Origin of the sequence: Maritalea sp. (genome assembly GCF_047634455.1) — a bacterium.
Lineage (GTDB): Bacteria > Pseudomonadota > Alphaproteobacteria > Rhizobiales > Devosiaceae > Maritalea.
The window spans coordinates 114,467-170,775 of record NZ_JBLIAI010000001.1; the positions used below are offsets into that span (position 1 = coordinate 114,467).

At 49.4% G+C, this 56,309-nt stretch carries 61 protein-coding genes and 1 tRNA gene (2 of these 62 running past the window's edge); 26 read left to right on the forward strand and 36 right to left on the reverse strand.

The window, feature by feature from the left end:
- The 4 genes in view from merA to ACJAZW_RS00580 are tightly spaced (at most 24 nt apart) and all read right to left on the reverse strand, a layout consistent with a single transcriptional unit that may run on beyond the window.
- Positions 1-749 carry the 5' portion of a mercury(II) reductase gene (gene merA, locus ACJAZW_RS00565; protein WP_415154899.1) on the reverse strand. It extends 676 nt beyond the left edge of the window, so only the first 749 of its 1,425 coding nucleotides appear in the window; the start codon lies at positions 747-749; its stop codon lies off the left edge, out of view.
- Positions 750-773: 24 nt separating this feature from the next.
- On the reverse strand, positions 774-983 hold the full coding sequence (merF, locus tag ACJAZW_RS00570; protein WP_415154901.1) for a mercury resistance system transport protein MerF: 210 nt from the start codon (positions 981-983) through the stop codon (positions 774-776).
- Positions 984-988: 5 nt separating this feature from the next.
- Positions 989-1,276, reverse strand: coding sequence for a cation transporter (locus ACJAZW_RS00575; protein WP_415154903.1), 288 nt, complete (start codon positions 1,274-1,276; stop codon positions 989-991).
- Between the two features lie 18 nt (positions 1,277-1,294).
- Complete coding sequence (locus ACJAZW_RS00580) at positions 1,295-1,693, reverse strand: mercuric transporter MerT family protein (protein WP_415154904.1); 399 nt, start codon at positions 1,691-1,693, stop codon at positions 1,295-1,297.
- An 87-nt stretch (positions 1,694-1,780) separates the two neighbouring features.
- Here ACJAZW_RS00580 and ACJAZW_RS00585 point away from each other — a divergent pair, with 87 nt between their 5' ends.
- Both ACJAZW_RS00585 and ACJAZW_RS00590 read left to right on the forward strand, forming a co-directional pair.
- The gene (locus tag ACJAZW_RS00585; protein ID WP_415154905.1) at positions 1,781-2,185 is read left to right on the forward strand and encodes a MerR family transcriptional regulator; all 405 of its coding nucleotides are present in this window, start codon (positions 1,781-1,783) and stop codon (positions 2,183-2,185) included.
- A 158-nt stretch (positions 2,186-2,343) separates the two neighbouring features.
- Positions 2,344-2,964, forward strand: a complete 621-nt coding sequence (locus ACJAZW_RS00590; RefSeq protein ID WP_415154906.1) for a TIGR02466 family protein — start codon at positions 2,344-2,346, stop codon at positions 2,962-2,964.
- Positions 2,965-3,133: 169 nt separating this feature from the next.
- Here ACJAZW_RS00590 and otnC read toward each other — a convergent pair whose 3' ends face one another.
- From otnC to ACJAZW_RS00625, 7 genes are all read right to left on the reverse strand, one after another.
- Positions 3,134-3,778, reverse strand: a complete 645-nt coding sequence (otnC, locus tag ACJAZW_RS00595) for a 3-oxo-tetronate 4-phosphate decarboxylase (RefSeq protein WP_415154907.1) — start codon at positions 3,776-3,778, stop codon at positions 3,134-3,136.
- Entirely contained in the window at positions 3,771-4,997 is a 1,227-nt protein-coding gene (gene otnK, locus ACJAZW_RS00600; protein ID WP_415154908.1) for a 3-oxo-tetronate kinase, read from the reverse strand. The genes otnC and otnK overlap by 8 nt, the downstream gene beginning before the upstream one ends.
- Positions 4,998-5,000: 3 nt before the next feature.
- On the reverse strand, positions 5,001-5,792 hold the full coding sequence (locus ACJAZW_RS00605) for an N-acyl homoserine lactonase family protein (protein ID WP_415154909.1): 792 nt from the start codon (positions 5,790-5,792) through the stop codon (positions 5,001-5,003).
- Complete coding sequence (locus ACJAZW_RS00610) at positions 5,792-6,079, reverse strand: putative quinol monooxygenase (protein WP_415154910.1); 288 nt, start codon at positions 6,077-6,079, stop codon at positions 5,792-5,794. Before ACJAZW_RS00610 ends, ACJAZW_RS00605 begins: the two co-directional genes overlap by 1 nt.
- 9 nt (positions 6,080-6,088) lie before the next feature.
- On the reverse strand, positions 6,089-7,372 hold the full coding sequence (locus ACJAZW_RS00615; RefSeq protein ID WP_415154911.1) for a TRAP transporter large permease: 1,284 nt from the start codon (positions 7,370-7,372) through the stop codon (positions 6,089-6,091).
- Positions 7,369-7,917 (reverse strand): TRAP transporter small permease, encoded by a 549-nt coding sequence (locus tag ACJAZW_RS00620; RefSeq protein ID WP_415154912.1) that lies wholly within the window; start codon positions 7,915-7,917, stop codon positions 7,369-7,371. The genes ACJAZW_RS00615 and ACJAZW_RS00620 overlap by 4 nt, the downstream gene beginning before the upstream one ends.
- Before the next feature lie 69 nt (positions 7,918-7,986).
- The gene (locus ACJAZW_RS00625; protein WP_415154913.1) at positions 7,987-8,991 is read right to left on the reverse strand and encodes a TRAP transporter substrate-binding protein; all 1,005 of its coding nucleotides are present in this window, start codon (positions 8,989-8,991) and stop codon (positions 7,987-7,989) included.
- Positions 8,992-9,117: 126 nt separating this feature from the next.
- Between ACJAZW_RS00625 and ACJAZW_RS00630 the strand changes: the two genes are divergently transcribed.
- The 8 genes from ACJAZW_RS00630 (at position 9,118) to ACJAZW_RS00665 (ending at position 16,915) form a co-directional block, all read left to right on the forward strand.
- Positions 9,118-10,200, forward strand: coding sequence for an isocitrate/isopropylmalate dehydrogenase family protein (locus ACJAZW_RS00630; protein WP_415154914.1), 1,083 nt, complete (start codon positions 9,118-9,120; stop codon positions 10,198-10,200).
- Between the two features lies 1 nt (position 10,201).
- On the forward strand, positions 10,202-11,224 hold the full coding sequence (locus ACJAZW_RS00635) for a Gfo/Idh/MocA family protein (RefSeq protein WP_415154915.1): 1,023 nt from the start codon (positions 10,202-10,204) through the stop codon (positions 11,222-11,224).
- Between the two features lie 4 nt (positions 11,225-11,228).
- Positions 11,229-11,903: a GntR family transcriptional regulator gene (locus tag ACJAZW_RS00640; RefSeq protein WP_415154916.1), complete on the forward strand. Its 675-nt coding sequence runs from the start codon at positions 11,229-11,231 to the stop codon at positions 11,901-11,903.
- A 432-nt stretch (positions 11,904-12,335) separates the two neighbouring features.
- Positions 12,336-13,778, forward strand: a complete 1,443-nt coding sequence (locus ACJAZW_RS00645) for a YncE family protein (RefSeq protein ID WP_415154917.1) — start codon at positions 12,336-12,338, stop codon at positions 13,776-13,778.
- 105 nt (positions 13,779-13,883) lie between these two features.
- The gene (locus tag ACJAZW_RS00650) at positions 13,884-14,495 is read left to right on the forward strand and encodes a c-type cytochrome (protein ID WP_415154918.1); all 612 of its coding nucleotides are present in this window, start codon (positions 13,884-13,886) and stop codon (positions 14,493-14,495) included.
- A gap of 62 nt (positions 14,496-14,557) precedes the next feature.
- The gene (locus ACJAZW_RS00655; RefSeq protein ID WP_415154919.1) at positions 14,558-14,875 is read left to right on the forward strand and encodes a c-type cytochrome; all 318 of its coding nucleotides are present in this window, start codon (positions 14,558-14,560) and stop codon (positions 14,873-14,875) included.
- A 45-nt stretch (positions 14,876-14,920) separates the two neighbouring features.
- Entirely contained in the window at positions 14,921-15,493 is a 573-nt protein-coding gene (locus ACJAZW_RS00660) for a DsrE family protein (protein ID WP_415154920.1), read from the forward strand.
- Positions 15,494-15,730: 237 nt separating this feature from the next.
- Positions 15,731-16,915, forward strand: a complete 1,185-nt coding sequence (locus tag ACJAZW_RS00665; protein WP_415154921.1) for a YncE family protein — start codon at positions 15,731-15,733, stop codon at positions 16,913-16,915.
- Positions 16,916-17,000: 85 nt separating this feature from the next.
- Here the strand turns inward: ACJAZW_RS00665 and ACJAZW_RS00670 are convergent, their stop codons facing one another.
- The 4 genes from ACJAZW_RS00670 to ACJAZW_RS00685 form a co-directional block, all read right to left on the reverse strand.
- Complete coding sequence (locus ACJAZW_RS00670; RefSeq protein WP_415154922.1) at positions 17,001-18,050, reverse strand: 2-oxoacid:ferredoxin oxidoreductase subunit beta; 1,050 nt, start codon at positions 18,048-18,050, stop codon at positions 17,001-17,003.
- Positions 18,050-19,930 carry a 2-oxoacid:acceptor oxidoreductase subunit alpha gene (locus ACJAZW_RS00675; protein WP_415154923.1) on the reverse strand — a complete coding sequence of 627 codons (1,881 nt, stop codon included), beginning with the start codon at positions 19,928-19,930 and terminating at the stop codon, positions 18,050-18,052. Before ACJAZW_RS00675 ends, ACJAZW_RS00670 begins: the two co-directional genes overlap by 1 nt.
- A complete protein-coding gene (locus ACJAZW_RS00680; RefSeq protein WP_415154924.1) occupies positions 19,927-21,717 on the reverse strand; it encodes an FAD-dependent oxidoreductase in 1,791 nt (596 codons plus the stop codon). Before ACJAZW_RS00680 ends, ACJAZW_RS00675 begins: the two co-directional genes overlap by 4 nt.
- A 499-nt stretch (positions 21,718-22,216) precedes the next feature.
- Positions 22,217-22,306: transfer RNA gene (locus ACJAZW_RS00685), tRNA-Ser, on the reverse strand.
- Between the two features lie 168 nt (positions 22,307-22,474).
- Between ACJAZW_RS00685 and ACJAZW_RS00690 the strand changes: the two genes are divergently transcribed.
- From ACJAZW_RS00690 to ACJAZW_RS00705, 4 genes are all read left to right on the forward strand, one after another.
- Positions 22,475-22,810 (forward strand): hypothetical protein, encoded by a 336-nt coding sequence (locus ACJAZW_RS00690; RefSeq protein ID WP_415154925.1) that lies wholly within the window; start codon positions 22,475-22,477, stop codon positions 22,808-22,810.
- Positions 22,811-22,820: 10 nt separating this feature from the next.
- A complete protein-coding gene (msrA, locus tag ACJAZW_RS00695; RefSeq protein ID WP_415154926.1) occupies positions 22,821-23,405 on the forward strand; it encodes a peptide-methionine (S)-S-oxide reductase MsrA in 585 nt (194 codons plus the stop codon).
- A 4-nt stretch (positions 23,406-23,409) separates the two neighbouring features.
- The gene (locus ACJAZW_RS00700; RefSeq protein ID WP_415154927.1) at positions 23,410-23,766 is read left to right on the forward strand and encodes an MmcQ/YjbR family DNA-binding protein; all 357 of its coding nucleotides are present in this window, start codon (positions 23,410-23,412) and stop codon (positions 23,764-23,766) included.
- A 73-nt stretch (positions 23,767-23,839) separates the two neighbouring features.
- Positions 23,840-24,418: a DUF2799 domain-containing protein gene (locus ACJAZW_RS00705; protein WP_415154928.1), complete on the forward strand. Its 579-nt coding sequence runs from the start codon at positions 23,840-23,842 to the stop codon at positions 24,416-24,418.
- Positions 24,419-24,469: 51 nt separating this feature from the next.
- On the opposite strand, the gene ACJAZW_RS00710 is transcribed toward ACJAZW_RS00705, so the two are convergent.
- The 5 genes from ACJAZW_RS00710 to ACJAZW_RS00730 all read right to left on the reverse strand — a co-directional run bounded on the left by ACJAZW_RS00710 (position 24,470) and on the right by ACJAZW_RS00730 (position 28,980).
- The gene (locus ACJAZW_RS00710) at positions 24,470-25,105 is read right to left on the reverse strand and encodes a peroxiredoxin (protein WP_415154929.1); all 636 of its coding nucleotides are present in this window, start codon (positions 25,103-25,105) and stop codon (positions 24,470-24,472) included.
- Positions 25,106-25,251: 146 nt separating this feature from the next.
- The gene (locus ACJAZW_RS00715; protein WP_415154930.1) at positions 25,252-25,452 is read right to left on the reverse strand and encodes a hypothetical protein; all 201 of its coding nucleotides are present in this window, start codon (positions 25,450-25,452) and stop codon (positions 25,252-25,254) included.
- Between the two features lie 123 nt (positions 25,453-25,575).
- Positions 25,576-27,183: a SulP family inorganic anion transporter gene (locus tag ACJAZW_RS00720; RefSeq protein ID WP_415154931.1), complete on the reverse strand. Its 1,608-nt coding sequence runs from the start codon at positions 27,181-27,183 to the stop codon at positions 25,576-25,578.
- A gap of 106 nt (positions 27,184-27,289) precedes the next feature.
- Positions 27,290-28,120 carry an amino acid ABC transporter permease gene (locus ACJAZW_RS00725; protein ID WP_415154932.1) on the reverse strand — a complete coding sequence of 277 codons (831 nt, stop codon included), beginning with the start codon at positions 28,118-28,120 and terminating at the stop codon, positions 27,290-27,292.
- A gap of 62 nt (positions 28,121-28,182) precedes the next feature.
- Entirely contained in the window at positions 28,183-28,980 is a 798-nt protein-coding gene (locus tag ACJAZW_RS00730) for a transporter substrate-binding domain-containing protein (protein WP_415154933.1), read from the reverse strand.
- Between the two features lie 246 nt (positions 28,981-29,226).
- Between ACJAZW_RS00730 and speA the strand changes: the two genes are divergently transcribed.
- The 4 genes from speA to speB are packed head-to-tail and all read left to right on the forward strand — an operon-like array spanning position 29,227 to position 34,413.
- Positions 29,227-31,101, forward strand: a complete 1,875-nt coding sequence (gene speA, locus ACJAZW_RS00735; protein WP_415154934.1) for a biosynthetic arginine decarboxylase — start codon at positions 29,227-29,229, stop codon at positions 31,099-31,101.
- 37 nt (positions 31,102-31,138) lie between these two features.
- A complete protein-coding gene (locus ACJAZW_RS00740) occupies positions 31,139-32,350 on the forward strand; it encodes a saccharopine dehydrogenase C-terminal domain-containing protein (protein WP_415154935.1) in 1,212 nt (403 codons plus the stop codon).
- Positions 32,351-32,370: 20 nt separating this feature from the next.
- Positions 32,371-33,555: a carboxynorspermidine decarboxylase gene (locus ACJAZW_RS00745; RefSeq protein WP_415154936.1), complete on the forward strand. Its 1,185-nt coding sequence runs from the start codon at positions 32,371-32,373 to the stop codon at positions 33,553-33,555.
- Between the two features lie 9 nt (positions 33,556-33,564).
- Positions 33,565-34,413, forward strand: a complete 849-nt coding sequence (speB, locus tag ACJAZW_RS00750) for an agmatinase (RefSeq protein WP_415154937.1) — start codon at positions 33,565-33,567, stop codon at positions 34,411-34,413.
- On the opposite strand, the gene ACJAZW_RS00755 is transcribed toward speB, so the two are convergent.
- Together ACJAZW_RS00755 and lepA are read right to left on the reverse strand one after the other, a co-directional pair.
- The gene (locus ACJAZW_RS00755) at positions 34,410-34,826 is read right to left on the reverse strand and encodes a VOC family protein (protein WP_415154938.1); all 417 of its coding nucleotides are present in this window, start codon (positions 34,824-34,826) and stop codon (positions 34,410-34,412) included. The genes speB and ACJAZW_RS00755 overlap by 4 nt on opposite strands.
- Position 34,827: 1 nt before the next feature.
- Positions 34,828-36,630: a translation elongation factor 4 gene (gene lepA / locus ACJAZW_RS00760; RefSeq protein WP_415154939.1), complete on the reverse strand. Its 1,803-nt coding sequence runs from the start codon at positions 36,628-36,630 to the stop codon at positions 34,828-34,830.
- Positions 36,631-36,990: 360 nt separating this feature from the next.
- On the opposite strand from lepA, the gene ACJAZW_RS00765 reads away from it, so the two are divergent.
- The 3 genes from ACJAZW_RS00765 (at position 36,991) to ACJAZW_RS00775 (ending at position 39,654) form a co-directional block, all read left to right on the forward strand.
- On the forward strand, positions 36,991-37,704 hold the full coding sequence (locus ACJAZW_RS00765; RefSeq protein ID WP_415154940.1) for an extensin family protein: 714 nt from the start codon (positions 36,991-36,993) through the stop codon (positions 37,702-37,704).
- Positions 37,705-37,793: 89 nt separating this feature from the next.
- Complete coding sequence (gene mbfA, locus ACJAZW_RS00770) at positions 37,794-38,780, forward strand: iron exporter MbfA (RefSeq protein WP_415154941.1); 987 nt, start codon at positions 37,794-37,796, stop codon at positions 38,778-38,780.
- Positions 38,781-38,796: 16 nt separating this feature from the next.
- Positions 38,797-39,654: an alpha/beta fold hydrolase gene (locus tag ACJAZW_RS00775; RefSeq protein ID WP_415154942.1), complete on the forward strand. Its 858-nt coding sequence runs from the start codon at positions 38,797-38,799 to the stop codon at positions 39,652-39,654.
- Positions 39,655-39,723: 69 nt separating this feature from the next.
- Here ACJAZW_RS00775 and ACJAZW_RS00780 read toward each other — a convergent pair whose 3' ends face one another.
- Positions 39,724-40,137, reverse strand: a complete 414-nt coding sequence (locus tag ACJAZW_RS00780) for a hypothetical protein (protein WP_415154943.1) — start codon at positions 40,135-40,137, stop codon at positions 39,724-39,726.
- 101 nt (positions 40,138-40,238) lie between these two features.
- Here ACJAZW_RS00780 and ACJAZW_RS00785 point away from each other — a divergent pair, with 101 nt between their 5' ends.
- Positions 40,239-40,811: a TetR/AcrR family transcriptional regulator gene (locus ACJAZW_RS00785; protein WP_415154944.1), complete on the forward strand. Its 573-nt coding sequence runs from the start codon at positions 40,239-40,241 to the stop codon at positions 40,809-40,811.
- On the opposite strand, the gene ACJAZW_RS00790 is transcribed toward ACJAZW_RS00785, so the two are convergent.
- Complete coding sequence (locus tag ACJAZW_RS00790; protein ID WP_415154945.1) at positions 40,787-41,269, reverse strand: DUF2306 domain-containing protein; 483 nt, start codon at positions 41,267-41,269, stop codon at positions 40,787-40,789. The genes ACJAZW_RS00785 and ACJAZW_RS00790 overlap by 25 nt on opposite strands.
- A gap of 140 nt (positions 41,270-41,409) precedes the next feature.
- Between ACJAZW_RS00790 and ACJAZW_RS00795 the strand changes: the two genes are divergently transcribed.
- Complete coding sequence (locus tag ACJAZW_RS00795; protein ID WP_415154946.1) at positions 41,410-42,183, forward strand: LytTR family DNA-binding domain-containing protein; 774 nt, start codon at positions 41,410-41,412, stop codon at positions 42,181-42,183.
- 6 nt (positions 42,184-42,189) lie between these two features.
- On the opposite strand, the gene ACJAZW_RS00800 is transcribed toward ACJAZW_RS00795, so the two are convergent.
- Complete coding sequence (locus ACJAZW_RS00800) at positions 42,190-43,203, reverse strand: rhodanese-related sulfurtransferase (RefSeq protein ID WP_415154947.1); 1,014 nt, start codon at positions 43,201-43,203, stop codon at positions 42,190-42,192.
- A gap of 173 nt (positions 43,204-43,376) precedes the next feature.
- Here ACJAZW_RS00800 and ACJAZW_RS00805 point away from each other — a divergent pair, with 173 nt between their 5' ends.
- On the forward strand, positions 43,377-44,414 hold the full coding sequence (locus tag ACJAZW_RS00805; RefSeq protein ID WP_415154948.1) for an aldo/keto reductase: 1,038 nt from the start codon (positions 43,377-43,379) through the stop codon (positions 44,412-44,414).
- Between the two features lie 29 nt (positions 44,415-44,443).
- Complete coding sequence (locus ACJAZW_RS00810; RefSeq protein ID WP_415154949.1) at positions 44,444-44,935, forward strand: GNAT family N-acetyltransferase; 492 nt, start codon at positions 44,444-44,446, stop codon at positions 44,933-44,935.
- Here ACJAZW_RS00810 and ACJAZW_RS00815 read toward each other — a convergent pair.
- From ACJAZW_RS00815 to infC, 10 genes are all read right to left on the reverse strand, one after another.
- The gene (locus tag ACJAZW_RS00815) at positions 44,909-45,367 is read right to left on the reverse strand and encodes a GNAT family N-acetyltransferase (protein WP_415154950.1); all 459 of its coding nucleotides are present in this window, start codon (positions 45,365-45,367) and stop codon (positions 44,909-44,911) included. The two genes, ACJAZW_RS00810 and ACJAZW_RS00815, sit on opposite strands and share 27 nt — an antisense overlap.
- On the reverse strand, positions 45,364-46,887 hold the full coding sequence (locus ACJAZW_RS00820; protein WP_415154951.1) for a fumarate hydratase: 1,524 nt from the start codon (positions 46,885-46,887) through the stop codon (positions 45,364-45,366). Before ACJAZW_RS00820 ends, ACJAZW_RS00815 begins: the two co-directional genes overlap by 4 nt.
- Before the next feature lie 56 nt (positions 46,888-46,943).
- Positions 46,944-48,197, reverse strand: coding sequence for an O-antigen ligase family protein (locus ACJAZW_RS00825; protein ID WP_415154952.1), 1,254 nt, complete (start codon positions 48,195-48,197; stop codon positions 46,944-46,946).
- Positions 48,198-48,214: 17 nt separating this feature from the next.
- Entirely contained in the window at positions 48,215-50,641 is a 2,427-nt protein-coding gene (gene pheT, locus ACJAZW_RS00830) for a phenylalanine--tRNA ligase subunit beta (protein WP_415154953.1), read from the reverse strand.
- 4 nt (positions 50,642-50,645) lie between these two features.
- Positions 50,646-51,662: an ASCH domain-containing protein gene (locus tag ACJAZW_RS00835; protein WP_415154954.1), complete on the reverse strand. Its 1,017-nt coding sequence runs from the start codon at positions 51,660-51,662 to the stop codon at positions 50,646-50,648.
- Positions 51,659-52,771, reverse strand: coding sequence for a phenylalanine--tRNA ligase subunit alpha (gene pheS / locus ACJAZW_RS00840; RefSeq protein WP_415154955.1), 1,113 nt, complete (start codon positions 52,769-52,771; stop codon positions 51,659-51,661). Before pheS ends, ACJAZW_RS00835 begins: the two co-directional genes overlap by 4 nt.
- 166 nt (positions 52,772-52,937) lie before the next feature.
- A complete protein-coding gene (gene rplT, locus ACJAZW_RS00845; protein WP_415154956.1) occupies positions 52,938-53,339 on the reverse strand; it encodes a 50S ribosomal protein L20 in 402 nt (133 codons plus the stop codon).
- Between the two features lie 25 nt (positions 53,340-53,364).
- Entirely contained in the window at positions 53,365-53,562 is a 198-nt protein-coding gene (rpmI, locus tag ACJAZW_RS00850; RefSeq protein ID WP_284363272.1) for a 50S ribosomal protein L35, read from the reverse strand.
- Between the two features lie 165 nt (positions 53,563-53,727).
- A complete protein-coding gene (locus ACJAZW_RS00855) occupies positions 53,728-54,063 on the reverse strand; it encodes a VOC family protein (RefSeq protein ID WP_415154957.1) in 336 nt (111 codons plus the stop codon).
- A gap of 92 nt (positions 54,064-54,155) precedes the next feature.
- Positions 54,156-54,701 carry a translation initiation factor IF-3 gene (infC, locus tag ACJAZW_RS00860; protein ID WP_415154973.1) on the reverse strand — a complete coding sequence of 182 codons (546 nt, stop codon included), beginning with the start codon at positions 54,699-54,701 and terminating at the stop codon, positions 54,156-54,158.
- A 284-nt stretch (positions 54,702-54,985) separates the two neighbouring features.
- Between infC and ACJAZW_RS00865 the strand changes: the two genes are divergently transcribed.
- Positions 54,986-55,639: an alpha/beta hydrolase gene (locus tag ACJAZW_RS00865; protein WP_415154958.1), complete on the forward strand. Its 654-nt coding sequence runs from the start codon at positions 54,986-54,988 to the stop codon at positions 55,637-55,639.
- Here the strand turns inward: ACJAZW_RS00865 and ACJAZW_RS00870 are convergent.
- Positions 55,617-56,309, reverse strand: partial view of an SDR family oxidoreductase gene (locus tag ACJAZW_RS00870; RefSeq protein ID WP_415154959.1) — the 3' portion only. It continues 159 nt past the right edge of the window; 693 of the gene's 852 nt are visible here — the last part of the coding sequence; the start codon falls outside the window, past its right edge; its stop codon occupies positions 55,617-55,619. The two genes, ACJAZW_RS00865 and ACJAZW_RS00870, sit on opposite strands and share 23 nt — an antisense overlap.

The window sequence follows — 56,309 nt, forward strand, 5'->3', positions numbered from 1 at the left end:
GTGTCGCCATCTGTTTCTATGCGATCATAGGTGATGCCGCTGATGACTTTGATGCCTTCATCCTCAAAGTAACCGGTGAGCGCTTCACCAATTTCTGGCTCGGCCTCTGGGAGCAAACCGCGACGACTGATGATGGTTACTTCAACGCCAGCGCGTGCAAATATCTGTGCAATTTCTGCGCTTATATAGCCAGCCCCAATCACCAATAGTGACTTTGGAAGCGCTTCAAGCTCTAACGCGGTTGTGCTGGTCAAGTATGGCACATTGTCAATTCCGCTAATCGTTGGAACAGCAGGCCGTGTTCCTGAAGCGATGATAATTTTTGCGGCTTCAAATAACTTTCCGTCGAGTGTGAGTTGGCCCTCGTCGTTAAAAGATGCCTGCCCTTCAATGTAATCTACGTTTTCATATGAAGGTAAAAGGTCGGCATATTTGGCTTGCCTAAGGTCATCCACAAGTTGCTGTTTTTGGCGAACAACCGCAGACCAATCTGTAACTTTGGACGTCACTTCAATGCCATCAAACCGCTTTACCGAAGTTGCAACGTGCAAAGGTTCAACTGCACGTATCAACGCTTTTGACGGCACACACCCGACATTTACACAGGTGCCACCAATCGTGCCATGCCCGATTAACGCTACACGAGCACCATTGTCTGCTGCCGTAATTGCAGCAGAAAAACCCGCAGACCCAGCACCTATGACGGCAATATCGTATTTTTGATTGTTGGTATCGCAGCAGTCAGCCATTGAAGAACCTCATAGTGTTCAAAATTATTTAGATTGGTTTCGTTTTCGCCAAAGCGCATAGCCAGTAAGGGCGATAAAGATCGCGAGTGCTGGAAACAGGACATAGTCCAAATACCCAACAAGTGCCGATAGGCCAACGACGCCAAACAAAATGACGAGGATCGGCGTAAAGCAGCACAATGCGGCTATTATGGTGCCAACGATCCCGACTGTTAGAAGTTTATTCTTGTCCACTTGTCCTAAGCCGGATCAACCACCGAAGATTCATAACCAACGCTAACGGTTGAATTGATGATGTCTTGGATTGAGGTCAGCGTATCTTCAAACACCACGATCGCTGACAAGTCTTCAAGACTTGTTTGAACGTCGATAATACCATCAAGCCGCGAGATCGCACCTTTGACGATGAACGGACAACTTGCGCACGTCATGCCCGGCACGGAAAGCTGCACTGTTTGCTCCGCTGCAAAAGAAGATGAAAAAGGGGCAATAAAGCCGAACAACGCGATCATTAAAATTTTCTTCATTTGGGATCTCCAGGACAATTAGCTGAGAATGAGCGGCACGATGTAAGGCCACGCGATTGAAAGGCCGACAAGGATTGTTGCAAACCACAAACCACCCATTACGAAGTAATTGGGCAGCGGTCGCGCGCAGGCTTGGTCATCGTCGCACTTAACTTTTGACCGCTTATAGACAAGCCAATAGCCGTACACGAGAAAGCCCAAAGTAATGGTGATAAAGATAGGTTTGTAGGGTTGCAAGGCGGTCAATTGCCCGATCCAAGCGCCACCAATTCCAAGACTGAACAAGACCAATGGTACAATGCAGCAAGTTGATGCCGCAAGTGCTGCGAGAATACCACCGGTCGCAACCAATCCGGTTTTGACTTTCTCTTGGTCTACGGTTGCGGGCAGCGCGGCTTGAACTGAATTCTCGCTCATTTGTTACCTCTGGTTTGCAAGTACATGTGCTAAGCTACGATCTGTAGCTGCTACAGATGCAAGAAAATTCTCGATCAAGGATTTGTGATGACTAGAAAAGGCTATTCGATTGGCGACGTTTCAACAGCCACAGGGGTAAATATTGAAACGGTACGTTATTATGAGCGCATAGAACTTTTGCCAAAACCGGACCGCACGTCGGGCGGGAACAGGCAATATAACTATGATCAACTTAAGCGTTTGGCCTTCATCAAACGTTGTCGCGAACTCGGGTTTTCAATTGAAGAAATTCGGTCGCTTCTGGCGATGACCGACAGCAAAACGCAGACATGCGCAGAGGTCAATAAGCTGACAACCACTCACCTAAGTAAGGTCAAAGATAAAATCCTTGATCTACAAAGAATGGGAAACCTACTTGAAACCATGGTGGCACAATGCAGCTGCGGTGATGTGCCTGAATGCCCAATTGTCGACACGCTGCTAGAGATTTGAACCGCGCGTGCAGCGGCCAACGACATGGTTCCAATGGGTTGATCAAGGCAATTGCCTAATTGGTCAGGCCGGTCTCAGACCATACTATATTTCTTAACGGTTGATGCCTTGGTGCGCTGTCCATTGATCTCGTGCCCCGGGCTGAGTTATGAATGATCATGTCAAAGATCGATTCTCTTTTTGTTACCCGCCTTTATCACGCGACCCTGTGTGAACTCGGCAAAACGTTGGACGCATCAGAGCTTGAAGCCACATGCTTGTCGATTGCCGGCGATGATGAGGCCGGGCAGAAATGGTGTGAGGAAAACAGCTTTCCAGGTTATACCAGTTATGCCTCGCTGGACGACCTGCCCTGGCGATTTCCTATCTTCAAGAAACTAACGAAAATCCTTGATCAACACGTCGCAGCATTTTCCAAGGACCTTGAGTTTGATCTTGGTGATAAGAAGCTGAAAATGGACAGTTTATGGATCAATATTCTGCCTGAAGGTGGTATTCACACATCGCATATCCACCCCCACAGCGTGATCAGCGGCACAACTTATGTCGCTGTGCCCAACGGGGCTGGTGCCATCAAGTTCGAAGATCCGCGTTTGGCTATGATGATGGCCGCACCGACACGCAAAACCGATGCTCGGGGCGAATTGCGCAATTTTATTTATGTTGCACCAGAAGTGAGCGATGTTCTGCTTTGGGAAAGCTGGCTACGCCACGAAGTGCCGATGAACATGGCAGAAGAAGAGCGGATCAGTATCAGCTTCAATTATAGTTGGCACTAAAGGCACCACATGCCCCACCTACCGTAATTTCTGAACTCTACACAAGCTCCATACTGTCGAGCAGTTGTTGGCCCAACATACGCCTACATGTCAAGAACCGATGAACGGCGCGGGCCCATTTACCTTTCATCGTGCTCATTAACTTCAAAGTATGTTCAATAGGCTGCGCTCATTTATCGATGTTAAAACGCTTCACCAAAGCTTCGATCTGAAGCATTGAGAGGCTGGTCGGGCAAAGGCTTCTGGTCAAAAGTGCTAGTTTGGCGCTTTCTTCCAACTCTTCCATTGCAAATACAGCTGCTTCTAGGTCCTTTCCTGCCACCACAGGGCCGTGGTGCGCCAGTAGAACTGCGTTGCGCTTGCCTGCAAGGCCGCGGATCGCGGCACCCATTTCTGGATCGCCAGGCATAAAGAATGGTAGCAATTTAACACGGCCCAACTTCATTACCCCATAGGCTGTTAGCGGAGGAAGTGCGTCGTTTGGATCGGTGTCAGGCAAAATTGACATGGCCACGGAATGGGTCGAATGCAGGTGAACAACAGCACCTGTACCTGTTCTTGTTTCGTAAAAAGCGCTGTGCAGTGGCATTTCTTTTGTCGGTGCCAAACCACTCAACAATGTACCAGCTTCGGAGAAATGACTGATCTCCGCTGGATCAAGAAAGCCCATCGACTTTCCGGTTGGTGTGACCAGCAAGCCGCCGTCATCAAGACGGACAGAAATATTTCCAGATGAACCGCAAGTTAATCCGCGATCGAACATTGATTTTGCCCAAAGGCAAAGCTGTTCCTTTTTGTGAGACGCATCACTCATCGGCTTCACCGAGGACCTTTAGGGCTCTGCTGAAAAAGTCGGGCTGCCCGAAATTCCCCGATTTCAAGGCAATCGCAGCATTTTTGCCGACAACTTTTAGTGCGGGTACGCCGGGCGCTATTTCGGGGCCAATTTCAAGTGCCTCTGCCTCAAGTCCTTCAACAACAGCACCAGATGTTTCGCCACCCGCCACAACAATTCTTTGCCCTCCGGCTTTCAAAAACGCGGCAGCGAATTGGGCAAAAAAATGTTCAAACGCAGTCGCGGATTTCTCCAAACCAAACTTGTTTTGTGCGGCTTTGACTATTTCGGGATCAGCGGAAGAATAGAGCAACGGAGCCTCCGTTTGTTCCATCGTCCAATTGACAAGATCATCAATAATGTAGGCGCCAGCGAGCATTTTTTCGGCCGTCAGCTCCATTGAAGGATGATTGATCGCATATTCTTTGACTTGTGCGCGCGTGGCGATTGAGCATGAGCCAGATAGGACTACTGCTTTGCCGGGTTGGCCTGCCCATGCAGTTTTAGCGGTTGATGTTTCAAAATTCGCTGGCACGCCCATTGCGATGCCAGAACCGCCGACCAACATTTTTCTTCCTTTGGCAGCAGCGCCAATTTGCACCAAATCTTGATCCAAAATGGCGTCGATCACATACATAGCGCGCTCACTGAGACTACTTTTGATTGCGGGGCTGCCTTGGGACACTGTCTGATAGGCAATGTGTTTGATCTGCCAGTCAGTTTGTTGGCTCAAAATTTCTCGTATGTCAGGTCGGGTCATCGGAGTGAGGGGGTGGTTTTGCATCCCGCTTTCATTCAGCAATTTATCGCCGACAAACAAGTGTCCTTGATAGACACTTCTGCCGTTTTTGGGAAATGCTGGGCAAACCAAAACATGTTCTTCGCCCATCTCGTCGGCGAGCGCTTGAGCAACCTGTCCGATGTTACCGGCAGACGTTGAATCAAACGTCGAGCATACTTTGAAGATGATCTGTTCCGCGCCCTTTGAGCGCAACCAGCGAGCAGCTGCCAAAGACTGCTCAATCGCCTGATCAAGCGGGCAAGTCCGCGACTTTAGGGAAATCACGCCTGCATCAACGTCGGCGTAAGTTGACGTTGGAATGCCGACAAATTGTGTGACACTCATGCCACCTGTTCTCAGCATCAAAGCTATGTCAGACGCCCCCGTGAAGTCGTCAGCAATAACACCCAGTTTCATGGCCTAAAATTCCTTTATCGGTCCCAAGTCCAAACGGAAGATGTTTGGCGCGATGACATTTTCAAAGCGCTCACGGACCAGTGGGTCGTGGCCGGGGATAATAAGTTGATGAGAAGAGGCAAGTTCATGCAATCTGTCAAAACCCGCCAGCATGTTTTCTTTGTCGACAACGATTGGAAACAGCTTTTTGTCGTAAGCATTTTCGTAGTAATGCGCAGCATCTGAGGCCAAACATAGATAGCCAGCGTTCGTGCGAACGCGTACAGATTGCAGACCACGAGAATGCCCACCGATACAATGTACGGTGACACCATCTACGATTTCAGCATCGCCGTCGGTGAACTCGACCCGACCACTATAGACCCGTTTCACCGCTTCACAAATATGGTCAGCAGTAAATGGAGCCCTTAATGTTGAATCGCACATGCATGGGCCAGTTGCGAACGCCATTTCCTTTTCTTGTAAATAGAGTTTTGCATTTGGAAACAGCGCCAACCCGCCAGCATGATCATAGTGGAGATGGGTCACAATAACGCGGTCAATCGCCTCTGGCTCAATACCCAAGGGCCTTAGTGCCTCGCGTGGGTCGACGGAAATAGGACGACCACGTCGCTGGCCCTCTTGTGCATCATAGCCAGTATCCACGAGTATGATTTGATCATTGCGCCTGAGTACCCACACAAAATAATCCATTGCGTGCGGGGTGTCGTGATGTGGATCGTCAATAAAACTATCCGCCCGCGTGCGCGCGTTGCGTTCGGCGTATTTTACCGCGAAAACTTCCCAATTCGACATCAAAGCACCTGTTCATATGTTTTTACGGACTTGCCGAAAACCATATCAAAAATTTGGCGGTCAAACGCCAAGAAATGAGAGCTCTTCAGATGCGCCTGAAACGCCGCTGCACTATCGTAGATTTCGTAAAGCGCAACCTCGTTTGGGCGGCTGGGATCTGTTAAAACATCAAACTGTTTGCACCCCGGTTCCAATGAAACCGAAGCGCGTGCGTTTTGCTGCATGAGCGGTAGAAACCGTTCAAAATGGTCAGGAAGAATGTCAAACTGAACGATTACTGCGTACATAATTTGTTCCTAGTTAAACAGGTAAACCATTGTCATAGAGACCGCAGGTACATAGGTGACCAAACCGAGCGCCAAAATTGCAGCGAAATAGAGCAACGCCATTTTGCGCGCGATGGACAACACACCTACCCCGGATATTCGAGACGCCACATATAGCGTTGCCCCTACTGGTGGTGTGAACAGTCCAACAGCCACGTTGCACGTCATGATGACACCTAAATGCACAGGGTCAACGCCAAAAGTTTGAGCCGTTGGTAGGAATAATGGTGCCGTGAGCAAGATTGCCGGAACCGGGTCAAGAACAAGACCGAGCACAAGTAATACAATGTTGACCAACAAGAGGAACATCCAAGGGCTATTGGAAAACTCTTGCACGAAGGCCACAAGGATCTGCGGCATTTGTTCAAGAGTAATCAGCCAACCCAAAACGGTTGTTGCGCCAATGACCACCATAACCACCGCGCTCGTAATAAAGGCGTCGACAAGAAGGTTCGGCAAGTCTTTGATGTGAAAATCGCGGTACACAAAGATCGTGACGATCAAACCATAGACCACGGCGAGCGCAGCTGCTTCTGTTGGGGTAACCCATCCGGTAAAAATGCCACCCAATATGAGAATGGGCATGAACAAAGCAGGTGCTGTGCTTATAAATGAAGCTAAAAGTTCCCGCCGGGATACAGTTTGTCCGCCCGGATCACAGCCCGTGGATTTACCGACGTAAAAACACACCCCCATAAAGAAGACACCAAAAATGATACCCGGCACCATGCCTGCCAAAAATAGGTCTGCTACGGACACGTTGCCCACAAAACCATAAATCAGCATCGGGATTGAGGGCGGAATAATAATGCCGATGGTGCCTGCAGCGGCGACTAGCCCAGCAGAAAATCCTTTGTCATAGCCTTGTTTGGCCATGTTTTTGATCATCACGGAGCCAATGGCCGCGCTATCGGCGATGGCGGAACCTGAAATGCCGCCAAAAATCATAGATGCGCCAACAACCACCATGCCTAATCCACCGGGCATAAAGCCGAATGCGGCGCGGGCGAAATTGATAATGCGCAAACCAACGCCACCTCGACTCATAAGTTCGCCAGCGATGATGAAGAGTGGAATGGCAATGAAGTGGTTGGGTTCGACCCCGCCGATAAAATTCAGGTAAAGCGCTTGAAGGGGAAAACCAAGATCAAAAACGATGACTGGCAATACAGCGGTAATCAGGATGGCCCAAACCAGCGGTACACCAAGAAAGACGGTAGTCAGAAAGACAAAAACGACGAACAGCAGGGTCATGCCAAATCCTCAAGATCTGCGCCGTCATTGTGATGCGGCTCAAGATGTTCTTTGATAAGTTGTGGTGCAAAAAAATCGAGGCCCACATTGTAGAGATGAAAAACGAGGCTGAGGAAAATGCCAACAGGCATGGAAGCGTATAGCAGCCCAACAGGCCAGTAAAGAACAGTGGTTTTTTGCGCCCATGTGTGGCTCGAAATTGACGCGCCTGTGATGATAAGGCTGATCAGAAGAGCAATGATCGCGAGGTCAATAATGCGTGCAAGCCAAAGTTTTGCGGTTTTGGGCAACGCAGCTTCCACAATTTCTGTGACCCGCATATGTGCACCGCGCGCTACAGCTGCGGCGCAACCTAAAAATGTTACCCACAAGAGCAAAAATGCGGTCACTTCAAGCGACCATGCAAGATCAAAACCAGCGAACCCGCGCAGGGCGGCATTAACAAAGACCAAAATGACAATTGATGCGCCTGCTATGATCAAAAGTAGATCAATTAGCGCGCTCAGGCCGCGAAGAATGGCGGGGTACAGGGGGCGAAAATCCATTCTATTCCTCCGAATGGGTAAGCCGGGGCAATCTGTGCCCCGGCTTTAAGTTATTGGGGTATCTCTAGCTTACATCGCTGGAAATGCTTCGCGTATATCTGCAGCATCTTGCAAGATCTGATCGACCTGTTCTGCACCATAAACGCCACGGGCTTTGTCATAAACTGAGAATACAGCATCACGGAATGGACCGATTGTTGGTACATTTATGATTGCGCCTGCAGCTTTCATTTCTTCAAGCTGGCTATCAACTGAGTTTTTCACGAGGTGACGGCTGAACACTGCGGCTTCTGCGGCAGCTTTAAGCACGGCTTCTTTATCTGCGTCTGAGAACTTTTGCCAAGTTGCTTCAGCAACAGTGAGTGGAAGCGGGCTATAAACGTGCCGTGTCAAAGTGATGTTTGGCGCAACTTCGTAGAAACGAAGTGAGTTGATCGTATCAACTGGGTTTTCTTGACCGTTCACCGTGCCTTGTTGAATGCCCAAATACACGTCAGTAATCGGCATAACCACGGTCTGGAACCCAATGGCTTCCATTGACCAGCGGATCATATCATTTGGATATACCCGCATTTTCTGACCAACAGCATCTGCTGGCGAATTCAACGCATTTTTCGTTGTAAAGCTTCTAAACCCAGCTTCCCAAGTGGCAAGAACCCGGAAACCTTTTTCAGGCAGTTTCGCAAATTCGCCTTGGAGCCACGCTGAATTGTCATAAAGTTCCCAACCTTGCTCATATGTATCTACTAGGAATGGCATCGCTGTTAGGTTTAGCGATGGAAGGTGTGTTGCATAAGAGCCTGTGGCGGAAACAGTAAAATCAACACCGCCAAGTTGAAGTTGCTCAATTGCTTTAGGATCATTTGCCAGTTGACCCGCTGGGAAAATCCGAACTTCGTAACGACCTTCTGTATATTCAGCTACTTTTTCTGCAAAAACCTCAGCGGCAGCCTGACGTGAGCCGCCGGGGTTATCTGTATGACTGAATTTCAGCACCACGGCTGCACTCGCTGCCAGACTTGATGCTGCGACTAGACTTACTGCGATTGCAAGCGTTGAAACCAATTTCTTCATCTTGTTCCTCCCGAACGAAAATTTTTGTTGCATTACACTGCGTATACATTAAATAATGCACTGTCAACAAATCAATGAGTTTGTTGGTGCACCAAAAAAGACAGCAAATAACAGTCAGGGACGAAAATGGCCGAGAGTTTCAATATCGCAGTTTTTAACGGAGATGGCATTGGGCCCGAGATAATGGCCCCGACAGTCGATATTCTTAAAAAGCTCGCCACAACGAATGGAAATTATGGATTTGAGTTCTGCTACGCCGAGGCAGGCGCACGCCACTACGCTGAGACAGGAGAAGCGTTGCCAAGTGTTTCCTTAAAGATGGCTAGAGACGCCGACGCCATTTTGTTGTCAGCAATGGGCTTGCCAACCGTACGCTACGAGGATGGCACCGAAATTTCCCCCCAAATTGATCTGCGCAAAGAATTGAACCTCTTCGCCGGTGTGCGCCCTGTACGCATCGTAGCCGGACAAAACACCCCACTTAAACTAGCCGGTGGCCAGTCAATTGACTTCGTCCTCATTCGCGAAAGCACAGAAGGTCTGTTTTATAGTCAGGGCAAAGGTGTAGTCACAAAAGACAGCGCCAGCGAAACAATGATGATCACGCGGGAAACCAGCGAAGATCTGTTCAAGTTCGCTTTCTCCCTGGCCCGACAAAGGAAAGAATTGGGCCACGGTAAGGGTGAAGTCACATGCGTCGATAAGGCAAATGTGTTCCGCGCCTTCGCTTTTTTCCGTGATATCTTTGATAAAGAAGCCGTTCACCACAAAGACCTCAAAGCCAACCACGCATACGTTGATGCAACGGCCCTGTGGATGGTGACCAAGCCTTGGGACTTTGACGTTTTGGTTACTGAAAACATGTTTGGCGACATATTGTCTGATCTTGGTGCTGGGTTGATGGGCGGGCTTGGCCTCGCGCCATCTGCTGACATTGGTAAAGACAATGCGGTTTTCCAACCTTGTCATGGTTCTGCTCCGGATATTGCGGGTCAAAACATCGCAAATCCATTTGCAATGATTTTGTCTGCAGCCATGATGTTAGAGTGGCTCGGGCTGAAGGCGTCTAACGAGGCTATGGTTACAGATGCACGGCGGCTGCGTGACGCAGTTGATGCGGTTGTGATTGACGGCACAAAGGCAACGCGAGACCTTGGCGGCAGCTCAAACACGACCCAAGCAGGCGAAGCGGTATTGGAAAGACTTTAAGATGGCAAATGAAAATCCGCTAAAAGTAGCCTGCTATGGGGCTGGATATTTCAGCCAGTTTCATTTTGACGCTTGGGGTCGTATCTCGGGCGCAGAGCTGGTTGGCATCGCAAATCGCAATCAGGCCAATATTCCAGATTTAGGGATTGCGAAATTCGCGGACGTCGCGAGCATGCTCAATCAAACAAAAGCGGACATTCTTGATATTATTACGCCGCCCATCACCCACTTGGCGGCGATAAAACAGGCGGTGGACTTTGGGGTGAAAGCCATTATTTGCCAAAAACCATTTTGTGAGAACATTGAGGACGCAAAAGCGGCAACCAAGTTGGCCGCCGACGCAGATATTCCCTTGGTAATCCACGAAAACTTTCGCTTTCAACCATGGTATCGCTTGATCAAATCTAAGCTCGAAGAAAGTGTGATCGGTGAGCTCTTACAGTTCACATTCCGTCTGCGCACGGGCGACGGTCAGGGCAAAGACGCCTATCTCGACCGTCAGCCGTTTTTCAGAGAAATGGAGCAGTTGCTGATCCACGAAACTGGCGCGCATTGGGTGGATACGTTTCAGTATCTGTTTGGCGCGCCAAAAAGTGTTTATGCAGATCTTCGCCAACTTAACCCGGTGTTAAAAGGTGAAGATGCGGGGTTCATGTTGTTTGAATATGATAACGGCAAGAGAGCACTTTTCGATGGAAATCGTTTGCTTGATCACAACGCGAAGAACTGTCGCACGACATTTGGCGAGGCGCTTGTCGAAGGGACTGAAGGCACAATATATCTTCATGGCAATGGTTCGGTGACATTGCGCAAGTTTGGCGCGCAGACCGAAGCGGTTTTGATGGAAGAAAAGCGGCGCCCCGGCTTTGCAGGCGACTGTGTTTATGCACTTCAAAAACACGTAATTGATGGACTAGTGCATGGCGCTAAGTTAGAAAATGAAGCGCACCAATATTTAAAAATCATTGAAATCGAAGAAGCCGTCTATCGATCTGCTTCTGAGCATAGAAAAGTGGAACTATAACGCCGTGACCCAAGGCAACCGCACAAAATCTCAAACGCTGATCGCAATGGATGGCTTGAAACAACTGATATTCTCTGGCGAGTTGCCCGCCGGGTCAGACCACTTGGAAACAGAACTTGCCGAGCGGCTTGGTATGTCCCGCACCCCGGTGCGAGAGGCAACGCTTATGCTGGCCGGCCAAGGGCTCTTGGACGTTCGGCCGCGAAAAGGTGTGCGTATTCTATCTCTGTCGGTCGCAGACATGGATGAAATTTATGAGCTGCTTACAGAACTAGAAAGCCTAGCGGCGCGACGTGCTGCCGATGCCGGATACCCAAATTCTGCCTTAAAAAAGCTCGCCGCTTCAATTCAAGATATGGAAAAGGCCCTGCACAAGGGTGATCGCGAGAAATGGGCGCAAGCTGACGAGGACTTCCACACTGAACTGGTGCGTTTGGGCGGAAATAGTCGTGTAATTTCGATCATTGCGAATTTCAATAATCAGGTGAGACGCGCGCGCGCCATGACCTTATACATTCGTCCGTTGCCTGAAAAATCCAATGCCGATCACCGCGCCGTGCTAGAAGCAATTGCAGTCGGCGATTCTGAATCTGCTTTTAGGATTCATCATGAGCATCGTTCAAACGCCAGAAAAATGCTGGTTGAATTGCTACACAAACATGGTCTAAAACATGTCTAGCCGTACTCCGATTGCGGGACATCTGGCATAAATGGTTTAACCGCTTATGTGACCTTGAAAGATAGATACCTATTGGCGGTCGCCGACATTTGCGAGCTCCGATCAGGAAGTATCGAACAATATCGGAACTGCTCCTGCTTACGTCCTTTTGGGCTTGAGCAATAACTGTCACTAAACTGCAAGCCACGCGGTTTACGGAAAACAACTTGAACCAGACGTGTTTTAGCGAACAGGCCTGACATTTTAAGTGACAAAAAAAAGTTGAAATCAGGACAGATTGTCGCATTGCGTTGATTGTTGCATTCTGCCGTATGCAAATTGATTTGAATCACATTGCTTGCCTCTTATTCCCCTAAAAAGAGGTCGCTGACCTTCACGAGGGCAGATGGTTTTCCCCCGCGCATAGGCTGGCACATTCTAAGGGGACTAAAGATGAAAAAACGTAACCTTCTCACCGCACTCCTAGCAGGCGCATCCTTAATGGCGATGGCTGCAACGGCCGAGGCGCAGGTGACAGCACGCGCTGATTTCAGTTCCGCTGTTGCGCAAGCAGCGACGATAGATTGGTCAAGCGCAGAATCAGAACGGGGTGGACTATTCTTGGTTGCTCAGTTTGATTCCAGCGGACCTAACGCCTGGGATCCAGCGGACCACCCAATGGTCTATATCACCAGCGAAAGCCACTCCAACCCAAATCCAAACAAAACTATTGAAGGCGGCTTTGCTGGCTTCCAATTGATTGATGCAAGGACCAAGGAAGAAGTTGCCAACTTTATTGGTGTGACCACTCCAAAATCAAAAGATTTGCGCACCGCACCGCACGGCGTAACCACATCGCCTGACGGCAAATGGGCATATATTGGCTGGTCAGAAGTTGATGACAGCGCGACCAAATATACGTCATATGTTGCTGTCGTGAATATGCAAACTCTAAAACTCGACAAGCTGCTCAAACAAGAATCACGTTTTAGAGGAGAGCAAAGGGCTCAACGGCTCCACCACATTCAGTCTTGGACGGATGTTGACGGCAATGACCGCGTCGTTTTGATGTTTGGTTTCGGTGCCAATGGTGGACCTCACTACATTCTTGATCCAAAAGATAACAACCGCGTTCAACGGTCGATCACATATGACGACGTTCAAGTCATGGGACACCCCTTCACTACACCTAGTCCTGATGGGAAAACACTCTATGTGTCAATCGGCTCACCTGAAATACGCGAGTCCGATTCTCACAACGCCGCCGGCGTTGCCAAAGTCAACTTAGACACAGGCGCGGTGACCAACATCATGGGAACAGGCAACCACCCTATTGGCATCACCCACGATGTCGACGGACGGTTCACCTATGTGGTCGATGGACATGGCAGCATGGTCTATAAGATCGACAATGAGATCGACGAAGTTGTTGGTCAGTCAAGTGCTGGCGTTGCCGGACCATATGGCATAGCAGCGAACTGGGACGAAAGCTTCCTGTTCACGATTGGCAAGGGTGAAGGATCACACAATAAGGGTTCTGTGCTTGGTGTAATTGACACCAAAACATTCCGCCCAACACGCGCTATTGATCCGCAACCAATCGTTTTGGGTGGGTCTGCATCAAGTGTTGATCATGCGATCCTCAACCCAATTCAAGAGCTCAACGAACTTTGGGTTTCAAACATGAATGGTTGGGAAACAATCGTTCTTGATCTGGAAACATTCAAGCCAAAAGCTTGGATACCCACTCCACACGGTGGTGACACTCACAATGGTGCATTTGTTCGCTACAATGCTGATTTCACTGGTGAAGTGATGAGTGACCAAGGTGGCGTTAAGTCTGAAACAATGCGCGATATGGTACGTGCAGCAAAAGCTGAATCTGCCAAAAAATAGACTTGGTCTATGTGTTCGCGCCAATTCAATTGGCGCGAACATTTTTATTTTCCGGCTGGTGAGCGAAACTAGAAACGCAATGCCAAATTCTAAGGGATTTTAATTATGCAAACCTGCAAAAAAAACAGGTCTTTATTGATCGAAATATTGATCGCGCTGGCCTTTGTGGGGGGGGCACTATTCGCGTCGACTGCAGCGTACGCAGATGCTGAAAACGACGCTCTGATTGATGAGGGTCGCATCATTTATGACGAAACGGCAGGTGGTGTTGGCTGTGCGGCTTGTCATGGCTTGCTGGCCACGGGTGACCCAGATGCAGGAGCGCCATATATTCGTGGCGCCGGAAAATCCGAAGTAGATGCAGCACTTGATGGTGCAGTGCCGATGATGGGTTTTATCGAACTCAATAAACAGGAACGAAAAGCGATTGTCGCCTATTTGGGCTACTTAACCTATGCCGAGGAAGTATTGCTTGATCCAGAAGTTGCGGCGGGCAAAGTCCTGTTTGAAGAAACTGCTGGCGGTGTTGGCTGCCAAGAATGTCACGGTATTGACGCGCAGGGCGACATTGGGCCCAATATTGTTGGCAAGGAAACTGCCGACATCTATGAGCAATTATTGGACAATCCTGCGATGGGCTTTATCAAGCTCACTCGAGTTGAAGTCGACTCAGTGGCGGCATATTTGAACTATTTGCACGATCTTGAAACACACTAACTATCATTTGGTGGCAACCGTTTTTGCTACGCATTTAGGTCTAAAAACAAGGAGATGAAATAATGAGGTTTTTGAAAATTTCAAAACGGGCATATATCGCCATTCTGCTTTTCCTCGCCACGCCTGTATTTGCTGGCACTGCTGAATTGAGCCCAGAAGCTGCCGCCGGCAAAATCATATTTGAAGAAACGGCCGGTGATGTTGGCTGTTCTGCATGTCATGGCGCCGATGGGCAGGGCGACAGCGCGCCAGCGATCACGGGCATGGATGCAGACTCAATTCGCGATCAGCTTGATTATAACGAAGACATGACCTTCATTGAATTAACCGATGAAGAAATTGATCAAGTCGTCGCCTATCTCAGCTTTTTAGATCACTAGCAGCGGGCAATTTGCACACCTTCGATGTTAAGAAAGGAATGAACGATGCTCACCAGAATATTTCGAGTGCTAGGATTGCTCATTCCTTTATTTTTGTTGGGAACTGCGCCACTTATGGCACAGGAAGCCGACAAGAAAACAAACTATATATTCATACTAAGCAGCGCCGAGATGCCGATCGCTGGTGCCGCGCTTCATCTTGCAATCACTGCGCAAAAGTCTGGCAGAACAGTGCAAATTTCGCTTTTGTCCAGCGCTCTCAATTTGGGTAAAATTGGCGCACAAGGTCCCAAATTTGCGCCCTACAATGCCAGCGGTCCGGAAATGTTGCGCCAGGCAATGGATGCGGGGGCGAAGGTCGTTGTGTGTCAGATTTGCCTGACCAATCAAAACATCACAATCGACGCCATGATCGACGGGATTTCAAAAACCAATGCGTTTGAGTTGCTTGATGCGCTTGATGTGGCGGACGTGGTGCTCAGCTTTGGACCACCGGATGGCGTTGCAACCATGATTGCACCAGCGCGGCCAGAGAAAGTGAAATCGACAATGTCAGAAACCAGTATGGACGAAGAACCCGAATGCGATCCCGACACTGATATTGATGCATGCATGTAGAATTCACGCAAGGTCAGCTAAATCGTCTCGTTTAGTATAAAATTTCAACTAAACAAGCAAAGAACAAGTGAAACTCATAGCAGGGTGAAGATACAACAAATATTGACAATTATATTTGATGCAAATCAACAGAAACTAGCAATAGTATCAATATGTCACATAGAATTAAACTGGAGATTCTGATAACAATGCTCTGCGAGGTAATGAACGTCTAATAATCTGAACGGAGAAAAGACGATGTCATTCAAACGACAGAATGGTGCAGCCTTCCTTGTTGGAACTCTTGCTTGCACGATGCTACTTTCAACCCTCAATATAACGGCTTTTGCTCAAGACGCACCCGATTATGGGGTGGTCTTTGAGAATTTTGAACATGGTGGGCCCGCTGCTTACGAAATCCGCGAGGGTGATCTGTTGGCATATGTGCAATCGGGCATGGCATATGACAGCCCCGCTGCATCCAATTTCATCACAGTTGTGAACGTTGAAACGCGCAAAATACTGGCCCAGGTTGCGGTTCCAATGCCCGAGGGTTATCAAAGTCATGGACTTGGTATTTCTGCAAACGGTGAATGGATTTATGTGCCGAGCTTGCCGGGGAAATCAAAGAAACTCCATGTCTTAGATGGACGTACATTGAAATTGGCGCAGACCCTAGACCTGGGTGCTAGACAGCATCATATCGACGAAGGAAGCATCAAACGTAACGATCAGTTTGTAATGGTCGACACTGGTTCTCCGGAGTTGGGTCAGGTTCTTCTCGACCCAAACAATGAAAATGCCGTTATTGGTACCATCCCTTATTATGTTGTGGGCGGAAAAGCATATTCGTCTTGGTCAACACCAGATGGTGCGTATGCCTATGTGACCGTCGCGCCACATATTCGCAGCCGCAATGGTTGGATTTCCAAAGTCGATCTGAAAACATTTAAGGAAGTGCAAGTCATCGAAGTTGGGGTTAAGCCGATATGGGTGGCCTTCTCAAATGATGGCACCACTGCGTGGGTCAGCAATGGCGGAAGCGCAGATGAAAGCCTTGAAGATAGAACCGTTACCGAGATAAAGATCGGTCAGGGTGATGAAAAAGACACCGTTGTTGGTTCTGTATCACTGCCTGGCTCTCCTTACGGGTTGGTCTTGACTGCTGATGGGAAAAAACTCTACGCCGCAAGCAAAACTTATGGCCCAAAGGAAGCTTCGACATCTGTTTTCGTGGTTGACACACAAACCAAGAAACTCGTTGGTGAAGTGGAAGTCGGTGAACAACCAGATCACCTTTTCCTTTCTCCCGATGGTCGTGAAGTTTGGGTCGGTGAAAACCGGGGCAATCAAGTGTCAATTATCGACGTTGAAACTGACACGGTCACAGAAAGACTTGTCATGCCTGGCGACGTACACACCGTTCGGTTTGTACAATACTAGGTCCAAGCATTTGATCAGCTGCAGTAAATGCAGCTGATCAAAACGCTTAACCCTTACCCTCTTCAATCAACGCCAATTCACAACCCTATCGCAAACCTTCATTGATGCTGTTTAGAACGCGGCTGCCGGGGCAAAGTTCGTCCTTACCAAGCTCATTCAACGGCTTCGTCGCCAGTTTTAGAACCTGGTTCAAATCCTGAGAATTTGGGTCCAGGAACAAAAGGCCCGTCAAAATTCGACCTTCATCTTTTGCCAATTGCACAGCAGCAATAGCACCATTGCGGTCACCCGTTTGGTAGGCGGAACCAGCTTTGTGCAGATGTATTACCGACCCATCATGCAATGTAACACCTTGGCTGGTACCAGCATCATATTGAGTGCGAATTTCTTCACGCATTGGTACAAAATCGAGCGGCATCATATCCAAATGATCTCGCGTATTGGAATAGCTCTTGCTAGAGCCGACATGGTTGTTGAACGTCACGCAAGGCGAAACTACATCTATGAATGCGAAGCCGTTGTGTGCCATGGCGGCGCGGATCAAAGGCTCTAACTGCTCTTTGTCACCCGAGAAGCTGCGGCCAACAAAGCTCGCGCCAAGCTGCAAGGCAAGACTAGCAAGGTCGATGCCATCGAAAGGATTTGTGTTGCCATATTTGCTAACAGAACCCAAATCAGCGGTGGCGCTGTCCTGACCTTTGGTTAGTCCATAACAACCATTATTGGCGACGATGTAGGTCATGTTCACATTTCGCCGAACCAGATGAATAAACTGACCCATGCCAATCGAGGCGGTATCGCCGTCGCCTGAAACACCGATATAGGTCAAATCACGATTGGCAAGACTGGCACCGGTGGCAACTGAGGGCATTCTGCCATGGACAGAATTGAACCCGTGGCTCTTGTTGAGGAAGTAGGTTGGCATTTTCGAAGAGCAGCCAATGCCGGAAATTTTGGCGATCCGATGTGGCGGGAGTGATGACAGGAAACACGCGTTGCGGATCGCCGCTGAAATACTGTCATGGCCGCAGCCCGCGCAGAGCGTCGAAATTGCTCCGTCATAATCTGCAACCGTATAGCCAAGCGCATTTGTTGGCAGGTTCGGGTGGCGAAATTTTGGCTGTATGTAACTCATCAGACTGTCTCCGGATGCAGGGCAACAACTTCGGCGCTTTGAGTGTTCAGCGCTTTGCGGATATTGTCGGCGATCATCCGCGCAGTGATCGGCGTGCCCGAATAGCTCAGCACAGGGGTGAGCTTTCCAGGCGGTATCTCGCATTCATTTATGATCAGACGTCGCATTTGCCCATCGCGGTTCTGCTCGATCACAAATACCTGCTCATGCGTGTGGATGAACTCGTCCAAACTTTCATGGAACGGAAAAGCGCGGATCCGCATCGTCTCGATCAAATAGCCTTCGTCGGCAAGCATTTCCACCGCCTCATATGCGGGTGAAGCCGAAGTGCCAAAAAACAAAGCGCCTAGCTTTTTCTTGGTCTTCAGCTTTTTCACCTTTATCGGTGGATGGGTCTTTGGTGCCGGAACATAGGCTTTAGCGGTTTCAAATTTACGCAGCAACCGATCCATGTTCTTGACATAGTCTTCGCCGCTTTCCGAATAGACCGCCATTTCATTCTTTGAAGACCCCCGGGTGAAATAGGCTCCTTTTTCAGGATGTACGCCGGGCAAAGTCCGATAACAAATTCCATCGCCATCCACATCCAAATAGCGGCCCCATTTTTCCGCTTTATCTAAACCCTCAGCATCCAGTACCTTGCCCCGGTCCATTCGGTAATTATCGTCCCACTCCAAAGGGGGCGACATCCAATCATTCATGCCCAGATCAAGATCTGACATAATGATCACCGGTGTCTGCAATTGTTCTGCAAGGTCGAAAGCTTGAACCGTCATATCAAAACACTCGCGCGGCGTTGCGGGGAATAACAGCACATGCTTGGTGTCACCGTGGCTAGCGTATGCTGCGGCCAAGATATCCGATTGCTGTGAACGGGTTGGCATTCCGGTCGACGGACCCGAACGCTGAACATCAATCAACACAACAGGAATCTCTGCGAAATAGGCAAGCCCTAAGAATTCGCTCATCAATGATAGGCCGGGTCCAGATGTGGCCGTGAACGCGCGCGCGCCGTTCCACCCCGCCCCGATTGCCATACCCATAGCCGCAAGTTCATCCTCGGCTTGAACAATCGCAAAGTTCTTCTTGCCGCTACCGGGGTCAATTCGCATGCGCTCGGCATATTTGGAAAATGCGTCCACCACTGAAGTTGATGGGGTGATTGGATACCAGGCCGCAACAGTTGCGCCACCATAGATCGCGCCCAAAGCTGCCGCCGTATTACCGTTCATTAGGATATGTTCGCTCTCCTGGATATGCGGCGCGGCGTTGCCACCGGCTTCCAATCGAATAGGTAGCGGGCAATTGAAATTTTCAGTGGCGTACTGGTAGCCCATCTCAAGCGCATGGACATTTGACGATATCAGTTTTTCCTTGCCCTTGAATTGGACGCTCAATAGATCTTTGAGTATTGAAAACTTTATGTTCAAGAGCGCGGCCAACGCTCCCACATAAACAACATTTTTAAGCAATTGTTGCAGGCGTGGGTTTTCGTATTCACGCATGCACATTTGTGTCAACGGGATGCCGAAATAGCTGATGTCATCGCGCTTCAGGTGTTGCGCCAAAGGTTTTGTGGAATCATATACAAAATAGCCACCGGGCTCGACGCTGGCGACATCCTTTTCCATGCTTTGAGGATTGATGGACAACATAAGATCTATACCGCCGCGACGCCCTAAATATCCTTTGGAACTGACCCGCACCTCGTACCAAGTGGGCAAGCCTTGAATGTTCGATGGAAAAATGTTGCGCGGACTCACCGGAATACCCATGCGGAAAATTGCTTTGGCAAACAAATGGTTTGCACTAGCCGATCCGGTACCGTTTACGTTGGCCAACTTCACAACAAAATCGTTGACGCCTTCAATATGTTTCATTCGACTTCCACCAGGTCAGGTGTCGCCTTGGCAACATTGTAAAAGAACATCTGCATGTCCCAAGCAGCGGTAGGGCAACGTTCGGCACACAGACCACAATGCAAACAAACATCTTCGTCCTTGATCAGGACTTTGCCTGTTTGCAGCTTATCCGAGACATAAATGTCCTGCTCGAGATTTTCGGCGGGCACTTTAAGTCGGCTGCGCAGATCGTCTTCAGGCCCGTTTTCGACAAAACTAATGCAGCTGGTTGGGCAAATATCGGCACAAGCATCACACTCAATGCAATCTCCAGCACTGAATACTGTTTGGGCATCACAATTCAGGCACCGCTCCGCTTGGATAAAGGCTGTCTCGGCGTCAAACCCGAGCTCAACCTCAAGCGCTCGATCTTGCAACGCGTTTTCCAGATTGACCAGTGGCACCGCCACTCGCTTATCGTCGACCGGAGCACTGTCATAGCTCCATTCATGGATACCCATTTTCTGACTGACCAAGTTCACGTGTGGCGACGGGCGCTGACTGAGGTCTTTTCCCTGACAGAAAAGATCAATCGACACGGCTGCTTGGTGACCATGAGCTACAGCGGTTATGATATTTTTCGGACCAAACGCTGCATCGCCTCCGAAAAAGACTTCCGATCGACTAGATTGCAGTGTCTTTGCGTCCAGCATTGGCACCCCCCTACTGGAAAAATTGATGCCTGTATGAGGCTCAATCCAGGGAAATGCGTTCTCCTGCCCAATTGCGATCAGCACGTCGTCACAAGGGACAAAAACGGGTTCTTCGCCGGTTGGGACCAGTTCGCGACGCCCGTCGTCGTGATATATCGCCTCGACTTTTTCGAAAGTCATGCCAACAAGCTTGCCGTCTTCAACCACGAACTCTTTGGGCACATGATTATCTATGATTGGGATGCCTTCGTGCAGGGCGTCTTCCTTCTCCCAAGGAGAGGCTTTCATGTCAGCAAATGGGCTGCGAACAATGACTTTCACATCTTCACCACCCAGGCGGCGCGAAGTTCTACAGCAGTCCATGGCCGTGTTGCCACCGCCCAAGACGATCACGCGCTTGCCGATCTTCTCTGTGTGATCGAACGCGACACTAGATAACCAGTCAAGGCCTACGTGAACATTCGCACTGGCTTCTTCGCGCCCCGGCAGGTCCGGCAAATCGCGCCCGCGTGGCGCACCACTGCCAACAAAGATGGCATCATAGTCTTTGGCGAGTAACTCAGACATGCTGTCAACAAATGTGTCGAAGTGGGCGTTGATGCCCATATTCATGATATAGCCAACTTCTTCGTCGAGGACACTTTCAGGAAGTCGGAAAGAGGGGATTTGCGACCGCATGAACCCGCCGCCCTTGTCTTGGGCATCATACAAATGCAGTTCGTAACCCAATGGGGCCAAATCACGCGCAACTGTCAACGATGATGGACCGCCCCCGATCAGCGCTATTTTTTTGCCATTCGTAGGACCAGCCTTAGGCAAGTGTTCTGCGACATCATCTTTAAGATCTGCGGCTACTCTTTTTAAGCGGCAAATAGCGACTGGTTCTTCCTCAACCCGAACGCGGCGGCAAGCCGGTTCGCAAGGTCGGTCACAGGTCCGGCCAAGCACGCCAGGAAAAACATTGCTCTCCCAATTGACCAGATAAGCATCGGTGTAACGTTGCTGAGCGATAAGGCGGATATAGGCGGGCACCGGCGTATGCGCGGGACAGGCATATTGGCAATCGACAACCTTATGAAAATACTCGGGGTTGTCTGTATCGGTCGGTTTCATTTCCGCATCCTTGCGCACGCGTCAAAAGGTTTACAACACATACATAGACAAAACGCTAGAAAACCAGTTGTGTAAAGACCCTGTTCTCAGGTTGCAGGCCGCTGGAATGTACAAAGCTCGCACCTGTGTCAGTAACTTCTCCATCCGCGGCACACTATTTGACGAGCTAGGTTCGAGTTTTCGAGCTGCCGTATTCATCCCTTACGCGTTGCGTCTGAATACCCGCCACTAAATTGGCGCGCCAAGTGTAAGCGAGTGACGAAAGTAAATCAGGATCCCTCGCAACTATCCTTGCGTGCAGCGCATCAACCGTCCCTAAGATGCAATTGGCTATTGAACAACCGCTTATGGAATACCGCGAACATTGTAGACATCAGAGAAAACAACACCCGGCGGCAATCACTATCTTTGAGATATTATGGGGTTATCAACCTAGGTTTTGGACGTTCAAGGAAGACTTAGATGTTTATACTCAAAGACTTAGGCCAACAGAAAATTGTGGCGGAGAGACAGGGATTCGAACCCTGGAGACGGTTACCCGCCTACACGCGTTCCAGGCGTGCGCCTTCGACCACTCGGCCACCTCTCCGCAGGCAGATGCTCACCAAATCAGGGTGAAAGCACGACTGCAATGGCGCGCACTATACTGATCGCGAAACTGATCGCAAGTGTTCACTTATGCGTTGAGTGCTTGAAACACGTTTTTTGCATAGCTATTATCACCGTAACGAACAATTCAAACCAAACGGATAGTTTCATGCGGATGATTGCGCGGCTTATCGGCTCAATATTTTTGGCGTTGATGCTGATTATAATAATAATGGACGGCGCCAAGGTGCTTAGCTCTAATGAGCTTGTGTTTACGCCTTTGGGACAGATTTGGTTTCAAATTGACCAAGCTATGGGCACGCTGACGCTGAATACGCTGCAAGCAATTGTGCAGCGCTATGTGCACCCTATTGTTTGGGATCCGTTTATTGTGACGATCCTTGGTGCGCCTGCGTGGCTGTTTTGTGCAATTATTGGTATTCTATTCCTATATCTTGGTCGCACCCGTACGCGCGAACGCTACAAACATATCGACGAACTTTAGGTTTTGAAAAATGGATATTGCAACGTCTCAACTCTCCCATTTCGTAAACGGCAACTCCTTGGCCGGCCCCTATCCTGCGCAAAACCAAACTATATATTTGGCGCTAGGCTGCTTTTGGGGCGCGGAACGCCTATTTTGGCGACTTGATGGCGTGTGGGTTACAGCGGTGGGCTACCAAGGTGGGCATCAAGACCACCCAACTTATCAAGAGGTTTGCAGTGGACGAACAGGCCACGCCGAAGCGGTTTTGGTGAATTTCGACCCTGCCCTCATCTCGCTAGAGGAAATATTGGTTGAGTTTTGGCAAGAGCACGATCCAACGCAAGGCAACCGCCAGGGCAATGATGTGGGCAGTCAGTATCGCAGCACCGTGTATTTTACGTCCAATGCCCAAGAAAAAATCGTGCGCGCAAGTTATGCAGCCTATTCCAGATCGCTCAAAGAGGGTGGCTTTGGTCCAATAACGACCGAGATTAAATTGGCACCTGAGTTCTATTTTGCTGAAGAATACCACCAGCAATATCTGGCGAAAAATCCAAACGGATATTGCGGCCTTAAAGGCACCGGCGTTTGCTGCACTATGGGTGGCGCATAAACAGATGTTGACGCGTAAAGAATTTGAAGAATTCTGCTTTGCCCTGCCCAAAGTGACCCATGTCGTGCAGTGGGGAAACGCATCGGTTTTTAAAATCGGCGGCAAGATTTTTGCCATATATAGCCGTTGGGACGGTGGCGATAGGGACATCATCAGCTTCAAATGTTCCGATCAGTCCTTTTCGATTTTGCCAACACAAGATGGCATTCAACAGGCCAAATATCTTGCGCGCGCAAAATGGGTTCAAATCTCCGATAAAGCGGGGTGGGACGACGAAACTTGCCACGCCTATATCAAGCAAGCCTATGACATCATCTCATCCAAGCTGACCAAGCGAATTCGCGCAGAATTGGGCTTTTAGGTCAATCTTGGTTTTGCTTGCCAAGTGATGCGGGTTTTGCGTTAATATGCATTATGCAGTTTAGGGTTCATTGATGCGTATTATAGTTTTGGCTTTTTCGGTTATATTGCTGAGTGTGCTTGCAGCCTGCGCCACACTCTCCAAAGCACAATGTCAAGCTGGCGATTGGCAAAATGTCGGCGAATTTGATGGTAGAATGGGGTATTCATTTGCGCGATTTTCAGAACACAGTGAAGCTTGCAACAAACACGGCATTGCGGTTGATAGAGACCTTTATGACAAAGGCTACTCAAAAGGCCTAAAACTATATTGCACGCCTGAGAACGCGGCAAAAGTGGGCCTTGCAGGCAAGAGCTATTACAATGTTTGCACCGGTGAAATGGGCAAAAGCTTTTTGCGCATCCATCGGCAGGCGAACAATATTTACTCGATCGACAATGATATCGGTTCACTTCAAGCCCAAATTGAGGCACTGACGGAAAATCTAGCGGATCCTGCGACGTCGCAAACAGATCGCGAAAGGATCGTCGACGATATCCGTTCTTTGAACGACGACATATCCAGAAAACTTCGGGATCGCGCGCGCGAAGATGCGGAGCTTCGCCAAGTCATGCTTGAAGAACAGACGAGGCTGTCATATCTTAAAGACTAAAAAAGGCGACCACCGGCCGCCTCTTAAATTATCCAAGGATTTGCAATCCAACTAGGCGGTAGGCTGCTTTACGATCCGCAAATATGGTTTCACTTCGTTCCAGCCATCAGGGAATTTCTTTGCAGCATCTTCGTTGGAAAGCGCGGGAACAATAATCACATCCTCGCCATTTTTCCAGTTAACAGGTGTTGCCACCTGATGTTTTGCTGTGAGCTGAAGCGAATCTATGACGCGCAGCACTTCATCAAAATTGCGGCCAGTTGATGCTGGATACTCAATTTTCAGTTTGATCTTTTTATCCGGACCAACAACAAACACAGACCTAACCGTCAGCGTGTTATCAGCAGATGGATGGATCATTGAATACAGGTTTGCTACCGTTCTGTCGGGATCTGCGATCAAAGGAAAATTCAAGGCTGTACCTTGAGTTTCTTCAATATCACTGACCCACGCTTTATGGTCTTCGATGGGGTCAACAGACAGGCCCAACACTTTCACGCCGCGCTTGTCAAACTCGGGCTTCAGCTTAGCTGTGTAGCCCAATTCTGTGGTGCATACTGGCGTGAAGTTTTTTGGGTGTGAAAACAGAACAGCCCAACTGCCGTCAATATAGTCGTGAAATTTTATGCGACCTTCGGTTGTGTCTGCTTCAAAATTTGGTGCCTCGTCGCCGATTAGCAATCCCATGATCATGTCCCCTTTTTAAGAATTAAGTACTGGACACAATATGGGGATTTGCGAGGTAAATGAAATGCCAAAAATAGAAAATATTTTTGCCAATTTGCTAAGCACACCAGAAGGCCGTGCTCAAGATTTGGAGCAAAAGAGGACGCTTACGAAAACAGCTGCACAAAATCGCGTAAGATCCGTTGTTCAAGCGTCAAAAATACAATTGCTGGGGCAACTGAGAACATAAGCGCGAACGGCCATCGAGCAGAAGCGAAACGTGCAATCACATAGGCTAACAATGCCGCTGCAAACATGAACAACAATTCTGCGTTATGTGCGCTCCAAAACCTGAGCAACTCGTACATCTGCTACAAACCCAATCTGCCCCCAAATTAGTAATTTGGCAGAAGTCTAGCAAATTTGATTTTGTTTGACGTGAATTGGATGGATTGCCATTTAATCAAAGACAATCCATCGGCTTGGATAGGTCAATGCCCGGCGTCGAGGCGTCCGGTTTGCAAATCATAGTCTGTCGCAACGCCATATTCAGGATCATCTTCAGCCGGCTCAACCAACTGGCCGGCATTTTTGAGCAATGTTTTGCAATCGTCTGACAAGTGGCGCAACTTCAACGTCGTCCCGTTTGCCTGATACTTTGCAGCTAAGGCTTCGATCGCTTGCAAACCAGAATGATCAACCACGCGAGAACCTGCAAAATCAATGATTACCGTTTCGGGATCCTCTTTTGGATCAAACAAAATCGAGAAGCTTTCAATTGAGCCAAAGAATAGTGGTCCTTCGAGCTTGTAGATTTTTTCGTTGTTGCCTTCATGATAACCTGGCGTTGTCGCGTGCATCCGTGTGGACGCGTTCCAAGCATAAACCAGTGCAGCAATAATCACCCCGACCACAACAGCGGTCGCCAGATCGGTTGCCACCGTGACAACGGTCACAAGCACAATCACAAATGCATCGGCACGCGGAATGCGCATCATGATTTGAATTGAACGCCATGCAAATGTGCCAATAACCACCATAAACATCACGCCAACAAGTGCGGCCAGCGGTATCTGCTCAATCCAGCTTGACGCAAAAAGGATGAAAGCAAGCAAGAATAATGCAGCTGAAATACCAGACCAGCGCGTGCGGCCACCAGATTTCACGTTGATCATCGACTGACCGATCATCGCACAACCGCCCATGCCACCAAAGAACCCGGTGATGAGGTTGGCTAGGCCTTGGGCAATGCTTTCTTTGGACGCCCCACCTTTTGTTTCAGTAATTTCTGCAACAAGGTTGAGGGTCAACAAAGATTCAATAAGGCCAATGGCTGCAAGGATTACGGCATAAGGCAAAATGATCTGCAATGTTTCAAACGTCAAAGGGACCAGTGGAATATGGAATTGGGGCAAACCACCTTTAATCGATGCCAAATCACCAACCCGTGGTACATCCAGTTTAAGCAGAATAACAGCAATCGAAACCGCACCAATTGCGAGCAACGGCGCGGGGATGGCCTTGATATATTTGCCGCCAAAGTGAATTATCGCCATGGTGACAACGGTCAAAGAAAACATCAGATACAACGGCATCCCAGTCAGCCATTCACCACCAGCAATGCCGTGTCCGCCACCAGTTGCCGATCCGGGGACTTGGAACTGGCTGAGTTGAGCCAAAAAGATAACGATGGCCAAACCATTGACAAACCCGAGCATGACAGGATGGGGCACCATGCGAATGAATTTTCCCCAACGCATAATGCCAACAACGATCTGGATGATGCCCATCAACACCACGGTTGCAAACAAATATTCGATGCCATGTTGGGCAACCAGCGATACCATGACAACGGCCAACGCACCTGTTGCACCAGAAATCATGCCCGGACGACCGCCAATAAGGGCTGTGACAAGCCCAACAATGAACGCTGCGTACAAGCCAACAAGCGGATGAACTCCAGCCACAAACGCAAATGCCACGGCTTCGGGCACAAGCGCCAAAGCCACGGTTAGACCCGCAAGTATGTCGGTGCGGAATTGAGCGGAAGATGGCGCAACAAAGCCATCGGCGGAAGCGGCAAGAAAACGATTAAACAAGATGAACGGACTCGCTGTTGAATTTGGCACGTCAGACCTGACGTTAAACCCCTATGGATCGGCGGTTTAGCGTAGTTTTGCGCAGCAAGCAAGATGAGGCAACAATCTAGCGCCGATGACGGTTTGTTTCTCGCATGGACCGTCCCATAAAGCCTTCGAGCCAGCGCACTGCTAGGGAAAGTGATATGGTCATAACCAAATAAAGGAATGCCACCACACTGTAAGTCTCAAAAAACTTAAAGGTCGAGGCCGAATAGACTTTGCCCAATTGGGTGATATCTTGCACGCCCAATACCGACACAAGTGCGCTATCTTTGATCATCGCCACCAGTTCATTGCCCATCGGGGGCAAGATCAGTTTAAAGGCTTGCGGTGCAACAACGAGGCGGAACGTTTGCCAGCGCGTCAAACCAAGTGCCTTGGCCGCTTCTACCTGCCCCTTATCAACCGCCTCAATTCCTGCGCGAAATATCTCGGCGATAAAAGCAGAATAAGAAATTGTAAGCGCAATAATGGCGCGCCATGTAAAATCAAACCCACGCACCGTCATTTTTCCGAACACACCAAACTCAATAAGTGGGCCCATCAACCAGTTGAAAAAACTGACAAACCACGGCGCGCCAACAAACGCGATGTAGAACAACAGCACCAGCATGGGGATGCCGCGCACAATTTCAATGTAAAACGTGGCGACCTCACGCAATATCCGCGACGGAGAAATCCGCGCCAGAACGACAAAAGTCGCCAGAATAACACTGAGCGAAAATGCGACGATGGTAACGAATAGCGTTGTTGATATACCCCTGCTCAAGGCAAAAAAGATCGTTTGATAGCCCTGATCGGCGACAAGCGACCAAAACACAATAATTGCCCCAAGAATAGCCGCGAGCAGCCAATAAGGGATCTCGCGCTTAGCTGATCTATTGGTTGATGGCATCAATGGGACATACTTTGGACTGAGCCGGAAATGGTGCCCACCTGTGGTGAGCACAGCAATGACTATTGATCGGCTTTATATTCGAAGAACCATTTTTTGTTTAATTCTTCAAGCGTGCCATCTTCGCGCATAGACTTCAGTGCGGCATTGATGGGGGCAACAAGGTCCGAACCTTGCGTAAGAATGAAGCCGAAATCTTCGGTGCCCAATGCATCGCCTACCACTTTAAACGCGCCCGGATTTGCGCCCATATAGCCTTGTGCAGAGGTGCTATCCATCAACACAGTGTCCACGTCGCCAATTTTGAGTGCTTGTACACTGGTGCCAAATGTTTCGAACAGTTTTATGCGCGGGTTGGCTTCGTCGCCGTCTAACATGTCGTAAACAGCGACATAGAAGTTTGTGGTGCCCGGTTGTGCACCAACCAAGAGTTGGGCATCCTGCGCGAAACTGGTACTATCCGTAAATCTGACCTCATCAGCCCGAACAAGTAAGAATTGTTGAGACGTCATATAGGGTTCGGAAAAATCGATTTGTGTCGCCCGCTCCTCGGTAATCGTGATGCCGTCCATGCCCACATCGAATTGACCATCGCGCACAGCTTGGATCATCGTGTCCCAGCTCGAGAGTTGCCAATCCACCTTGGCGTTAAGGCGCTTGGCGATTTCGTTGAACGCGTCATATTCCCAGCCAATGCCATCACCAGACTTTGGGTCTGCAAAATTGAGCGGTGTGTAGGCGTTTTCGGTCACCGCGACGATGGTCCGACCGCCGAGGTCTGGCAATTCACCGGCAGACACTATTGATGTCGCTCCTAAGACCGTTACGACTGTTGCTGCAATTAGACTTGTTAGTTTCATGATGCATCCCCAAAATTGTTTCGAGCATTATTGAATTGTTGGTCAAAACATTAGGGTGCGATTGCGCAAATGAAAACCCTTTTTGCGATTTGTGCGACAGTGCATCTTTTCGATTGGCCGCCAAATCTCAAAAATCCGATTGACAATTGTTTCACCAGCCTATTGTTGACATCGGTAGCGGCGCGCCTAGTCTGTGCGTATCAGTTTAACTTCTGTTGATTGGAGATTTTCGAATTGGAAACAAGGTTGGGTGCCGAAATCTACGGCATTGATCGCTGGGGTCACAAAATTCTAACAGTTCTACCCAATGGCGATGCTGGGTTGGTGGACATAATGAACCCTAACGCTTCCCCGGTTAGCATCCCCTCAATCATAAGTGATTTGGGTGAGCGCGGCATCAAATCTCCCATTCTGTTGCGGGTCAATTCGTTTTTGCAAAACAGCCTCATTGCGCTTAACGAAGGCTTTGCAAAGGCCATTTCTAACTACAAATATGCTGGCGCCTATCGCGGCGTATTTCCCATAAAGGTTAACCAGCAGGCAGAAGTTGTTGAGCGAATTGTCAAAACTGGTCGTAAATATCACTACGGCCTTGAAGTGGGTTCAAAGCCCGAGCTGCTGATTGCTCTTTCGCAGAATTTGGCGAAAGAGGGCTTGTTGATCTGCAATGGTGTCAAGGATGAAGAATTTGTTCGTCTAGCTATTCTGTCTTGCAAAATCGGCTTCAACACCATCATCGTTTTGGAGAGTCCAAAAGAGTTGGAATTGGTAATCCGCGTCTCAAAAGCGCTGGGCGAAAAGCCACGACTTGGTGTTCGCATCAAGTTGACCCACAAAATCAAAGGCTATTGGGCCGATAGTTCCGGTGATCGCTCAAGTTTTGGCATGACAACTGACAATGTAGTGGCTGTTGTCGAGCGGCTCCGAGCCGAATACATGGCTGACTGCTTGATCCTTCAGCACTCGCATTTGGGTTCTCAAATTTCTGACATCAATGATGTGCGCCGGATTGTGCAGGAAGCTTGCCGCTTTTTTACTGAGCTCAAATCACTGGGCATGCCGCTTGAGTTCATCGACCTGGGTGGTGGCCTTGGCATTGATTATACGGGTGAAAAACAATCCAACGAAAACTCAATCAACTATAGTTTGCCAGAATATTGCGAAGCAATTGTTGAGACCGTCAAATATGCGATGGATGAAGCAAACATTGCACATCCTAACATTGTGACCGAAAGCGGACGCGGTGTGGTCGCTCTTTCGTCGATGCTGATTTTTGACGTGCTGGACACGACGCTGTATGACTGCGCTGCCCTGCCAGATATTGGCGATGATGCACATCACCTGATTAAGGACCTTGCCGCCATTCAAGGCTACATTTCTTCCAAGCGACTACAGGAATGTGTGAACGACGCGATCTATTACCGCGATGAAGTGCGTGCATTATTTCGTCGCGGCAATATGGACATCAAGTCTTTAGCCCAAGCTGAAACAGTTTTCCGCTATTTCGTCGCTCAGTTTAAAAAGCTGGCCGAGGATGCGGAGACATCGCCGCAACTGGAAGAACAATTAGGCAATTTTGCCGACATCTATCATGGCAATTTTTCTCTATTCCAATCTCTTCCTGATGTTTGGGCAATTGATCAATTGCACCCCATTATGCCCTTACAACGGCTGAACGAAACGCCACATCGCCAAGCAATGCTTTCGGACATCACCTGCGATTCTGACGGTAAGATTGATCGCTTTGTGCTGGCAGATGGAATTGCAAAAACGCTGCCTGTGCATGACCTTAAAGAAAACGAAGACTATTACATTGGGGTGTTTTTTATCGGCGCTTACCAAGAAACACTTGGTGACCTACACAATCTATTTGGCGACACGAATGTGGTGACGGTTGCACTAGGCGAAGATGGTGGGTTTGATTTACTACATGAAGTAGAGGGCGACAAAATTTCCGAAGTCCTTGAGTATGTGGAATATGAAGCTCAAGCTTGCTTGGCGACCTTCCGCAAACGGGTCGACAATGCTGTCAGCCAAAAGCAGCTCACCATTTCCGAACGTCGTGTGCTGATTGAGGCTTACAAAGACAGCTTGAGTGGCTACACTTATTTCGAGAAATAGATTTTTAGAACAACCCTCAACTTAGAAGGAAACTCTGATGGGCAAAACACTTGTCATTGGCGCCGGGGGCGTTGGATCTGTCGCCATACATAAAATGGCGATGAATAGCGACATTTTCACCGAGATTACGTTGGCTAGTCGCCGCAAATTTAAATGCGACGACATTGCGGAATCGGTCAAAGAACGCACAGGCGTTGTGATCAAAACCTCTGAAATCGACGCGATGGATGTGGATGCAACCGCTGAATTGATCAAACAAACGGGCGCTGACTTGGTGGTGAACCTTGCCCTGCCATATCAAGACCTTGCGATTATGGACGCATGCCTAAAGGCGGGTACAAACTATCTTGATACGGCAAACTACGAGCCCGAAGATGAGGCAAAATTCGAGTATCATTGGCAGTGGGCCTATCAGGACAAATTCAAAGAAGCTGGCCTGACGGCTATTTTGGGTTCGGGTTTTGACCCCGGTGTAACCTCTGTGTTTGCCACATGGCTGCGCAAGCACAAACTCAGCACTATTCGCCAGATCGACGTGTTGGATTGCAATGGGGGGGACAATGGCAAAGCCTTTGCGACCAATTTCAATCCTGAAATCAACATTCGCGAAGTAACCGCACCAGCGCGGCATTGGGAAAATGGCGATTGGGTGGAAAGCCCCGCCATGACACACAACTACAAGTTCGACTTCCCCGCAGTTGGCGAAAAGAACATGTATTTGATGTATCACGAGGAATTGGAAAGCCTTAAAACGCACTTCCCTGAAATCGAACGCGCGCGCTTTTGGATGACCTTTGGTGATGCTTATATCAACCACGTCACGGTGCTGGAAAATATCGGCATGACATCGATTGAACCGATTGTGCATGACGGCAAAGAGATCATTCCTTTGCAATTCCTCGCGTCCGTTTTGCCTGACCCCAGTGATCTGGGCGAGTTGACTAAAGGCAAAACCTGCATTGGCGATATTGCCACGGGCAACGCCAAAGATGGTACGGGTGAAAAGACCTATTACATCTACAATATTTGCGATCATGAAGAATGCTACGCAGAAGTTGGTTCGCAAGCCGTTGCCTACACAACGGGTGTGCCCGCGATGATTGGCGCGGCACAGTTCCTAAAAGGCAATTGGGACCAGCCCGGCGTTTGGAACATGGAACAACTTGACCCTGATGACTTTATGGACATGCTGAACCAGCACGGCTTGCCTTGGCAGGTCGAAGAACTTGACGGCCCCGTCCAGTTCTAACGTTAAAAAGGGGCGAGACGATGAGCGAAATAGGTTTGCCGCAATCTGGCGATGAAGGGGAGTTCGGCAAGTTCGATCTTTATTCAGTGCCCTCGCCTTGCTTCGTGGTGGATGAGGTTGCGATAGAGCGCAACCTTTCCATCTTGGCAGATGTCAAAGCCCAATCTGGTGCCAAAGTCCTATTGGCCCTCAAGGCCTTTTCGATGTTTGCTCTGGCACCACTGGTAGCCAAATATCTTGATGGCACCTGTGCATCTGGCATTTATGAGGCCAAGCTTGCGGCGAAACATTATGGCGGATCACTGACCACCTATTGCGCCGGATACAAGTTAGATGACTTGCCTGAAATCATCCGTCTGAGTGATCATTTGATTTTCAATTCGGTTGCGCAAAAAGACCGTTTTTTGCCACTCGTGGCAGCTGCACGCAACAAAGGTGAAGCTGTCAGTTTGGGTCTGCGTATCAACCCCGAACACTCCGAGGGCCACACCGAAAGATATGATCCGTGTGCGCCTTGTTCGCGGCTCGGTATCCCAGTTTCACAACTTACAGCAGACGACTTTTCGGATATTGACGGCATTCACATGCACACGCTGTGTGAGCAAGGGTTTGAACCGTTGGAGCGCACTTGGCGCGCGGCTTTGCCACAGCTTGCTCCATATCTTCACGACCTCAAGTGGATCAATTTCGGTGGAGGTCATCATATCACTCGACCAGATTATGATCGCAAAGGTCTGATTGCCTCCATTAAAAGCATTCGCGCCGAATATGACGTGGACGTCTATTTAGAACCGGGTGAAGCCTGCGCCCTTGATGCAGGTATTCTGGTCGGAGAAATTCTTGACCTACCAACAAACGACAAACAGTTGGCGGTTACCGACATCTCGGCCACCTGCCATATGCCGGACGTGATCGAAGCCCCATACCGCCCCGCCATGCTTGGCGAGCGCGACAGCGGTCCAAGCTATCTATTGGGCGGTCCATCTTGTTTGGCCGGTGACATTATTGGCGAGTATGTGCCTGCCAAAGTGTTCGAAATTGGAGATCGCTTTGCGTTTTTGGATCAGGCGCATTATTCGATGGTGAAAACCAATACGTTCAACGGCGTGCCATTGCCTGCGATTGCTGTCTGGAATTCCACCACGAACCAAACGCGCATCGTGAAACAGTTTTCATACGATGATTTTGAACAACGCTTGTCATAGGAAACATTAATGTCTGATTTTCTGGATAGTGAACTGACCAGCGTTGAACGTGATATTATCGGCGCAAAGTTTGTGGTCGTTCCGATGCCGCTGGAACGCACAGTGTCATATGGTTCAGGTACAGCAGGGGGACCTGACGCAATCATTGAGGCATCCAACGAATTAGAGCGCATTTGCCCTGAAGGCGAACCTTGCTTGCACGGCATTGCAACTGTTGATCCGATCGATTGCACTGGTGAGCTGCCAGAGGTGATGACGCGCTTGGCAAGGCAAACAGAAACAATCGCGGCACAAGGTAAGATGCCAGTGACACTTGGCGGGGAACATTCCCTCACCTTTGGCGCGGTGACGGGCGTTGCAAAAGCCTTGGGCCGAAAAGTCGGCATTGTGCAGATTGATGCCCACGCTGATTTGCGTATCGCCTATCAAGGTGAAAAACACTCCCATGCCTCGGTGATGCATTTGCTATGTGAAGACGGGCATGGACTTGCGCAGTATGGCGTTCGCGCCCTATGCCAGCAAGAAGTTGAATCGCGCGCCAAATATGGGGTGACCTTCATCGACGCTGAAGAGTTGGTGACACAAAACATCAATGCCATTCAACTGCCAGATGATTTCCCCAAAGACATCTATATCAGTTTTGATGTGGACGGGTTAGACCCCTCCATCATGCCAGCGACGGGCACCCCAGTGCCGGGCGGCTTGGGGTACTATCAGGCGCTCAACATTGTGAAGTCGGCGCTAAACGGGCGACGTTGTGTTGGCATGGATATTGTTGAACTGGCACCAAACCGAGACAGCCAAGCGTGGGATTTTACCACCGCTCAAATCACCTACCGCATGATGGGTATGGTTTAAGAGGCAAAAATACCGTCAAAGTCCGCAAAGCCTTTGACCTCAATCGGGTTGCCCGATGGATCATAAAAAAACATAGTGCTTTGCTCACCGGGTTCGCCTACAAACCGTGTCGTCGGTTCAATCACAAAATCCAGGTTGGCGGCGGTAAGTTTGGACGCTAGTTGGTCCCAATCCGCCTTCGGAAGTATGACGCCCATGTGGGGCATTGGCACCATGTGGTCACCAACTTTTCCGGTATTGGCGACAACGAACGGTTCACCCAAATGCAATGAAATTTGGTGGCCATAGAAATCAAAATCGACCCAAGTTTCAGTGCTGCGCCCCTCTTTGCAACCCAATAGTTCTCCATAAAAGGCCCGCGCTTCATCTAAGTCTGTTACATGATAGGCAAGATGAAAGCGCGATTTGGTCATTTTAGTTGTCGCTCATCTTCAGCGCTTTAATAAACGCCTCTTGAGGTATTTCAACTTTACCAAACTGGCGCATCTTTTTCTTGCCAGCTTTTTGCTTGTCCAACAGCTTACGCTTACGGGTCGCATCGCCGCCGTAGCATTTTGCGGTCACGTCTTTGCGCAAAGCAGAGATGGTTTCACGGGCAATTACTTTGCCGCCAATTGCTGCTTGAATTGGAATTTTGAACAAGTGCTGTGGGATAAGCTCTTTGAGCTTTTCGCACATTACCCGGCCACGGCTTTCAGCCGCAACGCGGTGAACCAGCATCGAAAGCGCGTCAACTGGCTCGCCATTGACCAATACTGACATTTTTACCAAGTCACCAGCACGATAATCAGAGATTTGATAATCAAAGCTTGCATAGCCTTTGGAAATTGATTTCAGGCGATCATAAAAGTCGAACACGACTTCGTTGAGCGGCAAATCATATTGCACCATTGCGCGTGACCCAACATATGTCAGGTCCGTTTGCACGCCGCGACGGTCTTGGCAAAGCTTCAGGATCGAGCCGAGATGTTCGTCAGGGGTCAAAATATTGGCTTTGATCCATGGCTCCCGAATCTCTTCGATTTTCATGACATCGGGCATGTCAGCCGGGTTGTGCAGTTTGATTTCGCTGCCGTCACGTAGCTGAAGCTCGTATACAACGCTCGGTGCCGTCGCGATCAGATCAAGGTTGAACTCACGGCTCAGACGCTCTTGAATAATTTCAAGGTGTAACAGACCCAAAAAACCACAACGGAAACCAAAACCAAGCGCGGCCGACGTTTCCATTTCATAGGAAAAGCTCGCGTCGTTTAGGCGTAGACGGCCCATGGCCGCACGCAGGTCTTCAAAGTCGTTCGCATCAACCGGAAACAGGCCACAGAAAACTACAGGCTGCGCCGGGCGGAAGCCTTTGAGAGGTTCTGCACAGGGCTTTTTGACGTCGGTGATCGTATCACCCACATTTGTGTCAGCGACCTCTTTGATCGAAGCTGTGATAAATCCAATTTCACCTGGGCCGAGTTCGGGCATTTCGACCAATTTCGGCGTAAAGACGCCCACCCGATCTAATTCATAGACCGCGCCGGTGTTCATCATTTTGACCTTTTGGCCCTTTTTGACGACACCATCAATTACGCGAACCAAGACAATAACGCCGAGATAACTATCGTACCAGCTGTCGACCAACATCGCTTTGAGCGGTGCATTTCGGTCGCCCTTGGGTGCTGGCAAGCGGGTCACAATGGCCTCAAGAACGTCGTCGATGCCGATGCCTGTCTTGGCAGAAATCATCACCGCATCAGAAGCATCAAGCCCGATCACATCCTCAATCTGCTCTCTTACGCGCTCGGGTTCGGCTGCGGGCAAATCGATTTTGTTAAGGACCGAAACAATCTCGTGGTCAACTTCCATCGCTTGATAAACGTTGGCAAGCGTTTGCGCTTCAACCCCTTGTGAAGCGTCCACGACGAGAAGCGAGCCTTCACATGCGGCCAATGAGCGGTTTACTTCATAAGCAAAGTCCACGTGTCCTGGCGTATCAATGAGATTGAGGATGTAAGTCTCGCCGTCATTGGCTTTGTAGGTAAGCCGCACGGTCTGCGCTTTAATGGTGATGCCGCGTTCCCGCTCAATATCCATGCTGTCGAGCACTTGCTGCTGCATTTCACGCGCAGCAAGCCCACCGGTGTTTTGAATCAACCGGTCGGCTAAAGTGGATTTTCCGTGGTCGATATGGGCCACGATTGAAAAGTTACGGATGTGTTTTAATTCGGTCATAGGGCGCTGATTACCAGCTTTATGCGAACACGAAAAGAGAAATTGCACAGTGCCGCCAATTTGCTAATTTTCACGTCGAATTGGCCTCGGCAATCCTACCTTTTATTGGCCCTTGGCGTCGTCACCGATTTATAGCCTCCCCACCGGCGTACAACGGTCACGCGCGCCACATGAATGTTTCGTAGCCATTGAAAGCATTGCTAAAGTGGAAATCGGCCCTATTGTCGCCTATATCCGGGCGCTACAAAAAGCTAATGACGATTTCTAATTGCATTTTGATGCACGGCGTATGTTGAATTTAGACAAAGCGCCGCCACATTACCAAGCAAAGGAATATATTTTTTGGGGGAGGTCACACAGTTGACAACAAAGACGTTCGTTGTGTGCTGCGCAATATGTTTTAGTTTGGTCACGTCTCTGCCCGCTCAAGCACAAACTGCTACGCCAAATATCCCGCTGCCAATTGCACGACCAGACCGGCCAAAGCCGACACCCACGCCACAGCGGGCCAACTCGGTCACCTATCAGGCAGCTTGCCCTGTTGTGATGGATGGCCGCGCGATTGGCAAGATTTCGCCGCCCTTACAAGACAACAGCTGTGGAACACAATCGCCATATGTCATCACCGGTGTTAAATCATTGGGCAGGACCATCACGCTGTCGTCGCCTGTTATTTTTAATTGCAGCATGGCAACTGCTTTTGTCGAATGGGTGGGTGAACTCGACAAACAGGTAGAAATCAAAACCAACTCAACACTGGCAAAAATCAATGTCGGCACCAGCTATGCGTGCCGCCGACGCAATAACGAAAAAACCGGCAAGATTTCGGAACACGGGTTCGCAAATGCGCTTGACCTGACCGGATTTGAACTCGAAAATGGCGAACAAATTGAACTCCCCACGGCGTGGACCGACCCTGGGACAGCGCAAACACTTATCAAGACCGCACATAAATTGGCTTGCCAGAATTTCACCACGGTCCTTGGCCCAGACGCGAATCCACTGCATTTTGATCACTTACATCTGGATATGGGTTGTCATGGCAAAACGTGCACATATCTCATTTGTGAGTAATCCTTTTGTTGAAGCAAGATCACCGTTGTTATCCCAAAAATTCCAGATAAGATTAAACCCAACAGAATGAACTCCATGGGTATTTGGTTATGCTAAGACGCGTATTGGGTTGGCAAAAACGACATTTCGACGAATTGAGCGAGGCTGAAATCCTTGCCCTCGCGATTTCTTCTGAAGAAGATGATGCGCGCATTTACGCAGCATATGCTGCAATGTTACGCGATGAGTTTCCCGCCTCGTCCGCCGTTTTTGAGGGCATGGTCGCAGAGGAAAGTGAGCACCGACATTTGCTTATCACCGCGTTCGAGAAAAAGTTCGGCAAGAACATTCCACTCGTACGTCGTGAGCATGTTCGCGGTTTCTTGGAGCGCAAACCTTTATGGTTGATGAAAAATCTGCCGCTTGAAACCATTCGTCAACAAGCTTGGGAAATGGAAGAGGCCGCTCAAAACTTTTATTTGGAAGCGGTAAAGCGCACCAAAGACACGAACATTCGCAAGCTGCTGGGCGACTTGGCGATTGCAGAACAGCACCATAAACGCGCAGCGAACGAGCTGGAAGCAACCCACCTGCACGAGGATGCTGTGGCAGGGGAAAAAGATCAGGCACATCGCAGATTCTTGCTGACCTATGTGCAACCTGGGTTGGCCGGTTTGATGGATGGTTCGGTTTCAACCCTTGCGCCAATTTTCGCAGCCGCGTTTGCCACGCATAGCACTTGGCAGACATTTCTTGTTGGCCTTGCAGCATCTCTTGGTGCGGGCATTTCAATGGGCTTTACCGAAGCTGCATCAGACGATGGCAAGCTCACCGGGCGCGGCTCACCCATCAAACGTGGCTTTGCGGCCGGTATAATGACCGCGCTGGGAGGATTGGGCCACGCGCTTCCCTATCTGATTACCGACTTCTGGACCGCCACAGCAACAGCGATTGGCGTGGTATTTGTGGAATTGTGGGCCATTGCATGGATTCAGAACAAATATATGGACACCCCGTTCTGGCGGGCCGTATTACAGGTTGTGTTTGGTGGATCGTTGGTTTTTGCAGTCGGTATCTTGATCGGAAATGCTGGCTAATTTTTGAGAGATTACTATGAATGATTCTATCAGCGACACGCTTGAACGGATAACACTACCCCTTTTGCCCAATAAGAAAATCTCGGTTGGGCGATTTGAAATTTCATATTGCGACTTGGGTTCAAAGGATGACCCTGTAATTGTGCTGTGTCACGGCCTTGCGTCGAGCGGACGCCAATTCGCTGAGGACGCCCAATTTTTCGTCGAACAAGGATTTCGTGTGATCTTGCCTGACCTACGCGGGCATGGGCGATCAAGCGTACCTGATGCCATAAAAGGGGCAGAATTTTCCATTCCCAATATGGCGTGTGACCTCATTGCGATTTTGGATGATGCGGGTATTGATGCTGTGCATCATGTTGGCAATTCTCTGGGCGGCATCTTAGGTCTGCATCTGCTGCCCGCTCATCCAGATCGGTTTTTGACATTCACAACTTTTGGCACGTCCTATGCACTGGCTACGCCGAGTTTTAGCGCTGATGCGTTGCCACGCATTTACGACTTCATTGGCCCGGAATGGGTAGACAAGATCATCGCGCGCAGCACCTCAAAACGGCGCTCCGCGCAGGAAGTGGTGCATGAGTTGCTCGACGATTATGATATCAATGTGGTTAGTTATGTTGCGAAAAGTGTTGGCAATTACGATTTTATTGAAAATGCCAGACAGTTTGAAAAACCCATCATGATGTTGCGAGGCGGACAAGACATTTTGGTGAATGCGGCGCTTATGACAACCATGAGCGTGATGAAAAACCAAACGAACTTCACCTATTTTGATATTCCAAAAGGCGGCCACTGCGCCAACTTGGATGCACAAGAAGAAGTACGGATCGCGCTGCTTGGATTTTTCTGCATGCATAGCAAATCGCAATAGATTTGCGACATTCAGCGGTTCGCATGTCAAACGGCACCGCTCGAAAACCGTACTCTCCGCATCTCTGATCTAAATCAGTTGTTTGTTGTTGTTGCGCAACAGACCGACGATCGCTAGTACGGCCATCACCAAAAACAATGTCCATTGTGGCATCACCCAGATGCTGCCGAACAATCCCAATCCAGATGCGATAAACAAAAGAGTTATGCCCAAATAAAGAACAATTATCGCGAACGAAAGCTCATATGCTTTTTCCGGATTTCGGGCCGCGCGCCAAAAAACCCAGACACTCACAATCAACAATAGTGTAATTTGGTTCCAGATGACCTCAGCAATGCCTTTGGACAATGCAGGTGCGTCCGAGGCGTTCAACGGGGCCATAATTTCGGGCGTACCGCCAATTACATGCAGACCAGTTGTTGCGAGCGAAATTGCTGCTGCTGCGAAAAGCCACATGTTGGTTGTTTTGAAAAAGCTGGTCATTTTGTTGGCTCCTTGCCATAACATACGCATACGTATCTAAAACAATAGATCGCATAATTCAATACGTTAGCGTATGTTAAATTGACGCAGGGTGAAAATTGATGGGCCGCAAAGCGAAACACGAAAAGATCGACTGGCTTTTGGCCGCATTCAAAACACTGGGTGACGAGGGCATTGATGGTGTGAAGGTTGAGCGCATTGCCAAGAAGCTTGGAAGCACCAAAGGCTCGTTTTACTGGCATTTTGAAGATCGCCCCGCCTTATTGGATCAAATGCTTCGCTTTTGGGACGAAGAGGGCACACACAACATTATCCGTGATTTGGGGTTTGCCGAAATTCCCGCCACCGAAAAATTAGGCAAGCTGGCGCGGATAGCATCTGCTACCAGCATTTTTGATTTGGACGCGGTTGCCATTGAGGGCGCATTGCGCGCCTGGGCGGGGCAAGATGAAACAGTTGCCAAACGCATTGCCAAAACAGAGCAAGCACGCATCGATTTCGTCGCACAATTGTTGATTGAAATCGGCCACGAGACAGAGTCAGCAAAAGTTTTGGCGCAACAAATGTATTTGATGCTGCTCGGGCTTTACTCGATCTCGCGCCATGATCCACACCCGCGCCACAGCCAAGCTTTCATCGACTTTGCAGATCAGTTGGCAGAAAAAAACCGCTGAAAGTTTTTATGCCAAAATTTTTCCCAACGACAATAGGCCCCAACTCCCAAAACAATAGTTGTAACAAGTGCCATGGGAAACCACTCCAAATCTTTAAATCCAAACATGTAGGCAAGTACACGCTCTGGCATGAGGGCGAATGCAAAGGGAATGCCCAGCGCGCCCCAATACATTGATCGCATTGATGCCCGATGCGCAGCGACCCGCCCAGCCCGCGCATGGCGAATACCTTCAAAAAGACCGATGAACGTTACGGGCACAAAAATATGAATTGGACTAAAAATCCAGATCATCCGCAATTGGTGGATGAAAGCGGCGCTTGTCGCAGTGCCTAGCATCAAAACTACCCAAACCCAGCCGATCATTCTGTGATGAGTAGAGCCTTTTGTGCTCAACAGCATATAGAGGCCCAAAACCAAACTACTGGCAGCGCAAACCAAATGGATTTGCACGGCCATTGGCGTCTCGAAAAAAATTAGTAGATTCAACTGAATGTCCCCCAATCACCTCAATTGGCCCAGTGCCACTTGCAATTGAAGGCCTATCTCGGCAAAAGTCTGCAGGACAATCTTATGTTCGCGAATGAAAGGGTTAGTTCGTGATTGGCAATGCAATTCAATTGACGCTTCGCGAAATGCACCAGATGTTTTCATCTCCGAAGGCGTTAGCAGCAATGTTCATCTTGGGCGTCATGTTGGGACTTATTGGTCCATTTTCTACATTCGACTATTTCCGCCCATTGCCACGGGTGGCCTACTGGATTGGAATGGTTTTTGTTGGCTATGCCGCTGGCTCCTTTGGGGGTGGTGTCACCGTCAATTATATCAATCAAGTGTGGAAATCCCCCAATGTCTGGTTGTCCATTCTAGCGGCGGGAATTGGCTCGGGCATTCTGGTTTCAATTGTTGTTTATGTGGCCAATTCTGCAATTTTGGGTGACTGGGATATTGATGGCTTCTCTGGCATTCTGACTTTGGTCTATTGCATCCTGATTTCGATTTGCGTTGCCGCATTGCATGTTTTGTTTTTGCGTGAAGATCGACCAAGCGCGCCCAAACAAATTGAAATCCTTTCGCGCCTGCAAATACAAAATCGTGGACCATTGCTCTATATGTCGATGCAAGATCACTATGTGAATGTGGTGACTTCACGCGGCAAAGAATTGTTACTGATGCGGATGAGCGACGCCATCAAAGAAGCAGATGGCATCGAAGGGTTTAAAATCCATCGTTCGCATTGGGTATCAATTGACGGCATCAAACGGGTTGAACGACAAAACGGCAACCATTTCATAGAGATGCTTGATGGCCAAAAGCTACCCGTGAGCCGGGGCCAAGTTCAGGCGGTCAAAGATGCTGGCATCATCGCTTAGCCAACCTCAGTCGACCCGATCAGTTTTGTGATTGAGTTTGCGCTGCTCTTCACGCAATTGTTTCATCGCCAGTTTGTTTTGTTCTGCGAATTTTTGAGCCTGATCACCAATATGCTGTTGACCGCGTTCTTGTGCCAAGCGTATTTGCTTTTCTCGCTCCGCGGCGCGCGCGCGACTTTTCTCCGTCGTTTTTCCCGCGCAATGATGGCATTGCTGGCCCTCGATATAGTCTAAATGCTGCATATCTTCTGGCGTCAACGGAAACCGACAAGCACGACACAAGTGTAGATCGCCCTCCACCAATCCATGCCCCACGGAAACCCGCTCATCGAACACAAAGCACTCGCCGTTCCACATGCTTTTATCTTCAGGCGTTTCTTCCAAGTATTTCAAAATGCCGCCTTTGAGGTGGTACACTTCCTCGAACCCCTTGGCGAGCATATAGGACGATGCTTTTTCGCAACGAATCCCGCCAGTGCAAAACATGGCAACCTTTTTGTTTTTCTTTGGGTCCAAATTCTTCTCAACGAAATCTTTGAACTGGGTAAAATTGTCAGTCTGTGGGTCTAACGCACCTTCGAAAGTCCCAATCGCCACTTCGTAATCATTGCGGGTATCAAGAACAATAGTATCTTCATCAGAAATAACATCATTCCACCCGTCAGCGTCCACATAGGTGCCGACCAATTTGGTTGGGTCGGCTTCGGGCGCGCGCATTGTCACGATTTCTTTTTTGAGTTTCACCTTCATCCGCATAAAAGGCATTTCACTGGCTTGTGAGAACTTCACTTCCCCGCCATTAAAGCGCCCCTTGAACAGGTTACCGCGATCAAAATACTCCATTAATGCATTGATATCAGAAGGCTTGCCGGCCAGAGTTCCATTGAAACCTTCCGGCGCCAACAAAAGAGCTCCCTTGATGCCACGCTGCGCGCAAAAATCGTAAATGGGATCGCGAAGCTCGCGATAATCCGGGAGCGACACGAATTTATAGAGCGCGACAACCTTAAATTCTGACATTCTTTAAACCTTGATCTCCTGCGAGCTGCCGACGGGGTTTAGCAAAACTGAGTTAAAAGGCCAAGTCCTATGAACAAACATATTAGATCGAACTTTGCACTTGCCTTGGACCTGCTCCAATATAGTACCACCCCTTAAGCGACACACTTAAGATTAGCCAGTTGGAGAGAAAAATGCCCTATCGCGCCGAAGATCAAAGATACGACAACATGCAATATCGCCGGTCAGGGCGCTCAGGTCTAAAACTACCGGCGATCAGCGTAGGCCTCTGGCAGAATTTTGGGGGCACACGCGATTATCCAAGTGCGTTTGAAATTCTGAGTTACGCATTCGATCAGGGTGTCACCCATTTTGACCTTGCGAACAATTACGGCCCGCCTGCAGGTTCGTCCGAAGAGTTGTTCGGGCAGATGATGGCACGTGATTTTGCCCCATACCGCGACCAAATGATCATCTCCTCAAAAGCTGGCTATAACATGTGGCCCGGCCCTTATGGAGAGTTTGGTTCGCGCAAGTATTTGATCGCCAGTTGCGACCAAAGCCTAAGACGCTGTGGCGTCGACTATTTCGACATTTTCTATTCGCACCGCTTTGACCCAGACACCCCCCTTGAAGAAACAATGGGTGCCCTCGCGTCCCTCTACAATCAAGGCAAAGCGCTATATGTGGGCATCTCGTCTTACCCGAAAAAAGAAACGATCGAAGCCCACCGCATTTTGAAGGATCTGGGCGTTCCGCTGACCATTCACCAGCCAAGCTATTCCATGCTCAACCGTTGGATTGAAGACGATGGCACATTAGACACATTGGGTGAATTGGGTGTTGGCTGCATCGCTTTTTCACCGCTTGCGCAAGGTGTATTGAGCGGCAAATACTCAAAAGACAAAGCAACAGGCACTCGAGCCAGTGAACCGAGTTCCTCTTTGTTTGGTCGACATCTTGAAGTGGGTGTTCTTTCAGCAGTTGACGCACTGCAAAACCTTGCCGACCAACGCGGTCAGACATTGGTGCAACTTGCGCTTGCGTGGGCACTGCGTAAAGACGAGATGACGTCAGCCCTGATTGGTGTGCGGACGCTAGAGCAACTTAAAGACAATCTTGGCGCGCTCAACAATCTTGATTTGTCGGCTGAGGAATTGAAAATCATTGACGATGCTTGTAAAGGCGGCATGATGGATCTACATCCTCAACCCGGCGGCTGGCTTCGGTAAGCCCACCACAACATCAAGAAGTAGGTCCAATGGAGTTTCGTGTTGCGCGACCAGATGAGCTTGGCGAAATCTCCGCCCTTTATCATCGCGTTTGGCACGAAACTCAAGCGCCATATCAGCATCCAGACATCGCGGCGTTTCGCGATATCGCCTTTATGCAAGACCGCATAGATGCGTTTTATCCCAATATTATTATCGGTTTAGACAATGGTAAATTGGTCGCACTTATTGTTGCCAAAGAGGCACGAATATCACAATTGTTTGTCGATACAACAATGCGTGGCGAAGGCATTGGCCGGAAGCTATTAGAATTGGGCGAGGCCAAATTGATTGCGGAAGGCGCAACCAAAGTCACCCTGAACTGCCTCGTTGGCAATGACGCAGCGCGTCATTTTTATGAGCGCAATGGATGGAAAGTCAGTGAGACGCAAACCAAAATTGGGCAGACCCACGAGGGTGAAGTTCAAATCAAAGCTTGGGAAATGGTGAAAACGTTAGACGTGTTTGATCATTTCGCTTGATTGTTTCCAACCGGACTTATCATAGATTTCGCGCCCAGCGTCCGATGCGTGTAGAACCACGAGCGTCGCGCCACGTCCTTTAAGCTCGGCCTCACCCAATTCCATCAATCTGCTGGCAATGCCTTGGCGACGGCAGTGGTGTTCCACGTAAACATTGGAAATATAGCCACGCAAGTGTTCCTTGGGATGGAGCACATGCGGTGCCCAGTCGATAATCGACAACCCGATACCGCCAGCAGGCTTACCATTCTCTTCAAGAATAAAGCCGAAATATTCGCCGCTATGCAATCGCGGGTTTAGCCACTTGCGGAACTCAACAATCATTTCCTCAATTTTGGACAACGGTGCGCCAATATCGCGAAACATCTCAAAGCGATGATGACAGATTAAATCCAAGTCAGATGTGCGAATTTCGCGTTCTATCAGGCTCATGCTGGCTCCGGGAGTTTGCCGATTCTTTTTCGCCAAATGGCTGGTGCAATATTGTGGACGCTTTCACCCGTTGCGTCTACTGCAACTGTCACCGGCATGTTTTCCACGTCAAATTCGTATATGGCTTCCATACCTAACTCTTCAAATGCGACAACACGCGAAGAACGGATTGCTTTTGAGATCAAATATGCTGCACCACCCGTTGCCATTAAGTAAGCAGCTTTGTGCCTCTTAATCGCTTCAAGACCGGCAGGTCCGCGTTCGGCTTTGCCGATCATGGCAACAAGACCCGTCTTGTCGAGCATCATTTCTGTAAACTTGTCCATGCGGGTTGCTGTGGTTGGTCCTGCGGGTCCAACGGCTTCCGCCCCCACGGGGTCAACTGGGCCTACATAGTAGATAACGCGATCAGTAAAATCGACGCCTTCAGGTAATCCCTCGCCGCTTTCATAAAGCGATTGAATACGTTTGTGTGCGGCATCGCGGCCGGTCAATATTTTGCCGTTCAGCAGCAAACGATCACCCTGTTTCCACGTGGCGACTTCAGCTTTGCTTAGGTTGCCAAGGTCAACAGATTTGGCTTCTTTTGACGGCTTCCAGCCAATATCTGGCCATGCACTTAGCGGTGGCGGTGTGAGATCGGCGGCGCCTGTTCCATCCAAGGTGAAGTGCACATGACGATTTGCAGCGCAGTTTGGTGCCAGACCCACAGGTTTTGATGCCGCGTGGGTTGGCATATCCAAAACTTTGACGTCGACAACGGTGGTCAGGCCGCCAAGGCCCTGCGCACCAATACCCAGCGCATTGACTTTTTCAAACAACTCTAGCCGCAACTCTTCAGCAGTAGAATTTGATCCACGGTCCATCAGTTCTTGAATGTTCACTGGGGCCATCAGAGATTTTTTGGCCATGTACATGGCTTTTTCAGGCGTGCCGCCAATGCCAATGCCTAAAACACCTGGTGGGCACCAGCCTGCGCCAAGCGTCGGCACGGTCTTAAGGACCCATTCAACAATATCGTCGGATGGATTGAGCATCGCCAGCTTGGCTTTGTTTTCAGAACCGCCGCCTTTAGCCGCAACCGTCACGTCAACTTTATCGCCCGCCACCATTTCGTAGTGGATGACCGCGGGCGCGTTGTCGCCCGAGTTGTTGCGCTTGCCTGCAGGGTCCATCAAAATCGAAGCGCGCAGCAAGTTTTCTTCTACACCGGTATAGGCTTGGCGCACGCCTTCATTGACCATTTCTTCAATGGTCATGTCCGTATCCCAACGCACATCTTGGCCAATTTCAAGGAATACAACCGCAATCCCTGTATCTTGGCAAATCGGCCGATGACCTTCTGCACACATGCGCGAATTGGTCAAAATTTGAGCAATTGCATCTTTTGCTGCTGGGTTTTCTTCACGCTCATAGGCTTTAGCCACGGCCTCAACATAATCCAACGGATGATAGTAGGAGATGAACTGAAAACCATCTGCAATGGATTGAATGAAGTCTTGTTTTTTAATGGCAGGCATATGGGAACCCTTACGACCAAGGAGAAAATTGTTGTTCGCTTTTCCCATGTGTAGGGTTAATTTTCAACAAAACCTTTGTCGAATGCCGACGCAGGGTGTGCTTTTGCCGCGGCCAGAACAAACGCTAGGCTGAAACCATACAGCGTTGTTAGTAAATCAAAGCCGAAAACAAAATCAGTAAAGCCGAAAATGAAATAGCTAGTGGGCAAGAGCACAAGTGCATATACGACAAGGCGATTTTGTTGCAATGATTGATCAAACAGCAGGTTCACGATAGGCGCGAAAAGAAGGATTGCGTAAGCAAACAGCCCCAAAATGCCACCAGCAACGGCGAAATCAGCGATGTCGTTGTGAAAGCTAAAATACTGTTTTACGGGTGCAAAAATTTCTGGCGTCGGATGAGCCTGCATCAACGCGTCCCAATGTCCGGCCCATCCATAACCAATAATTGGCGATTGCTGAAAGGCATTCCACGCCCCAACAAGCATCTGATATCGCAATTCGGACGAATTACCCGGCAATCTACCTGCCGCCATTTCGGTAAGTGTTCTAAATACTCGACTGACAAATCCGTTGGGGTCGATCAGGACGAGACCTGCGACACAAACGGCAATTGCGACCAACATCAGGGTCGTCCAGAGGCGCGATTTAACCCAAATGAGTGGTAACACAAAGACTAGCGCAATGGTCAACATGATCGGGATAGCGATCAGTGTTCCCCGAGAACCACTCAAAACAACGATCCCAATTGCAACGATTGGTGCGATTACGACCAAATTGGACTGTGACCGAATTTTCGGATTGAGGCCAATCAATGCCAAGAACCCCAGCAGCGCGGCAACGCGCGCTATTGCGTTGGAGCCCGCTGCGATGGCAACCGTTCGGCCAATTCCTAATCCGTAATATTGGGCATGTGCAAACAACAAACCAAGAAGACTTCCAATCAAACAATATGCAGCAATGCGCGAAACACTTGGTGGTTGCGGCAAGCTAACCAGATATTGGTAGAGTAAAATGGGAAATGCCAATCCCAAAAAGTTGACGAGGAACGACATATCGCCAACCTCGTCCGCGCTGAGGGCAGAAACCAGACCGAGCAGCCCGAACACAGCCAATAAGGCTGCTAAGGTTGGCTGCCAACAAAATCCACGTCGTATCCGTGAACTCGCAAAAAACCGCAACCCAGCAATGAGCGCTAAGATTAGCGCCAAGACAATTGAAAGAGACCCAAACAATGTTGGCAGAAAGAACGTCGTGGCCAACAGACCTAACAATAGGAACCTGTCGAAAATCACGTTTTTTGCGCGCAAGTTTGTTAACATCTCCATCAGCTGCGCAAGGTCGCGCCGGTGGCCTTTTCAACCGCTGCGATGATCTTTTGGCTAACGGCCTCGATCTCTTCGTCTGTCAGGGTTTTTTGGCGCGGCTGAAGCGTGACTTCAATCGCAACAGACTTCTTACCTTCACCCACATGTTCACCTTCAAACACATCAAAAATTGACGTTGATTGAATGAGCTTCTTGTCGGCTGAATTCGCTGCTTTGACAAATTTTTGACCTTCAGCATTCTTATCCGCCAGGAAAGCAAAATCTCGGCGCACGGGCTGCAAATCAGAAATGTCTAACGCGCCTTTGGCTTTGCTCGCCTTCTTGCGCGGCGCTGGAATGGCATCAAGATTGAGCTCAAACGCTACAACCGGACCTGTCAAATCCAACTCAGCGATGAGTGCTGGGTGCAGTTCACCGAACCATCCAAGGATCATCTTAGGACCTAATTGCAAGCGACCCGCACGGCCCGGATGCGCCCAATCGGCAGGTTCTGCTACAACTTGAATGTTGTTCACGTCCATGCCCAATGCATCAAGTGCCGCAAGCGCATCGGCTTTTACATCAAAGACATCAACTTTGCTGGCTTTGCCCTGCCAGTCGCGGCCAGTTTGAGCAAATTTCGCGGTGCCGGAGCGCACCCCGGTGGCGTAGTTCAGCTGCCCGTCAATTTTGTCAGTCTTAAAGACCTGCCCAACTTCAAACAAGGACACATCCGCATATCCACGGTTGGCGTTTCGCCCTAGCGCTGCCAGCAGGCCCGGTAACAAAGATGGACGCATGTCCGTAAGGTCGGAAACAATCGGGTTTTCAAGTTTCAATTCGTCAGAGCCACCACCAAACAATGTCGCTTCTTTTTCTGAAATGAAAGACCAAGTCACGGCTTCGTGGAAACCGCGACCAGCCAAAGTGCGACGGGCGATTCGACGGCGGTTCTGGATTGTGGTCAGCATTTTTGGCGCAACGCCAGACAGCCGTGGAAGCGGGTCCACCGGCACTTTGTCGACCCCTACGATGCGCATCACCTCTTCGACCAAATCGGCTTTCACCTCAACATCCGGGCGAAACGAAGGCACATTGACCTTTACCACGCCACCAGAACCAGCGACCCAGAACCCGAGCCGAGAGAGGATAACTTTTGCCTCAGTTGCAGGCACTTTTAGACCCGTCAAGCGGGTGATTTCTGACAATGGAAAATCGATAACCCGTTCAGGCGATTTCACTTCGCCTGTAACCACCGGCTCATGCACTTCGCCGCCGCAGATTTCCAAAATCATTTTGGTTGCAAGCTCCAAGCCCGGCAAAACGAACTCTGGGTCAGCGTGACGTTCCAAACGGTAACGCGCATCAGAAACAATGCCCGTTTTGCGGCCAGTTTGTGCGATCAAAAGGGGTTCCCACCACGCGCACTCCATAAAAATGTTGGTGGTTTCAGCGGTACATCCACTTTGTTCGCCGCCCATGATGCCGCCAATGCAAAGCGGGCCATTATCGTCGGCCAAGATGCACATGGTTTCATCGAGCTGATAAGTCTTGCTATCTAGTGCAACAATTTTTTCGCCTTTTTTAGCGTTACGCGCGTGGAACTGGCCCGTGATCTTGTCCGCATCATAGGCGTGCAATGGGCGACCACGGTCGTAGGAAATGTAGTTGGTGATGTCAGCCAACGCATTGATTGGGCGCAGTCCGACTGCGATCAAACGCTTTTGCAGCCATTCAGGGGACGGGCCGTTCTTCACGCCTTTAAACAAGCGACCCGCAAACATTTTACAAGCTTGTGGTTCACCGTCGTCAAAACGAAACTCAACGGAAATATCCCCTTTGCCGCCTAAAGTGGCCGGAACAGCTTTCACAGTGCCGTCTTTTAATTCACCAACACCAGCCGCAGCAAGGTCACGTGCAATACCATAGACACCTGTCGCATCACCACGGTTTGGTGTGATGGCGATATCAATCACCACGTCGTCAATGCCAGCATAGTCGACATATTTGGTGCCAACGGGCGCATCATCGGGCAAATCGATAATGCCGTCATGTTCATCTGAGAGCATCAGCTCACGCTCAGAACACAACATGCCATTGCTTTCTTCGCCACGAATATTGCCTTTGGTCAGGACAAAATCCACGCCGGGCACGTAAGTGCCAACCGCCGCGAATACGCCTTTCAGACCTTTACGGGCATTTGGTGCACCACAGACAACTTTTACCAGATCGCCACTGCCTGTGTTGACCATGCAAACGCGCAACTTGTCGGCGTTTGGATGCTTTTCAGCGCTGATCACTTCGCAGACCGTAAACTCGTTCAGCACTTTGGCTTGATCTTCAACCTCTTCGACCTCAAGGCCGATCATTGTGAGGGTTTTGATAATTTCATCATTCGAAACACTTGTCTCGAGATGATCTTTGAGCCAATCAATTGTGAATTTCATCGGTCTACTCTTTTGTTGTCTCTTGTTCGAACACTTCGACCAAATCAAAGCGTTCGCAAACCAGTTTCATATCAGGTGAATGCCCGCCATTGCGGGTGAAAAAATCTATGTGCGCCTCGCGCCAAAATTCGAACGACAAGTCTCCCTCGCCTTCCGCGCGCGCAAAATCCTCGTCAACATCATCAAAGCGTTTCACCTCGACAGAAGTTGTTTTAATAATGGCTCGGGGCTGTCCTTGCCAATTGGGAACAATGAAGTACTCTCCCACTGTCGGCAGCGGCTCGCCTTCTTCTTCGTAGATTGCAAGCGCGCCGCAAGTCGCAGATTTCTTGCCAGAAACGATCAATTCCACAAGTTCATCACGCAGTGTTTCGCTATCGCCGAATTCAGCTATGTCAAGGTTGCGGTATTTTACTGGCAAGCTGCCAACAATAAAAAATCGTTTCAGCAAATGTGCAAAGCCGCGCGCATCGTCGATTGCATAATGGGTATGCGGATGATTGCCAATCCAGCTGTCTGGCACCCGCCGCGTGGTCCAGTCATGGTGCGGTGCATTCGCGATGGTGCCCGAAACGGAATATATATCAACACCGCCGCCAGCAAATATGCGGTTTTGTTTTCCGGGACCGCCGAAGACACGCGTGTTGGCGAATTGATCCAGATAATGGTCCATATAGGTACCATCGAAAATCAAAGGCGCTGATGCAAAAGCTTTGCGCCCTTCAAATCCTTCAAGCCATGCAACAAAATCAGCCATCGCCTTTTCAGGCGCAACCGGATTTGTCGTTGCGGCCTTATAGGCCTCAGGCTCGGTTTCCCACCATTCCATGGTTTCAGGATCAGGCGCACGATCAGTCCGCGCTTCAAGAACGGTTTCAAACTCACCCAAAACATCGCCACGCCGATTCATCGCCACTGAGGCAAAACTCAACATCGAGTTGCGCAAGGGGCTCGGGCCATCGGTTTCAATGTCTGTGACAATATAAACGGTTTCGTCTATATCGTTCGACGTTGCTGTCACGATGACAAGCCTCCAAACAATGTTGGCAAATCAAGTGGACGGAATCCATAATGCTCCATCCAACGTTTGTCGGCGTCAAAGAAATCGCGCAGGTCCGGCATGCCGTATTTCAGCATGGCTATCCGGTCGATTCCCATGCCCCAAGCAAAACCTTGGTAAATGTCTGGGTCCAGACCACAATTTCGGATCACATTTGGGTGCACCATGCCGCAGCCCAAAATCTCGAGCCAATCTTCGCCCTCGCCTATTTTCACTTCATTGCCTGAACGATCGCATTGCACGTCCACTTCCATGGAAGGTTCGGTGAACGGGAAGAAGGATGGGCGGAAACGGGTTTTGACGTTATCGACTTCAAAATAGGCTTTTAGGAACTCTTCCAAGACCCAACGCAATTGACCAATGTGCGAAGACTTATCAATCACCAAACCTTCAAGCTGGTGAAACATTGGCGTGTGTGTTTGGTCACTGTCGCAACGATAGGTGCGGCCCGGGATAACCACGCGAATTGGCGGTTCTTGAGTTTCCATAGTTCGGATTTGCACGGGCGACGTGTGTGTGCGCAGCACCATCTTGTTGCCGTTGCTTTCTTCGCCTTCAACTGTAGGTTTGGCTTTCATGAAGAATGTGTCGTGCATTTCACGCGCCGGGTGACCTTCTGGGAAGTTCAGCGCGGTGAAGTTGTAATAGTCGCTCTCGATGTCTGGGCCTTCCGCAATCGCGAAGCCCATGTCAGAAAAGATGGCGGTGATTTCATCCAATGTTTGGGATACAGGGTGAATTGAGCCGCGCTGCATTGGGCCGGGTTGCAACGGCAGCGTTACATCGACTTTTTCTGAAGCGAGACGCGCTTCAAGAGCCGCCTTTTTAAGGGTCGCCGATTTTGCTTCAATCAACGCCGCCATGTCCTTTTTCAGGCCGTTAATTACTGGGCCCGCTATTTGGCGTTCCTCATTGGACATTTTGCCCAAAGATTTTAACTGCTCTGAAACAGAACCCTTTTTGCCCAAAGCCGCCACACGCACAGCGTCTAGCCCCTTTTCGTCATTTGCATTTTCAATGTCGGCAGTGATGTGCTCACGCAGCGTTTCAAGTGAATTGGCGTCGTTCATTATGGACCTCTTGTCCCCTCAAATGCATAAAGTGGACCCAGCTAGCCCATCGGTTCTGATCTTGTTAGATTCGCGTGCACCTTACAAACGCACAAAGCCTTGCGCCACCCTTAAGAGAGCGGCACAAGGCTTTTAATTCGGCCTCAGATAGATGAGGTAAAAAGCTTTAAGCGGTAGCGCGTTCGTGAGCTACTGCGTCAACTTCTTTGAGGTAACCAAGTGCGCCTTTTGCTGTTGCAACCAAAGCGGCAAAGCTTTCAGGGTTGCGCACTGCCAAATCGGCAAGCACTTTACGGTCCACCGCAACCTCAGCCTTGCTGAGGCCGTCGATAAATCGACCGTATGTTAGGCCGTGCTCACGCACAGCAGCGTTGATCCGCTGGATCCACAAAGCACGGAAGTTCCGCTTTCTTGCTTTACGGTCGCGATATGCGTACTGACCAGCTTTTTCTACTGCCTGTTTAGCAATACGGATCGTATTTTTACGACGGCCGTAATAGCCTTTGGCAGCTTTTATTGTTTTTTTATGACGGGCGTGGGAGGTTACGCCTCTTTTTACACGTGACATGGATCTGTATCCTTAAAAGTCGTTATTAGGCGTAAGGCATGAATTTTTTCACCGTACGTGCATCCTGTGCGCACATCGCACTGGTGCCACGATTTTGGCGAATATACTTGCCGTTATGGCTGATCAAACGGTGACGTTTGCCTGCTGCAGCTGCCATGACTTTACCAGTACCAGTCACTTTAAAGCGCTTTTTAGCGCCAGACTTTGTCTTTAGCTTGGGCATTTTGCTCGTCCTTCTTGTTGCCGCAAGTCCGAAGACTATTGGCGGGTTCAGCATTCTGGATCAACTCGGCATACCCTTCGGCCGGCCGACCCGCTTGAAGTTCAGGGTTATAATGCGACTAAACTCATTATGCAAGTCTTGAATCGGGGCCAAAACACCTGTGAATTACGTGTCGTGTTGGTCGATCAAGATGTCATTTCCATCCGGGTCTTTAAAAGTCGCCATTTTTGGATAATCTTGACCCTCAAACACGCGTGAATATTCAATACCCAACTCATCCAGCTTTTTGTGGATCGGTTTAATGTCCTTGGGATTGAAGGTCATGATGTTGTCTTCAAACATACCTTGAAAAATGCCGATTCTTGCATCGCCTAGCGCAAGCACTAGCCAATTTTGTTCTTCAACGCCCGCCACAACCTCAAAGCCAAGGCTTTGATAAAACGCCTTGGATATCGCGATGTCTTTTACGTTCAAACTTACCGAAAATCGTCCAAGTTCCATTATTTTCTCCATCTGAATATGCCTTAGCTGCACAATAGCACAACCAAAACGGGCCCGAAGGCCCGCTCGAAATTCACATATGCAAGTGCTACTTATTTTTGCGCAGTTGGTGATAAGATCATGATCATTTGGCGACCTTCGGTTTTTGGCTGCGCCTCAACCTTTGAAATTTCTGTCACTTGATCACGCACTCTGTGCAGCAACTGGAGTCCAAGCTGTTGGTGAGCCATTTCACGGCCACGGAAACGCATGGTAACTTTAACTTTGTCGCCACCTTCCAAGAACTTCACGACGCTACGCATCTTGACTTCAAAGTCATGTGTATCCGTGTTCGGACGCATCTTGATTTCTTTGACCTCAATGATCTTTTGCTTCTTGCGCGCTTCGGCTGCCTTCTTTTGGGCGGCGTACTTATACTTTCCCAAGTCCAAGATTTTACAAACCGGCGGCTTCGCGTTTGGTGATATTTCCACCAAATCCAAACCAGCTTCGCGGGCGCGCTCCATCGCATCACGTGTACTCACGGTGCCGTGGTTGGTGCCTTCATCATCGATGAGCTGAACATCTGGGGAGGTAATTTCTCGATTTGAGCGCGGGCCATCTTTTTGGGGCTGCACGGGTCTTTGTGGACGACGAATGGTGACTTTTCCTTCTTTTGTGAAACCAATGGTTATTACGGGCGTAAAATCTGGTCAAAACACTATAAAGTCAACAGCCAAACACCAGAATTGAGCGCGGATTGCGAAATAGTTGCTGCTCTTTTATCAAATAAGTCAATTCAAATGAGATTCGGCGGTCAAAAGTGCAACTTCTCTCCAGAAAAATTAAACTCGGCTTGGGTAACTCCCGTAGAGAAATAGCGGTTTTGCACCGAGAGGGCAACTCACCGGGGTTCTTTTGGCTCGGTGGCTACAATTCCGATATGCAGGGTTCCAAGGCAAATGCACTTGATGCGTTCGGGGCAAGCACCGGACTTAGTGTTACCCGGTTTGACTATATGGCGCACGGTCAATCGAGCGGTGATTTCATGCGTGCAACGATTAGCACTTGGCTAGAAGATGCCATTGCAGTTTTTGAAAGGTTCACCAACGGCCCACAAATTCTAGTTGGCTCGTCGATGGGGGGCTGGCTCGCTATGTTGCTCAACCGTCATCTACGGTCCAAGGGCATTGCGACCGTGAAAGCCATGCTGCTGATTGCACCAGCCGTGGATATGACACGCGAATTGGTGCCAAAGCGGTTTACGGCTGAGCAGCTGACGACCATGAAAGAGACAGGGCACATCAAAGTGCCCAGTGCCTACTCGAAGGAGCCGTATATTTACACGCAAGCTCTAATTGATGACGGCGAACAACACCTGCTTTTAGGGCAACCGATTAAAACTGATTGCCCGGTTCACATCATCCAAGGTCAGCAAGACCCGGACGTGCCGCCAACGCATGCCCAGCGCTTACTTCAGCACTTAATCCTGAATGAAGCCTATTTAACCCTCATGCCGGATGGGGATCACCGGCTTTCTCGCCCACAAGATTTGGTAAAACTAACGGCGGTTCTCAACTCTCTTGTGCAAGAATAGACGCAAGCCCTTCGCGATAGGTGGGGTGACGTAAGCTAATCCCTAAATCCTTCTTCAGCCTCGCGTTTCCGCACCTTTTATTATCGCCATAAAATGAGCGTGCCATCGGTGTCATGTCCGCTGTCTCAATTGGTTCTTCGGGCGGAGGATCGATGCCAAGCATTTTGGCCGCATGTTCAATCACCAGATTTGGCGGTGCCGGTTCATTATCCGCACCATTAAATACGCCAACCGCCTTCAATTGCGCCGCTTTATTCACAATTTGGGCAATGTCTTCAACGTGGATACGGTTGAACACCTGCCCAGATTTCACGATCCGGCGGGAAGCTCCGTTGCGTATTTTGTCAAAGGTTGAACGACCAGGCCCATAAATGCCGGCTAGACGAAAAATCGAAAACGGGACATTGTTGTCCTTCGCCAATTCAGACCATTTGTTTTCAGCTTCAACCCGCCATTGACCGCGTTTAGAAACGGGTTTGGGTGCGGTATTTTCAGAAATCCAAGCACCTTCAAAATCGCCGTAGACGCCGACCGTGGACAAATACCCAAGCCATTGAAGAGCGGCCGTACGCTCAAAAAACTCTGGTATTGCGTTGAGAACCGGATCGCCATCTGCTGAGGGCGATGCAGATATGACCACGTGCGTTGCAGTTGCAAGATGTAGGTTCAA

Coding starts and splice junctions, on each gene's coding strand:
- ACJAZW_RS00610 (WP_415154910.1), bottom strand. CDS start 6,079: ATGTACGCAGTAATCGTTCAGTTTGACATTCTTCCTGACCATTTTGAA.
- ACJAZW_RS00645 (WP_415154917.1), top strand. CDS start 12,336: ATGAAAAAACGTAACCTTCTCACCGCACTCCTAGCAGGCGCATCCTTA.
- ACJAZW_RS00725 (WP_415154932.1), bottom strand. CDS start 28,120: ATGCCATCAACCAATAGATCAGCTAAGCGCGAGATCCCTTATTGGCTG.
- ACJAZW_RS00585 (WP_415154905.1), top strand. CDS start 1,781: ATGACTAGAAAAGGCTATTCGATTGGCGACGTTTCAACAGCCACAGGG.
- pheT (WP_415154953.1), bottom strand. CDS start 50,641: ATGAAATTCACAATTGATTGGCTCAAAGATCATCTCGAGACAAGTGTT.
- otnK (WP_415154908.1), bottom strand. CDS start 4,997: ATGAAACTGGGTGTTATTGCTGACGACTTCACGGGGGCGTCTGACATA.
- ACJAZW_RS00745 (WP_415154936.1), top strand. CDS start 32,371: ATGAGCGAAATAGGTTTGCCGCAATCTGGCGATGAAGGGGAGTTCGGC.
- rpmI (WP_284363272.1), bottom strand. CDS start 53,562: ATGCCCAAGCTAAAGACAAAGTCTGGCGCTAAAAAGCGCTTTAAAGTG.
- lepA (WP_415154939.1), bottom strand. CDS start 36,630: ATGACCGAATTAAAACACATCCGTAACTTTTCAATCGTGGCCCATATC.
- msrA (WP_415154926.1), top strand. CDS start 22,821: ATGGATATTGCAACGTCTCAACTCTCCCATTTCGTAAACGGCAACTCC.
- ACJAZW_RS00740 (WP_415154935.1), top strand. CDS start 31,139: ATGGGCAAAACACTTGTCATTGGCGCCGGGGGCGTTGGATCTGTCGCC.
- ACJAZW_RS00815 (WP_415154950.1), bottom strand. CDS start 45,367: ATGAGCCTGATAGAACGCGAAATTCGCACATCTGACTTGGATTTAATC.
- ACJAZW_RS00650 (WP_415154918.1), top strand. CDS start 13,884: ATGCAAACCTGCAAAAAAAACAGGTCTTTATTGATCGAAATATTGATC.
- ACJAZW_RS00810 (WP_415154949.1), top strand. CDS start 44,444: ATGGAGTTTCGTGTTGCGCGACCAGATGAGCTTGGCGAAATCTCCGCC.
- ACJAZW_RS00705 (WP_415154928.1), top strand. CDS start 23,840: ATGCGTATTATAGTTTTGGCTTTTTCGGTTATATTGCTGAGTGTGCTT.
- mbfA (WP_415154941.1), top strand. CDS start 37,794: ATGCTAAGACGCGTATTGGGTTGGCAAAAACGACATTTCGACGAATTG.
- ACJAZW_RS00800 (WP_415154947.1), bottom strand. CDS start 43,203: ATGTCAGAATTTAAGGTTGTCGCGCTCTATAAATTCGTGTCGCTCCCG.
- ACJAZW_RS00820 (WP_415154951.1), bottom strand. CDS start 46,887: ATGCCTGCCATTAAAAAACAAGACTTCATTCAATCCATTGCAGATGGT.
- ACJAZW_RS00590 (WP_415154906.1), top strand. CDS start 2,344: ATGTCAAAGATCGATTCTCTTTTTGTTACCCGCCTTTATCACGCGACC.
- ACJAZW_RS00575 (WP_415154903.1), bottom strand. CDS start 1,276: ATGAAGAAAATTTTAATGATCGCGTTGTTCGGCTTTATTGCCCCTTTT.
- ACJAZW_RS00620 (WP_415154912.1), bottom strand. CDS start 7,917: ATGGATTTTCGCCCCCTGTACCCCGCCATTCTTCGCGGCCTGAGCGCG.
- ACJAZW_RS00615 (WP_415154911.1), bottom strand. CDS start 7,372: ATGACCCTGCTGTTCGTCGTTTTTGTCTTTCTGACTACCGTCTTTCTT.
- rplT (WP_415154956.1), bottom strand. CDS start 53,339: ATGTCACGTGTAAAAAGAGGCGTAACCTCCCACGCCCGTCATAAAAAA.
- ACJAZW_RS00690 (WP_415154925.1), top strand. CDS start 22,475: ATGCGGATGATTGCGCGGCTTATCGGCTCAATATTTTTGGCGTTGATG.
- pheS (WP_415154955.1), bottom strand. CDS start 52,771: ATGAACGACGCCAATTCACTTGAAACGCTGCGTGAGCACATCACTGCC.
- ACJAZW_RS00680 (WP_415154924.1), bottom strand. CDS start 21,717: ATGAAACCGACCGATACAGACAACCCCGAGTATTTTCATAAGGTTGTC.
- ACJAZW_RS00635 (WP_415154915.1), top strand. CDS start 10,202: ATGGCAAATGAAAATCCGCTAAAAGTAGCCTGCTATGGGGCTGGATAT.
- ACJAZW_RS00630 (WP_415154914.1), top strand. CDS start 9,118: ATGGCCGAGAGTTTCAATATCGCAGTTTTTAACGGAGATGGCATTGGG.
- ACJAZW_RS00805 (WP_415154948.1), top strand. CDS start 43,377: ATGCCCTATCGCGCCGAAGATCAAAGATACGACAACATGCAATATCGC.
- ACJAZW_RS00655 (WP_415154919.1), top strand. CDS start 14,558: ATGAGGTTTTTGAAAATTTCAAAACGGGCATATATCGCCATTCTGCTT.
- ACJAZW_RS00855 (WP_415154957.1), bottom strand. CDS start 54,063: ATGGAACTTGGACGATTTTCGGTAAGTTTGAACGTAAAAGACATCGCG.
- ACJAZW_RS00785 (WP_415154944.1), top strand. CDS start 40,239: ATGGGCCGCAAAGCGAAACACGAAAAGATCGACTGGCTTTTGGCCGCA.
- ACJAZW_RS00790 (WP_415154945.1), bottom strand. CDS start 41,269: ATGGCCGTGCAAATCCATTTGGTTTGCGCTGCCAGTAGTTTGGTTTTG.
- ACJAZW_RS00780 (WP_415154943.1), bottom strand. CDS start 40,137: ATGACCAGCTTTTTCAAAACAACCAACATGTGGCTTTTCGCAGCAGCA.
- otnC (WP_415154907.1), bottom strand. CDS start 3,778: ATGAGTGATGCGTCTCACAAAAAGGAACAGCTTTGCCTTTGGGCAAAA.
- ACJAZW_RS00755 (WP_415154938.1), bottom strand. CDS start 34,826: ATGACCAAATCGCGCTTTCATCTTGCCTATCATGTAACAGACTTAGAT.
- ACJAZW_RS00715 (WP_415154930.1), bottom strand. CDS start 25,452: ATGTACGAGTTGCTCAGGTTTTGGAGCGCACATAACGCAGAATTGTTG.
- ACJAZW_RS00730 (WP_415154933.1), bottom strand. CDS start 28,980: ATGAAACTAACAAGTCTAATTGCAGCAACAGTCGTAACGGTCTTAGGA.
- ACJAZW_RS00700 (WP_415154927.1), top strand. CDS start 23,410: ATGTTGACGCGTAAAGAATTTGAAGAATTCTGCTTTGCCCTGCCCAAA.
- ACJAZW_RS00865 (WP_415154958.1), top strand. CDS start 54,986: ATGCAGGGTTCCAAGGCAAATGCACTTGATGCGTTCGGGGCAAGCACC.
- ACJAZW_RS00580 (WP_415154904.1), bottom strand. CDS start 1,693: ATGAGCGAGAATTCAGTTCAAGCCGCGCTGCCCGCAACCGTAGACCAA.
- ACJAZW_RS00670 (WP_415154922.1), bottom strand. CDS start 18,050: ATGAGTTACATACAGCCAAAATTTCGCCACCCGAACCTGCCAACAAAT.
- ACJAZW_RS00665 (WP_415154921.1), top strand. CDS start 15,731: ATGTCATTCAAACGACAGAATGGTGCAGCCTTCCTTGTTGGAACTCTT.
- ACJAZW_RS00605 (WP_415154909.1), bottom strand. CDS start 5,792: ATGTCGAATTGGGAAGTTTTCGCGGTAAAATACGCCGAACGCAACGCG.
- ACJAZW_RS00675 (WP_415154923.1), bottom strand. CDS start 19,930: ATGAAACATATTGAAGGCGTCAACGATTTTGTTGTGAAGTTGGCCAAC.
- ACJAZW_RS00775 (WP_415154942.1), top strand. CDS start 38,797: ATGAATGATTCTATCAGCGACACGCTTGAACGGATAACACTACCCCTT.
- ACJAZW_RS00625 (WP_415154913.1), bottom strand. CDS start 8,991: ATGAAGAAATTGGTTTCAACGCTTGCAATCGCAGTAAGTCTAGTCGCA.
- ACJAZW_RS00660 (WP_415154920.1), top strand. CDS start 14,921: ATGCTCACCAGAATATTTCGAGTGCTAGGATTGCTCATTCCTTTATTT.
- ACJAZW_RS00710 (WP_415154929.1), bottom strand. CDS start 25,105: ATGGGATTGCTAATCGGCGACGAGGCACCAAATTTTGAAGCAGACACA.
- speB (WP_415154937.1), top strand. CDS start 33,565: ATGTCTGATTTTCTGGATAGTGAACTGACCAGCGTTGAACGTGATATT.